This is a genomic window from Bradyrhizobium sp. i1.15.2 (genome assembly GCF_040548425.1).
In the GTDB taxonomy this organism is placed as follows: Bacteria; Pseudomonadota; Alphaproteobacteria; order Rhizobiales; family Xanthobacteraceae; genus Bradyrhizobium; species Bradyrhizobium canariense.
The window spans coordinates 57672-113942 of record NZ_JBEPRQ010000007.1 but is presented as its reverse complement, the minus strand read 5'-3'; the positions used below and the strand labels follow the sequence as shown (position 1 = coordinate 113942).

At 63.9% G+C, this 56271-nt stretch carries 53 protein-coding genes and 1 pseudogene (2 of these 54 running past the window's edge); 25 read left to right on the top strand and 29 right to left on the bottom strand.

Annotated features, from left to right (window positions below):
- From ABIB80_RS15360 to ABIB80_RS15345, 4 genes are all read right to left on the bottom strand, one after another.
- Positions 1 to 338, bottom strand: the start of a protein-coding gene (locus ABIB80_RS15360; protein ID WP_007592501.1) for an RraA family protein. Its footprint begins 382 nt before the window's first position; the window shows 338 of its 720 coding nt (coding positions 1-338); the start codon lies at positions 336 to 338; the stop codon falls past the left edge of the window.
- Positions 339 to 469: 131 nt separating this feature from the next.
- On the bottom strand, positions 470 to 1351 hold the full coding sequence (locus ABIB80_RS15355) for a CDP-alcohol phosphatidyltransferase family protein (RefSeq protein WP_007592503.1): 882 nt from the start codon (positions 1349 to 1351) through the stop codon (positions 470 to 472).
- 86 nt (positions 1352 to 1437) lie between these two features.
- On the bottom strand, positions 1438 to 2142 hold the full coding sequence (locus tag ABIB80_RS15350; protein ID WP_256375820.1) for a phosphatidylserine decarboxylase: 705 nt from the start codon (positions 2140 to 2142) through the stop codon (positions 1438 to 1440).
- Between the two features lie 77 nt (positions 2143 to 2219).
- A complete protein-coding gene (locus ABIB80_RS15345; protein WP_354127855.1) occupies positions 2220 to 4175 on the bottom strand; it encodes an ABCB family ABC transporter ATP-binding protein/permease in 1956 nt (651 codons plus the stop codon).
- A gap of 203 nt (positions 4176 to 4378) precedes the next feature.
- Between ABIB80_RS15345 and ABIB80_RS15340 the strand changes: the two genes are divergently transcribed.
- On the top strand, positions 4379 to 4984 hold the full coding sequence (locus tag ABIB80_RS15340; RefSeq protein ID WP_007592508.1) for an LOG family protein: 606 nt from the start codon (positions 4379 to 4381) through the stop codon (positions 4982 to 4984).
- On the opposite strand, the gene ABIB80_RS15335 is transcribed toward ABIB80_RS15340, so the two are convergent.
- The 4 genes from ABIB80_RS15335 to cysS all read right to left on the bottom strand — a co-directional run bounded on the left by ABIB80_RS15335 (position 4981) and on the right by cysS (position 9104).
- Entirely contained in the window at positions 4981 to 5355 is a 375-nt protein-coding gene (locus tag ABIB80_RS15335; RefSeq protein WP_354127854.1) for a VOC family protein, read from the bottom strand. The two genes, ABIB80_RS15340 and ABIB80_RS15335, sit on opposite strands and share 4 nt — an antisense overlap.
- Positions 5356 to 5501: 146 nt before the next feature.
- Positions 5502 to 7100 carry a citramalate synthase gene (cimA, locus tag ABIB80_RS15330; protein WP_354127853.1) on the bottom strand — a complete coding sequence of 533 codons (1599 nt, stop codon included), beginning with the start codon at positions 7098 to 7100 and terminating at the stop codon, positions 5502 to 5504.
- The gene (locus ABIB80_RS15325; RefSeq protein WP_007592515.1) at positions 7097 to 7606 is read right to left on the bottom strand and encodes a GNAT family N-acetyltransferase; all 510 of its coding nucleotides are present in this window, start codon (positions 7604 to 7606) and stop codon (positions 7097 to 7099) included. Before ABIB80_RS15325 ends, cimA begins: the two co-directional genes overlap by 4 nt.
- Positions 7607 to 7721: 115 nt before the next feature.
- Positions 7722 to 9104: a cysteine--tRNA ligase gene (cysS, locus tag ABIB80_RS15320; protein ID WP_354127852.1), complete on the bottom strand. Its 1383-nt coding sequence runs from the start codon at positions 9102 to 9104 to the stop codon at positions 7722 to 7724.
- Positions 9105 to 9397: 293 nt separating this feature from the next.
- Between cysS and ABIB80_RS15315 the strand changes: the two genes are divergently transcribed.
- Together ABIB80_RS15315 and ABIB80_RS15310 are read left to right on the top strand one after the other, a co-directional pair.
- A complete protein-coding gene (locus ABIB80_RS15315; RefSeq protein ID WP_007592521.1) occupies positions 9398 to 9703 on the top strand; it encodes a hypothetical protein in 306 nt (101 codons plus the stop codon).
- A 130-nt stretch (positions 9704 to 9833) separates the two neighbouring features.
- Entirely contained in the window at positions 9834 to 11021 is a 1188-nt protein-coding gene (locus ABIB80_RS15310; protein ID WP_035992901.1) for a DUF2865 domain-containing protein, read from the top strand.
- A gap of 167 nt (positions 11022 to 11188) precedes the next feature.
- Here ABIB80_RS15310 and ABIB80_RS15305 read toward each other — a convergent pair whose 3' ends face one another.
- The 3 genes from ABIB80_RS15305 to ABIB80_RS15295 form a co-directional block, all read right to left on the bottom strand.
- Positions 11189 to 12946 carry an NAD+ synthase gene (locus ABIB80_RS15305; RefSeq protein ID WP_354127851.1) on the bottom strand — a complete coding sequence of 586 codons (1758 nt, stop codon included), beginning with the start codon at positions 12944 to 12946 and terminating at the stop codon, positions 11189 to 11191.
- A 98-nt stretch (positions 12947 to 13044) separates the two neighbouring features.
- Positions 13045 to 13398 (bottom strand): diacylglycerol kinase, encoded by a 354-nt coding sequence (locus tag ABIB80_RS15300; RefSeq protein ID WP_354127850.1) that lies wholly within the window; start codon positions 13396 to 13398, stop codon positions 13045 to 13047.
- Between the two features lie 4 nt (positions 13399 to 13402).
- Entirely contained in the window at positions 13403 to 14791 is a 1389-nt protein-coding gene (locus tag ABIB80_RS15295) for a class II 3-deoxy-7-phosphoheptulonate synthase (protein WP_219682552.1), read from the bottom strand.
- A gap of 181 nt (positions 14792 to 14972) precedes the next feature.
- On the opposite strand from ABIB80_RS15295, the gene ABIB80_RS15290 reads away from it, so the two are divergent.
- Together ABIB80_RS15290 and ABIB80_RS15285 are read left to right on the top strand one after the other, a co-directional pair.
- Positions 14973 to 15869 (top strand): alpha/beta hydrolase family protein, encoded by an 897-nt coding sequence (locus ABIB80_RS15290; protein WP_354127849.1) that lies wholly within the window; start codon positions 14973 to 14975, stop codon positions 15867 to 15869.
- Positions 15870 to 16005: 136 nt separating this feature from the next.
- Complete coding sequence (locus ABIB80_RS15285; protein ID WP_354127848.1) at positions 16006 to 17814, top strand: adenylate/guanylate cyclase domain-containing protein; 1809 nt, start codon at positions 16006 to 16008, stop codon at positions 17812 to 17814.
- Positions 17815 to 17944: 130 nt separating this feature from the next.
- Here ABIB80_RS15285 and ABIB80_RS15280 read toward each other — a convergent pair whose 3' ends face one another.
- Complete coding sequence (locus ABIB80_RS15280) at positions 17945 to 18208, bottom strand: hypothetical protein (protein ID WP_007592535.1); 264 nt, start codon at positions 18206 to 18208, stop codon at positions 17945 to 17947.
- A gap of 188 nt (positions 18209 to 18396) precedes the next feature.
- A complete protein-coding gene (locus ABIB80_RS15275) occupies positions 18397 to 19881 on the bottom strand; it encodes an aldehyde dehydrogenase family protein (RefSeq protein WP_219682586.1) in 1485 nt (494 codons plus the stop codon).
- Positions 19882 to 19994: 113 nt separating this feature from the next.
- Between ABIB80_RS15275 and ABIB80_RS15270 the strand changes: the two genes are divergently transcribed.
- Positions 19995 to 21077 (top strand): substrate-binding domain-containing protein, encoded by a 1083-nt coding sequence (locus ABIB80_RS15270; protein WP_354127847.1) that lies wholly within the window; start codon positions 19995 to 19997, stop codon positions 21075 to 21077.
- Between the two features lie 33 nt (positions 21078 to 21110).
- Here the strand turns inward: ABIB80_RS15270 and ABIB80_RS15265 are convergent, their stop codons facing one another.
- Complete coding sequence (locus ABIB80_RS15265; protein WP_354127846.1) at positions 21111 to 21686, bottom strand: hypothetical protein; 576 nt, start codon at positions 21684 to 21686, stop codon at positions 21111 to 21113.
- A gap of 157 nt (positions 21687 to 21843) precedes the next feature.
- On the opposite strand from ABIB80_RS15265, the gene ABIB80_RS15260 reads away from it, so the two are divergent.
- Both ABIB80_RS15260 and ABIB80_RS15255 read left to right on the top strand, forming a co-directional pair.
- Positions 21844 to 22782 carry a LysR family transcriptional regulator gene (locus tag ABIB80_RS15260; RefSeq protein WP_007592541.1) on the top strand — a complete coding sequence of 313 codons (939 nt, stop codon included), beginning with the start codon at positions 21844 to 21846 and terminating at the stop codon, positions 22780 to 22782.
- Between the two features lie 95 nt (positions 22783 to 22877).
- A complete protein-coding gene (locus ABIB80_RS15255) occupies positions 22878 to 23825 on the top strand; it encodes a helix-turn-helix domain-containing protein (RefSeq protein WP_219682549.1) in 948 nt (315 codons plus the stop codon).
- 37 nt (positions 23826 to 23862) lie between these two features.
- Here the strand turns inward: ABIB80_RS15255 and ABIB80_RS15250 are convergent, their stop codons facing one another.
- The 5 genes from ABIB80_RS15250 to ABIB80_RS15230 all read right to left on the bottom strand — a co-directional run bounded on the left by ABIB80_RS15250 (position 23863) and on the right by ABIB80_RS15230 (position 26608).
- Entirely contained in the window at positions 23863 to 24447 is a 585-nt protein-coding gene (locus ABIB80_RS15250; RefSeq protein WP_354127845.1) for a TIGR00645 family protein, read from the bottom strand.
- Positions 24448 to 24480: 33 nt separating this feature from the next.
- Positions 24481 to 25116: a TerC family protein gene (locus ABIB80_RS15245; protein ID WP_007592545.1), complete on the bottom strand. Its 636-nt coding sequence runs from the start codon at positions 25114 to 25116 to the stop codon at positions 24481 to 24483.
- Positions 25113 to 25475: a hypothetical protein gene (locus tag ABIB80_RS15240; protein ID WP_354127844.1), complete on the bottom strand. Its 363-nt coding sequence runs from the start codon at positions 25473 to 25475 to the stop codon at positions 25113 to 25115. The genes ABIB80_RS15245 and ABIB80_RS15240 overlap by 4 nt, the downstream gene beginning before the upstream one ends.
- A gap of 2 nt (positions 25476 to 25477) precedes the next feature.
- Positions 25478 to 25951 carry a tellurite resistance TerB family protein gene (locus ABIB80_RS15235; protein ID WP_027569422.1) on the bottom strand — a complete coding sequence of 158 codons (474 nt, stop codon included), beginning with the start codon at positions 25949 to 25951 and terminating at the stop codon, positions 25478 to 25480.
- Positions 25952 to 26227: 276 nt separating this feature from the next.
- Positions 26228 to 26608: a nuclear transport factor 2 family protein gene (locus ABIB80_RS15230; RefSeq protein WP_007592548.1), complete on the bottom strand. Its 381-nt coding sequence runs from the start codon at positions 26606 to 26608 to the stop codon at positions 26228 to 26230.
- A gap of 165 nt (positions 26609 to 26773) precedes the next feature.
- Here ABIB80_RS15230 and ABIB80_RS15225 point away from each other — a divergent pair, with 165 nt between their 5' ends.
- The 7 genes from ABIB80_RS15225 (at position 26774) to ABIB80_RS15195 (ending at position 35256) form a co-directional block, all read left to right on the top strand.
- Positions 26774 to 28531: an MOSC domain-containing protein gene (locus tag ABIB80_RS15225; protein ID WP_354127843.1), complete on the top strand. Its 1758-nt coding sequence runs from the start codon at positions 26774 to 26776 to the stop codon at positions 28529 to 28531.
- A 15-nt stretch (positions 28532 to 28546) separates the two neighbouring features.
- Complete coding sequence (locus ABIB80_RS15220) at positions 28547 to 29143, top strand: redoxin domain-containing protein (protein WP_007592552.1); 597 nt, start codon at positions 28547 to 28549, stop codon at positions 29141 to 29143.
- Between the two features lie 50 nt (positions 29144 to 29193).
- A complete protein-coding gene (gene pdxR, locus ABIB80_RS15215) occupies positions 29194 to 30660 on the top strand; it encodes a MocR-like pyridoxine biosynthesis transcription factor PdxR (RefSeq protein WP_007592553.1) in 1467 nt (488 codons plus the stop codon).
- A 74-nt stretch (positions 30661 to 30734) separates the two neighbouring features.
- On the top strand, positions 30735 to 31361 hold the full coding sequence (locus ABIB80_RS15210; RefSeq protein ID WP_007592555.1) for an FMN-binding negative transcriptional regulator: 627 nt from the start codon (positions 30735 to 30737) through the stop codon (positions 31359 to 31361).
- 92 nt (positions 31362 to 31453) lie between these two features.
- Positions 31454 to 32281 (top strand): class II glutamine amidotransferase, encoded by an 828-nt coding sequence (locus tag ABIB80_RS15205; RefSeq protein ID WP_354127842.1) that lies wholly within the window; start codon positions 31454 to 31456, stop codon positions 32279 to 32281.
- 21 nt (positions 32282 to 32302) lie between these two features.
- Entirely contained in the window at positions 32303 to 33529 is a 1227-nt protein-coding gene (locus tag ABIB80_RS15200; protein ID WP_354127841.1) for a carboxylate-amine ligase, read from the top strand.
- A gap of 587 nt (positions 33530 to 34116) precedes the next feature.
- Positions 34117 to 35256, top strand: coding sequence for a hypothetical protein (locus ABIB80_RS15195; RefSeq protein ID WP_354127840.1), 1140 nt, complete (start codon positions 34117 to 34119; stop codon positions 35254 to 35256).
- Between the two features lie 7 nt (positions 35257 to 35263).
- Here ABIB80_RS15195 and gor read toward each other — a convergent pair whose 3' ends face one another.
- Genes gor through rpiA form a run of 3 tightly spaced genes read right to left on the bottom strand, consistent with a single transcriptional unit; the run spans position 35264 to position 37942 of the window.
- The gene (gene gor, locus ABIB80_RS15190) at positions 35264 to 36652 is read right to left on the bottom strand and encodes a glutathione-disulfide reductase (protein ID WP_354127839.1); all 1389 of its coding nucleotides are present in this window, start codon (positions 36650 to 36652) and stop codon (positions 35264 to 35266) included.
- Between the two features lie 55 nt (positions 36653 to 36707).
- Complete coding sequence (locus ABIB80_RS15185; protein WP_219682537.1) at positions 36708 to 37226, bottom strand: DUF2059 domain-containing protein; 519 nt, start codon at positions 37224 to 37226, stop codon at positions 36708 to 36710.
- A 2-nt stretch (positions 37227 to 37228) separates the two neighbouring features.
- Positions 37229 to 37942, bottom strand: coding sequence for a ribose-5-phosphate isomerase RpiA (gene rpiA / locus ABIB80_RS15180; RefSeq protein ID WP_219682536.1), 714 nt, complete (start codon positions 37940 to 37942; stop codon positions 37229 to 37231).
- Between the two features lie 175 nt (positions 37943 to 38117).
- Here rpiA and ABIB80_RS15175 point away from each other — a divergent pair, with 175 nt between their 5' ends.
- The 5 genes from ABIB80_RS15175 (at position 38118) to ABIB80_RS15155 (ending at position 43021) form a co-directional block, all read left to right on the top strand.
- A complete protein-coding gene (locus ABIB80_RS15175) occupies positions 38118 to 38807 on the top strand; it encodes an HAD-IA family hydrolase (RefSeq protein ID WP_354127838.1) in 690 nt (229 codons plus the stop codon).
- A gap of 136 nt (positions 38808 to 38943) precedes the next feature.
- Entirely contained in the window at positions 38944 to 39444 is a 501-nt protein-coding gene (locus ABIB80_RS15170) for a hypothetical protein (RefSeq protein ID WP_354127837.1), read from the top strand.
- Positions 39445 to 39552: 108 nt separating this feature from the next.
- Complete coding sequence (moaA, locus tag ABIB80_RS15165; RefSeq protein WP_219682533.1) at positions 39553 to 40587, top strand: GTP 3',8-cyclase MoaA; 1035 nt, start codon at positions 39553 to 39555, stop codon at positions 40585 to 40587.
- Positions 40588 to 40756: 169 nt separating this feature from the next.
- Positions 40757 to 41338: a TRAP transporter small permease subunit gene (locus ABIB80_RS15160; RefSeq protein ID WP_354127836.1), complete on the top strand. Its 582-nt coding sequence runs from the start codon at positions 40757 to 40759 to the stop codon at positions 41336 to 41338.
- Between the two features lie 27 nt (positions 41339 to 41365).
- Complete coding sequence (locus tag ABIB80_RS15155; protein WP_354127835.1) at positions 41366 to 43021, top strand: TRAP transporter large permease; 1656 nt, start codon at positions 41366 to 41368, stop codon at positions 43019 to 43021.
- A gap of 77 nt (positions 43022 to 43098) precedes the next feature.
- On the opposite strand, the gene ABIB80_RS15150 is transcribed toward ABIB80_RS15155, so the two are convergent.
- Positions 43099 to 44187 carry a TRAP transporter substrate-binding protein gene (locus ABIB80_RS15150; RefSeq protein WP_354127834.1) on the bottom strand — a complete coding sequence of 363 codons (1089 nt, stop codon included), beginning with the start codon at positions 44185 to 44187 and terminating at the stop codon, positions 43099 to 43101.
- A 279-nt stretch (positions 44188 to 44466) separates the two neighbouring features.
- On the opposite strand from ABIB80_RS15150, the gene ABIB80_RS15145 reads away from it, so the two are divergent.
- A complete protein-coding gene (locus tag ABIB80_RS15145; protein WP_354127833.1) occupies positions 44467 to 45768 on the top strand; it encodes a M20/M25/M40 family metallo-hydrolase in 1302 nt (433 codons plus the stop codon).
- 165 nt (positions 45769 to 45933) lie between these two features.
- Here the strand turns inward: ABIB80_RS15145 and ABIB80_RS15140 are convergent, their stop codons facing one another.
- Together ABIB80_RS15140 and ABIB80_RS15135 are read right to left on the bottom strand one after the other, a co-directional pair.
- Positions 45934 to 47343, bottom strand: a complete 1410-nt coding sequence (locus ABIB80_RS15140) for a sensor histidine kinase (RefSeq protein WP_219683547.1) — start codon at positions 47341 to 47343, stop codon at positions 45934 to 45936.
- A gap of 1 nt (position 47344) precedes the next feature.
- Complete coding sequence (locus tag ABIB80_RS15135) at positions 47345 to 48019, bottom strand: response regulator transcription factor (RefSeq protein WP_007592584.1); 675 nt, start codon at positions 48017 to 48019, stop codon at positions 47345 to 47347.
- 313 nt (positions 48020 to 48332) lie between these two features.
- Here ABIB80_RS15135 and ABIB80_RS15130 point away from each other — a divergent pair, with 313 nt between their 5' ends.
- On the top strand, positions 48333 to 49379 hold the full coding sequence (locus tag ABIB80_RS15130; RefSeq protein ID WP_354127832.1) for an alpha/beta fold hydrolase: 1047 nt from the start codon (positions 48333 to 48335) through the stop codon (positions 49377 to 49379).
- Positions 49380 to 49606: 227 nt separating this feature from the next.
- Positions 49607 to 50587, top strand: coding sequence for a sensor histidine kinase (locus tag ABIB80_RS15125; protein WP_354127962.1), 981 nt, complete (start codon positions 49607 to 49609; stop codon positions 50585 to 50587).
- 51 nt (positions 50588 to 50638) lie between these two features.
- Here ABIB80_RS15125 and ABIB80_RS15120 read toward each other — a convergent pair whose 3' ends face one another.
- The 4 genes and pseudogenes from ABIB80_RS15120 to ABIB80_RS15105 all read right to left on the bottom strand — a co-directional run bounded on the left by ABIB80_RS15120 (position 50639) and on the right by ABIB80_RS15105 (position 54346).
- Positions 50639 to 50992: a YunG family protein gene (locus ABIB80_RS15120; RefSeq protein WP_473365630.1), complete on the bottom strand. Its 354-nt coding sequence runs from the start codon at positions 50990 to 50992 to the stop codon at positions 50639 to 50641.
- A 395-nt stretch (positions 50993 to 51387) separates the two neighbouring features.
- On the bottom strand, positions 51388 to 52479 hold the full coding sequence (locus ABIB80_RS15115; RefSeq protein ID WP_018459388.1) for a TRAP transporter substrate-binding protein: 1092 nt from the start codon (positions 52477 to 52479) through the stop codon (positions 51388 to 51390).
- 232 nt (positions 52480 to 52711) lie between these two features.
- Entirely contained in the window at positions 52712 to 53854 is a 1143-nt protein-coding gene (locus ABIB80_RS15110; RefSeq protein WP_354127831.1) for an Mrp/NBP35 family ATP-binding protein, read from the bottom strand.
- 53 nt (positions 53855 to 53907) lie between these two features.
- Positions 53908 to 54346 (bottom strand): annotated as a pseudogene (locus ABIB80_RS15105) (VOC family protein).
- Between the two features lie 182 nt (positions 54347 to 54528).
- Here ABIB80_RS15105 and ABIB80_RS15100 point away from each other — a divergent pair.
- Both ABIB80_RS15100 and nhaD read left to right on the top strand, forming a co-directional pair.
- Positions 54529 to 55401 carry an NAD(P)-dependent oxidoreductase gene (locus ABIB80_RS15100; RefSeq protein WP_354127830.1) on the top strand — a complete coding sequence of 291 codons (873 nt, stop codon included), beginning with the start codon at positions 54529 to 54531 and terminating at the stop codon, positions 55399 to 55401.
- A 22-nt stretch (positions 55402 to 55423) separates the two neighbouring features.
- Positions 55424 to 56271, top strand: the 5' portion of a protein-coding gene (nhaD, locus tag ABIB80_RS15095; RefSeq protein WP_007592600.1) for a sodium:proton antiporter NhaD. It continues 430 nt past the right edge of the window; the window shows 848 of its 1278 coding nt (coding positions 1-848); it begins with the start codon at positions 55424 to 55426; its stop codon lies off the right edge, out of view.

Genomic DNA, 56271 nt, shown 5'->3' with positions numbered 1-56271 from the left:
AACGCGCCGTAGCCGACGTCGGGACCGTCGATATCCTGGATCACCGAGATGCGCGGACCGTGGCCGGTACCGACATATTCGTAATAGTCGATGCGGCGCTTGGACTGCTCTTCCGCCGGTAGCGAGTTTTTCAGCACCGAGCGGATCGCGACCGTGCGGGCATAGCCGACGATCGGCGGCAGATCGGGAAATGGGCAGACCAGCGGCTTGGTGGTGTAGCCGATCAGCCGGCGCTCGGGCGCCACGATCTCCATGGCATTGCAGATCGTCGGCGTGTCATAGCGGCCCAGCGCTTCGAGGACGGAAGCGGGCAGCGGCCCGGTCGCGATATTCGTCACGGCGTTCTCTCCCAGATTGGCGGCCGCTGTTGGCGCGGTGCCGCCGTCACCAGGCGATATAGCCGAGATCGGGCCTCAACCCAACTCAGGGCACCTCATGGCAGATATCCAAGTCTTGCTGCTTAAGTGGCTCAGTGCAGCCGGTCAGGCCGGTCGTCGTCGCGCGGCGGCTCCGACAGGTTTGCCAGCGTCGGTGCCGACGGCGGCGACGAGACCTCGCCTCCCGCCGGCGCCGTGGCTTCCATCGCGCGTGCCTGGTCGCGATAGGATTTGTAGCCGAGCGGCAAAGCGAGCAGATACAGCACGGTGCCGATCGACAACACGTGCCAGGGATAGGCGATCAGGATCGCGATGAAGACGATCACCGCGACGAACGCAGGCAGCACCAGTTCGGGCGGCACGCGCATGCGCTTGGTCTTGCCGGAGAACACCGGCAGGCGCGACACCATCAGGAAGGCGATCAGCAGCGTATAGGCAGCCGTCACCGCCGCAGGCAGCCGGCCGAGATCGAGGAACGCGACATAGATCGGCAGCAGCACCGTGATCGCGCCCGCCGGCGCCGGCACGCCGGTGAAGAAATTGGCGGCAAAGGCCGGCTTGTTGGGATCGTCCATGGTGGCATTGAAGCGCGCCAGGCGGAGGCCACCGGAGATCGCGAACACCATGGCGGCGATCCAGCCGGCATTGCCGAGTTCGTGCAGCTGCCAGAAATACAGCATCAGGCCGGGCGCCACGCCGAAATTGACGAAGTCGGCGAGGCTGTCGAGCTCGGCGCCGAACTTGGACTGCCCCTTGATCATGCGCGCGATGCGGCCGTCGATGCCGTCGAGCGCCGCCGCGAACACGATGGCGTAGACCGCGAGCGACATCCGCCCCTCGATCGAGAGCCGGATCGAGGTCAGGCCGGCGCAGATCGCCAGCAGCGTGATGACGTTGGGCACCAGCATGCGCACCGGGATCGGGCGGAACCGCCGGCGGCGCACATCAGGATCTTTGAAGTCGTAGGGCGTCATGGCTCGTCCTCACCTTGGGGCGAGATATAGCAAGCCGCGTTCCCCTCCGCCATTGCGGCGGAAGACCCTTCGGGCCGACTTATTGGTTAATTGGAGCGGTAGGCGCGGCTCGGGTCGTCTCCGGCGAGATCGGCCAGAATCGTCTCGCCGGCGATCGCGGTCTGGCCTTCCGAGACCAGCGCCCTGGTGCCCAGCGGCAGATAGACGTCGAGCCGCGAGCCGAAGCGGATCAGACCGAAGCGCTCACCGGCGCCGATTGCCTGCCCCTCTTTGACGAAGCAGACGATGCGCTTGGCGACGAGCCCTGCGATCTGGACCACGCCGATCCGCGCCGTCGGCGTCGTGATCGCCAGCGAGTTGCGCTCATTGTCCTCGCTCGCCTTGTCCAGCTCGGCATTGATGAACAGGCCGGGACGGTAGGCGATACGGTCCACCCGGCCCGTGATCGGGCTGCGGTTCACATGGCAGTTGAACACGCTCATGAACACCGAGATGCGCGGCAGTGGCCGGTCGCCGAGCCCGAGCTCGGCCGGCGGCAGCGCCATGGTGATCATCGAGACGCGGCCGTCGGCCGGCGACACCACGAGCCCCTCGCGCACAGGAGTCACACGCACGGGGTCGCGGAAGAACAGCGCGCACCACACGGTCAGGATAGTGCCGATCCACCCCAACGGCGACCACAGCCAGAACAGGACGAGGCTTGCCAGCGCAAAGCCTCCGATGAAGGGATAACCCTCCTTGTGGATCGGCGGGATCTGACGCTGGATCGAATCGAGAATGGACATCGCTATCTGCCGCTCAGGGTTGATGGCGCAGGTCGTCCCGCGCGGTGGTGTTGTTTAGGCCAGAGTTGGGACCGGAGACAAGGTCACTCCGCCGCCGCAGGCGTCGTCAGGACATCGGCGACCGGCGGTGGCTCCCGGTTGGGCGCCTCGTCAGGGTCGGCCATCCTGGCCAGTTTCTCGCGCGCCGCCTCGGCCTCGCGCTGCCTGTTCCACATGCTGGCGTAAAGCCCCTCCTCCGCGAGCAGTTTCGCGTGGGTGCCGCGCTCGGCGATGCGGCCCTGGTCCAGCACGATGATCTCGTCGGCGCCGACGATGGTCGAGAGCCGATGGGCGATCACCAGCGAGGTGCGGTTCTTGGCCACGCGCTCGAGTGCGCCCTGGATCTCGTGCTCGGTGTGGGTGTCCAGTGCGGAGGTCGCCTCGTCCAGCACCAGGATCGGCGGCGCCTTCAACACGGTGCGCGCGATCGCGACCCGTTGTTTTTCACCACCTGACAGTTTCAGGCCGCGCTCGCCGACCTGGGTCTCGTAGCCTTTCGGCGCCATGCGGATGAAATGATCGATCTGCGCCAGCTGCGCTGCCTGCTCGACCTCGGCATCGCTGGCGTCCCAACGGCCGTAGCGGATGTTGTAGCGGATGGTGTCGTTGAACAGCACGGTGTCCTGCGGCACCATGCCGATGGACGCGCGCAAGCTCGCCTGCGTGACTTCGCGAATGTCCTGGCCGTCGATCAGGATCTTGCCGCCGGAAATGTCATAGAGGCGAAACAAAAGCCGCGAGATGGTCGACTTGCCCGCACCTGACGGGCCGACGATCGCGACCGTCTTGCCGGCCGGCACCTCGAAGCTGATGCCCTTGAGGATCGGACGGGACGGCTCATAGGCAAAGCGCACGTCCTCGAAACGCACATTGCCCGCGGAGACCACCAGCGGCTTCGCGCCCGGCGCGTCCTTGATCTCGGCCTCGCGTCCAAGCACGTTGAACATCTTCTCGATGTCGATGATCGCCTGCTTGATCTCGCGATAGACCATGCCCATGAAATTCAAGGGCTGGTAGAGCTGGATCATCATGGCGTTGACCAGCACGAAATCGCCGACCGTGTTGGTGCCGTTGCGCACGCCGATCGCGCACATCAGCATGGTCGCGGTCAGCCCCAGCGTGAAGATCACGGCTTGTCCGGTGTTGAGCACGGCAAGCGAAGTGTAAGCCTGGACGCTCGACTCCTCGTAACGCGCGACCGATCGGTCGTAGCGCTGCGCCTCACGGGTCTCGGCGCTGAAATATTTGACGGTCTCGTAGTTGAGCAGCGAGTCGATCGCCTTGGTGTTCGCCTCGGTGTCGGCATCGTTCATCTTGCGGCGGATGCCGATCCGCCACTCGGTCGCGATGTAGGTGTAGTACATGTAGACCGCGACAGTGACGAGGGTCGCGAGCACGTAGCGCCAATCGAACTGCCACAGCAGCACGGCCATCAGCAGCGAGACCTCGACGATGGTCGGGATCAGCTGCAGGATCACCATGCGCACGATGACCTCGATGCCCTCGCGGCCGCGCTCGAGCACGCGCGTCAAGCCGCCGGTCTTGCGCTCCAGGTGGAAGCGCAGCGACAGCTCGTGCATGTGGATGAAGGTGATGGTGGCGAGCTTGCGCACCGCATGCATGGCAACGCGCGCGAAAATACCGTCGCGCCATTGCGTGAGCACCGCCATCACGATGCGCATCACGCCATAGCTGGCGGTCAGCAGCAGCGGCGAGGCGATCACCCAGAGGTGCCAATTGTCGGCCTGAACCGGCGCGGTGTTGGCGCCGGTCAGCGCGTCGGTCGCCCATTTGAAGCTGAAAGGAACCGTCAGCGTGATCAGCTTGGCGGCGAGCAGCAGCACCATCGACCAGACCACGCGCATCTTCAGGTCGAAGCGGTCGCCCGGCCAGATATAGGGCCACAGATGCGCCAGCGTGCCCATCAGCGTGGCCCGCTCCAGCGGCCCCCCGGCGGGATCAGGAACGTTGGGGCCGGCGGGCAATTGAGCTTGGTCCATCAAGAAGCCTGAAAAAGCCCGTGGGATGCGGGCTGCGTTGCTATTAAGGATTTTCGATTGTCATATAGAGCCTTACCGATGCCCATGCACCCCGCCAGATGGCGAATCTTCGATTGTTCGCCGTCGTTTACCGGTAGATTTCCGGAAGTCCCGAATCACCGATTGGGCTTGACGCCTCTCCGCTGCAATGCATCATGGCACCAATGAGCACGATCAAAACCGTCTGTGTCTATTGCGGCTCCGGCCCAGGAACCAATCCCCGTTTCACCGAAGGCGCCAAGGCGTTCGGCAAGGCGCTCGCCGAGAACAACATCCGCCTCGTCTACGGCGGCGGCTCGCTCGGCCTGATGGGCTCGGTCGCGACCTCCGTGCTCGATCACGGCGGCACTGTCACCGGCATCATCCCCGATTTCCTGCGGATGCGCGAAAACGCGCTGACGCGCGTGCAGGAGATGATCGTCACCCCCGATATGCACGAGCGCAAGCGGCTGATGTTCGAACGCTCCGACGCCTTCGTGGCGCTGCCGGGCGGCGTCGGCACGCTGGAGGAACTGGTCGAGCAATTGACCTGGAAGCAGCTCGGACGTCACGCCAAGCCGGTGCTGCTGGCCAACATCGATAATTTCTGGGAGCCGCTGTTCTCGCTGCTGTCGCACATGCGCCAGACGGAATTCATCCGCGCCGGGCTTTCGGTCGACATCCTCAAGGCCGATCGGATCGAAGAGATTTTGCCGAAGCTGAAATCGGCGGCAGCGCAGATCGAAGATGCGGAAAAGCAGATCGCCCCGGAAATGGCGCGCAAGCTCTAGTCCGCAGGAAACGTCACCGCCTCGATCCGGTTACCATCGGGGTCGAGGACGAAGGCTGCGTAATAACGCACGCGATCGTGCGGGCGGATACCCGGCGAGCCGTCGGACACGCCGACGGACAGCGCCGCGGCGTGAAATGCATCGACCTCGGCGGTCGTCTTGGCCCGCAGGCAGATATGCACGCCGCTCTCCGGCGGCACGTGCGGCATGCCCTCGCGCAGATTGATCCAGAATTCGGGATAGGCCTTGCCAAAGCCGATCGTCCGCGGCCGCGTGACGATGCGCGTGAGCCCAAGGGCCCCGAGCGTTGCTTCGTAAAATGTCGCCGAACGTTCGAGATCGCTGACGCCGACGGAGATGTGGTCGATCATGGGTCGCGCTCCCCTCTCTCCTCGTCATTGCGAGCGAAGCGAAGCAATCCAGACTGGCCCCGCGGACGCAGTCTGGATTGCTTCGTCGCTTCGCTCCTCGCAATGACGGCGTTTGTGGCGCCGCCATGGCTCACGGTCACTATCCCCTACGCCGGCGCGCCCGACTTCACCAGCTTGTAGATCACCGAATCCATCAGCGCCTGGAACGAGGCGTCGATAATGTTGGGGGACACGCCGACCGTGGTCCAGCTGTCGCCGTTCTCGTCCTCGCTCTCGATCAGGACGCGCGTGACCGCGCCGGTGCCGCCGTTGAGGATACGCACGCGATAGTCGATCAGCGTCAGGCCTTCGATATATTTCTGGTACTTGCCGAGATCCTTGCGCAGCGCGACGTCGAGCGCGTTGACGGGACCGTTGCCTTCGGCCGCCGAGATCAGATGCTCGCCGGCGACGTTGACCTTGACCACCGCCAGCGCCACGGTGACGCGCTCGCCATGCGAATTGTAACGCTGCTCGACATTGACGTCGAACTGCTCGACCTCGAAATAATGCGGCACCTTGCCGAGCGTGCGCCGCGCCAGCAGCTCGAACGAGGCGTTGGCGGATTCATAGGCGTAGCCTTGCGCCTCCCGCTCCTTCAACTCCTCGACCAGCCGCGACAGTTTCGGATCGCTCTTCTCGTAGGCGATGCCGGCGCGGTCGAGCTCGGCGATGACATTGGAGCGTCCGGCCTGGTCGGACACCAGCACCTTGCGGTGATTGCCGACCAGTTCCGGCAGGACGTGTTCGTAGGTCTGCGGATCCTTCAGCACGGCGGAGGCATGGATGCCGGTCTTGGTGACGAACGCGCTCTCGCCGACATAGGCTGCATGCCGGTTCGGCACGCGGTTGAGCATGTCGTCAAGCGTGCGCGACACTTTGACCAGGGTCGCGAGCTTCTCCGCTGTCACGCCGATCTCGAAGGCGTCGGCAAACTCGGCCTTCAGCTTCAAGGTGGGGATCAGCGAGCAGAGATTGGCGTTGCCGCAGCGCTCGCCGAGGCCGTTCAGCGTGCCCTGGATCTGCCGCGCGCCGGCGCGCACCGCAGCGAGCGAATTCGCCACCGCCTGCTCGGTGTCGTTATGGGCGTGGATACCGAGATGATCGCCGGGGATGTGCTTCGTCACCTCGGCAACGATCGCTTCGATCTCGTTGGGCATGGTGCCGCCGTTGGTGTCGCACAGCACCACCCAGCGCGCGCCGGCGTCATAGGCAGCTTTCGCGCAGGCGAGCGCGAAACCGGAATCCTCCTTGTAACCGTCGAAGAAATGCTCGCAGTCGAGCATCACCTCGCGGCCGGCGGCCTTCGCCGCCGCGACGCTGTCGCGGATCGAGGCGAGGTTCTCCTCCTTGGTCGTCTCCAGCGCAACGCGCACCTGATAGGCCGACGACTTCGCCACGAAGCAGATGGCGTCGGCTTTGGCTTCCAGCAGCCCGGCCACACCGGGATCGTTGGAGACCGAGCGCCCCGCCCGCCGCGTCATGCCAAACGCAGTGAAGCGCGCATGCGAAAACTTCGGCTTGGTGCCGAAGAACTCGGTGTCGGTCGGATTGGCGCCGGGATAGCCGCCCTCGACATAGTCGATGCCGAGTTCATCGAGCATCTGGGCGATGATTTGCTTGTCGGTCAGCGTGAAATCGACCCCATTGGTCTGTGCACCGTCACGCAGCGTGGTGTCGAACAGATAGAGACGCTCCTTGCTCATTGCAGCGCTCCCGACGCGGGGCCGCTGCCGAGCGTCTTCTGCATGGTGGTGTTGGCCAGCCACTCGTCGTTGACGGTGATGCTGTTGCGCTGCATGGCGACATAGCCGCGCTTAGCGAAAAAGCCCTGCGCGTTATCGCTGGCGTCGACCGTCAGCTTGTCGGCGCCGCGGCCGCCCGCAAGCTTTTCCAGCGCATCGACGAGCATCGTCGCCAGGCCCTGCCCGGCCACGGCCGGATGCACATAGAGCATGCGGATATGGTCCTTGCCCCGCAGCGACGCAAAGCCCACCGGTGATCCCTCCAGCGTTGCGATCAGCGTCAGGTCGGAGGCGAGCCCCTTGCCGAACTCTTCGTCCTCCACCGACGCCATCCAGGCCTGCTGCTGCGCTTCGCTATAATCGTCGCCGGTCAGCTCTTCGATGCTGGCCGTGAAGATCGCGGCGAGAACCGGCACGTCCTCCGGCAGGAAGGGCCGCAAGCCGGGCTTTGGGAGTGCTTGTGCCATCGTCTTTACCACATCCCATGGAGTTTCAGTGCCAGCGCCACGGCGGCGCCGAGCAGCAGGATTTTCAGCGCGATGTAATAGAACCAGTGCCGCGGAAAAGGCGTGTCGGGCCGCTTCATCGTGCGACCTCCCACGTCGTGCCTTCCTTGGAGTCCTTGATCGCAACGCCCATCGCGGCAAGCAGATCGCGGATACGATCGGATTCCGCAAAGTCTTTACGCGCACGCGCCGCCGTCCGCTCCGAGATCAGCCGCTCGACTTCCTTGGCATCGACGCCGCTCGCCTGCTGCTTGCGCCCTTCCCACTGCGCGGCGCTCTCGGAGAGAAAGCCGAGCAGACGCAACGAACCCGCGAGGGCATCAACGTCGCTGCCGCGCAGGCCATGTAGCGCCGAGATCGCCAGCGGCGTGTTGAGGTCGTCGAGCAGCGGCTCGACCACTGACGGGGCGGGCTTGCCAGGTGCGACGTCAGCCGCGACCCGATACCAGTCGTCGAGCGTCTTAGCGCTCTCCTCCAGCGACTTCATCGTCCAGTCGATCGGCGAGCGGTAATGCGTCTTGAGCATATTCAGGCGCAGCACTTCGCCCGGCCAGTCCGCGAGCAGTTCGTGAATCGTGACGAAGTTGCCGAGCGACTTCGACATCTTCTCGCTCTCGACCTGCAGGAAGCCGTTGTGCATCCAGTAGTTCGCCATGCGCTCCCGGTGGAAGGCGCAGCAGGTCTGCGCGACCTCGTTCTCGTGATGCGGAAATACGAGATCGATGCCGCCGCCATGGATGTCGAAGTGCTCGCCGAGATGCTTCCAGGCCATGGCCGAGCACTCGACGTGCCAGCCCGGCCGCCCCTGCGCGGCGATGCCGGCGGGTGACGGCCATGACGGCTCGCCGGGCTTGGAGGGCTTCCACAGCACGAAGTCGGTATTGCCCTTCTTGTAGGGCGCGACATCGACGCGCGCGCCGGCAACCATCTCGTCCAGTGAGCGATTGGACAGCGCGCCATAGCGCGGCAGCCCGGAATCGACCGCGTTCATCGCCTGCGGCGAGAACAGCGCGTGATCCTCGGCAACATAGGCAAAGCCGCCGGCGACCAGCCGTTCGATGATCTCGCGCATCTCGCCGATATGCTCGGTGGCGCGCGGCTCCACGCTCGGCCGCAGCGCACCGAGTGCGTCAACGTCGGCGTGAAACTGTTTGCCGGTCTGCTCCGTGACTTTCCGGATCGCCTCGTTCAGCGGCAGGCCGGGGAAATCCCGCGCCGCGCGGTCGTTGATCTTGTCGTCGACGTCGGTGATGTTGCGGACATATTTGACGTGCGCCTCACCGTAGAGATGGCGCAGCAGCCGGAACAGCACGTCGAACACGATCACCGGCCGGGCGTTGCCGATATGGGCGAAGTCATAGACGGTCGGTCCGCAGACATACATGCGGACGTCCTTGGCATCGAGCGGCACGAAGGTGCGCTTTTCCCGGCTCAGCGTATCGTAAAGGCGCAATTCCATAAGGATACCCGTCGGCTGTTGGCCGGGCGTCCAGTGCTCTCAATGGTTTTGAGAAAAGACGGCTCCAGCCAGCGAATCGCTAGCTCGTAATCTCGCGGCAAATGGCGCAAATGACGAGGAGACCGTTCATGACGGAACATATGGGCTATGAGGCGGCCCCGCGTCAAGAGAGCCGCGAAAATGCCGCTTTATCTCCGCAATGCGCAGCCGCCGCGCATAGATGGTTCATATCCTTAACCATTTGAGCCCATTCTGGAACTGGCAGTTCCTATTTTTTGCCCTCCGGTGTTTTCATGCGATCATTGCTCGCGCTCATTTCTTGCGCCTCCATCCTTGTCGTTTCCAGCGCTCTCGCCGAGACCCGCGTCTTCATCATCCCCAACCAGGCGGATGGCTACGGCGTCGATCAGTGCCTGGCCAAGAGCGACAAATGCGGCGCGCAGGTCGCCCGCACCTACTGCCAGTCACGCGATTTTGCCCAGGCTTCGGCCTATCGCCGGGTCGATCCCGACGAAATTACCGGCTCTGTCCCCAAATCCGGCGCAAACTGCTCCCATGGCCATTGCGACGAATATGTCGCAATCACCTGCCAGCGCTGAATTCGCTCGGAACTGGCGTACCTTAGGCCCAATCGCTGGCCTCTGAAACGACGTGACGATGCCGCAGGAAGCGGCTATGGGAGGGCGCGCTTCGGCCCCCCACATCACGCGTGGCCGTGACCTCGCTAGAATGGCGGATATGCCTGAATTTTTGTCTCTCTCCCGTGCTCGCTCGATCCTTGCCTGCGCCGTGCTCTTGAGCACGGTCGTGCTCGCCAATGGTGCCTCCGCACAGGCCGGCCCGCCGGGACCGCCGCCTCAGCCCGGCCAGAACGGGCTCGGACCCAACCCGATGTGCGCGCGCCTGGAAGGCCAGCTCGCCGGTCTCGATCGTGGCAACGGCGGTGATCCCGCGCGCGAAGACCAGATCCGCCGCTATCAGGAATCGCAGAGCAAGCAGCAGGCCGAGCTCGACCGCGTCACCATGCAGGCCAAGCGCATGGGTTGCGATTCCTCCGGCTTCTTCTCGCTGTTCAGCGGCCAGTCCGCGCAATGCGGTCCGGTCAACACCCAGATCCAGCAGATGCGCGCCAATCTGGACCAGATCACCGGCAATCTCGAACGCCTGCGCGGCGGCGCCGGCGGCTTCAGCCCCGAGCGCGACAACCAGCGCCGCTCGGTGCTGGCAGCACTGGCGCAGAACAATTGCGGCCCGCAATATGCCAACGCCGCGCAGTCGCAAGGCGGCGGCAACTTCCTGAGCAATCTGTTCGGCGGCAACAACCCCAACAATCCGCAAAGTGTGCCGCCGTCCGATCTCGGCCCGCAATCAGGCACCTATCGCACCGTGTGCGTGCGAACCTGCGACGGCGCGTATTTCCCGGTCTCGTTTGCGACCGTGCCGGCGCGCTTCCCCGACGACGAGAAGACCTGCAAGGCGCTGTGCCCGGCCGCCGAAGCCGTGCTCTACACCCATCGCAATCCCGGCGAGGATATGAACTCCGCGGTCTCCACCAGCGGCCAGCCCTACACGGCGCTGCCGACCGCGTTCAAATTCCGCAGCGAGTTCAACCCGTCCTGCTCCTGCAAGGCCGCGGGCCAGACCTGGGCGGACGCGCTCAAATCCGCCGACGACAAGGCGTCGGCCGAGCAGCAGGGTGACATCATCGTCACCGAGGAGAGCGCCAAGAAGATGCAGCAGCGGCAGCTCAACAAGGGCACGCCCGCGAATGCCAAGAAGGGCGCAGCGCCGGCGACGACGACGGCTGGCGCGCCGGCAGCAACGCCGCCGGCGGAAACCGGCACCGCTACGACCTCGTCCGAGAACAAGCCGATCCGTTCGGTCGGGCCAAGCTTCCTGCCGCAACAGCAGAAGTAGGCGGCCACAAATTCAACTGTCATGCCCGCGAAGGCGGGCATCCAGTACTCCGCGGCGGCAGTTGGGTTTCGACAACGTCCGCCGCGGCGTACTGGATCATCCGCCTTCGCGGATGATGACAGCGTCGTACGTGACGACACCGTCCATCCCACGACCTTCGGCCAGCCTTACCCCTCGAACGCGTCGATCGAGGCTTTGCTCCCACGCGACACCAGCGTCTCGTCCGGGGCGGCGAGCTGCTCGCCTTTATCGCGAAAGCGGTTGGTGATGGGATAGCGGCGGTCGCGGCCGAAATTCCTGGCCGTCACCTTGACGCCGGGCGCGGCCTGGCGGCGCTTGTATTCGGCGACATTGAGGAGATGATCGATGCGGGTGACCGTCTCGCGGTCGAAGCCGGCGGCGATGATTGTGTCGAGCGGCTCTTCGCGCTCGATCAGACGCTCCAGGATGGCATCGAGCACGTCGTAAGCGGGCAACGAATCCTGGTCGGTCTGGTTCTCGCGCAGCTCCGCGGTCGGTGGACGCGTGATGATGTCGGGCGGGATCACCTCGCCGGCCGGCCCCAGCGCCCCCTCAGGCTTCCACGAATTGCGCAAGCTTGCGAGCCGAAACACCTGTGTCTTGTAGATGTCCTTGATCGGATTGAAGCCGCCGTTCATGTCGCCATACAGCGTGGCGTAGCCGACCGACATTTCCGACTTGTTGCCGGTGGTCAGCACCATCAGGCCGGTCTTGTTGGAGATCGCCATCAGCAGCGTGCCACGGGTCCGGGCCTGGAGATTCTCCTCGGTAACATCGGGCGGCAGATTCTTGAAGACGCCGGACAGGATGGTCTCGAACCCGGTCACCGCCTCCGCGATCGGCAGCACCTCGTAGCGGATGCCGAGATGGCCGGCGAGCTCGCCGGCGTCCGCGATCGAGTGTGCCGCGGTGTAGCGATAAGGCAGCATCACGCCGTGCACCTGATCGGCACCGAGTGCATCGACCGCGATCGCCGCGCAGAGGGCAGAGTCGATACCGCCGGAAATGCCGAGTAGCACACCGGGAAAGCCATTCTTGGCGACGTAGTCGCGTAAGCCCAGCACGCAAGCCGCGTAGTCGGCGTGGTCGCCCTCGGGCTGCGCGGCGATCGGACCGGTGCAGCGCCAATCGTCGCCGCTTCTCGTGAAGTGCAGTGTGGTGATGCTCTCCGCGAACGCCGGCAATTGCGCCGCGAGCGAAAGGTCGCCGTTGAGCGCGAAGGAAGCACCGTCGAACACCAGCTCGTCCTGGCCGCAAACCTGGTTGAGATAGACCAGCGGCAGACCGCTCTCGGTGACGCGCGCGACCGCGACCGACAAGCGCACGTCGGCCTTGTCGCGGGCATAAGGCGAGCCGTTCGGCACAAGGATGATCTCCGCGCCGGTCTCGGCCAGCGTCTCGACCACGTTCTCGTAGTTCTCGGACTCCTCCAGCCAGATGTCCTCGCAGATCGGCACACCGATGCGCACGCCGCGCACGGTGACGGGGCCGGCCGCGGGACCGCGCGAAAACAGCCGCTTCTCGTCGAACACGCCGTAGTTCGGCAGATTGCATTTGAAGCGCAAGCCAGCGATACGGCCGCCGTCGAGCAGCGCACAGGCATTGTAGAGCCTGCCCTCCTCGACCCAGGGCGTGCCGATCAGCATCGCCGGCCCGCCATCGGCGGTCTCGCGCGCCAGCGCTTCGATCGCAGCGCGGCAGGCGGCCTGAAACGAAGGCTTCTGCACCAGATCTTCCGGCGGGTAACCGGCGATGAACAATTCCGGAAACAGCAGGAGATCGGCGCCGTCGGCGGCTGCCTGCACGCGCGCCGCGCGCGCTTTGGCGGCATTTCCGTCGATGTCGCCCATGGTGGGATTGAGCTGGGCGAGCGTGACCGCGAATGCATTGAGACGTTCGGTCATGGCCACCGCGCTCCGATCAGAGCATGATCCGGAAAAGTGTGAAGCGGTTTTCCGAAAAGATCATGCTCAAAACAACAACCTAAAGCGCGATTAGCGCTTTAGAGGAATCCCAATCGCTCGATGATGGCGATGATCCAGAATGCGCCGGCCATCAGGAGCGCAAGACCGACCGCGGCCGAACCCATGTCTTTGACCCGTCCGATCTGCTTGTCGTGATCCATGGTCAGCCGGTCGGCAAGCTTCTCGATCGCAGTATTGAGCAGCTCGACCACCAGCACGAACGCGACCGCGCAGATCAGCTCGACCGCGCGCATCGCAGTCGCGCCGACGAACCACGCGAGCGGCAGCGACAAGAGGAGCGCAACGATTTCCTCGCGGACCGCCTGCTCCGAGCGGAACGCAAAGGCCAGACCGTTACGGGAATTGATCGTGGCCTTCCAGATCCGCAGCAAGGTCTTAGAGCCCCGCTGCGACCGGGATCGGCCTGACCTTGCCAGCGCGTTCCTGCTTGAGCAGTTCTGCGACCAGGAAAGCCATGTCGATGGATTGCTCGGCGTTGAGCCGGGGATCGCAGACCGTGTGGTAGCGGTCGTTGAGATCCTCGTCAGTGATCGCACGGGCGCCGCCGAGGCACTCGGTGACGTCCTGGCCGGTCATCTCCAGATGCACGCCGCCGGCATGGGTGCCTTCCGCCGCGTGGATCGCGAAGAACGACTTCACCTCGGACAGGATGCGGTCGAAGGGCCGCGTCTTGTAACCTGACGTCGATGTGATGGTGTTGCCGTGCATGGGATCGCACGACCAGACCACCACTTTGCCCTCGCGCTTCACGGCGCGGATCATGTTCGGGAGGTGCTCGCCGATCTTGTCGGAGCCGAAGCGGCCGATCAGCGTCAGCCGGCCCGGTTCGTTGTCGGGATTGAGCACGTCGATCAGCTTCAGCAGTTCGTCGGGCTTGAGCGACGGGCCGCATTTGAGCCCGATCGGATTCTTGATGCCGCGGAAATATTCGATATGGCCGTGGTCGAGTTGGCGGGTGCGGTCGCCGATCCAGATCATGTGACCCGAGGTCGCGTACCAGTCGCCGGTAGTGGAATCGACGCGGGTCATGGCCTGCTCGTAGCCGAGCAGCAGGGCCTCGTGGCTGGTGTAGAAATCGGTGGCGCGCAGCTCGGGGTGGGCCTCGAGATCGAGGCCGCAGGCGCGCATGAAGTTGAGCGCATCGGAGATGCGGTCGGCCAATTCCTTGTAGCGGCGGGACTGCGGCGAGTCCTTGAGGAAGCCGAGCATCCACTGATGCACGCTGCCGAGATTGGCGTAGCCGCCGGTCGCGAACGCGCGCAACAGGTTCAGCGTCGCGGCCGACTGGCGATAGGCCATCAGCTGGCGCTGCGGATCAGGGATGCGCGCTTGCTTGGTGAAGGCGATGTCGTTGACGATGTCGCCGCGATAGCTCGGCAGCTCGACACCGTCGATCTTCTCCATCGGCGAGGAGCGCGGTTTTGCGAACTGGCCGGCGACGCGCCCGACCTTCACCACCGGGACGGCGCCGGCATAGGTCAGCACCACCGCCATCTGGAGCAGCACACGAAAGAAGTCGCGGATGTTGTTGGCACCGTGCTCGGCAAAGCTCTCGGCGCAGTCGCCGCCCTGCAGCAGGAAGGCCTCACCGGCCGCGACCCGCGCTAAGGCCTTCTTCAGATTGCGCGCCTCGCCCGCGAATACCAGCGGCGGAAAGGTCGCAAGCTGCGCCTCGACGTCGGCCAGGGCCTTGGCGTCGGGATAATCGGGCACCTGTAGCACCGGCTTGCTGCGCCAGGATTCGGGCGTCCACCGCTCGGACATCGCAATCTCTCCGTGAAGCAAAAAGCACAACCTGATCTGTGGGTTGCGAGGGTCGCCTTATACACAGGCTGGCCACCGGCCGCCAGTTGTAAATCCAATTGGCACTGCAAAGCCTTGCGGGGAAAGCCAAATTCGCATTTGCTGGGAAACGGCGAGGAAACCGGCAGGATACCTTCTGCCCATGGGCGTGGCACTGGACGACGTTTTCATCGACGAGATCAGCTTCCCGGCGACCGACGGGTATGCGCTGGCCGGCACGCTATTTCTGCCGCGCGGCACCAAACGCCATGCCGTGCTGGTGAATTCGGCGACTGCCGTCCCGCGAAAAATCTATCGCGGCTTTGCCTCCTATCTCGCCCATCGCGGCTGCGCGGTCCTGACCTACGACTATCGCGGCATCGGCGACTCCCGGCTGCCGGCGATGGTCGGCTACAACCAGCCGAAATCGCTGGTCGGCTTCAAGGCCTCGATGTCGGACTGGGCCGCGCTCGATGTCACCGCCGCAGTGCACTGGATGCGCGAGCGCTACAATACCCTGCCCTTGGCCTATGTCGGTCACTCCTTCGGCGGCCAGGCGCTCGGGCTGATCGCGAACAACACGGACATTTCGCGCGCCGCGTTCGTGGCTTCGCAGGCGGCGACCTGGCGGCTGATGACGTCGCCGGAAAAATACCGCGTCTTCGCCTTCATGAATCTTGTCGGCGTGCCGCTCGCCCACGCGCTCGGTTACGCGCCGGGCTGGGCCGGTATCGGTGAGGATCTGCCCAAGGGCGTCTTCCTGCAATGGGCCAAGTGGGTTTCGAGCCCCCGTTATCTCTTCGATTCAAAGCTGCCGGCGCTGGAGAATTTCGCCAGATTCAAGGGCGAGCTGCGCACACTCTGCTTCTCCGACGATCCCTGGGCAACGCAGCCCGCGGTCGAGTTGCTTGCGAGCGGATTCACCGCGATCAAGCCGGAGGTGCTCAACGTGAAGCCGTCCGACGTCGGCGCCAAGGCGATCGGCCATTTCGGCTTCTTCCGCCCCGACCATCGCGACACGCTGTGGCGTGGCGTCGCGGAATGGATCCAGGGGGAATGAGAATACAGCATGAAAGGCGTGGACCGACACATGCTCCTTCCCTGAGTGAAGCAGACCTGAGCACGATGATCCGGCATTCCGTCTTGTGACCCCGGACGAACGTCGGTGCTAGCCGAAAGCAGCTCTGCGTGCTTTGATGCGCAGGGCCAAATATCTTATTTTAGAGGCCATTTTGTTAGAGGCAATTTTGACCGGCGAGCGCGTGGAACGACGACTTGTAGCGGTATTGGCTGCCGATGTCGCCGGTTACAGCCGTCTCATGGGCGCCGACGAGGAAGGCACGCTGGCCCGGCTGACGGCGGCTCGAAGGATCGTTGTCGACCCCACGATCGCTGCGCATCGCGGCCGCATCGTCAAGACCACCGGCGACGGCATGCTGGTCGAGTTTGCGAGTGCGGTGGACGCCGCGCGCAGTGCGGTCGAAGTCCAGCGCAGAATGGCGGCGCAGAACGCCGACGTCTCCGCGGCAATGAGGATCGATTTCCGGATCGGCATCCACATCGGCGACATCATCATCGATGACAACGACATCTTCGGCGATGGCGTCAACATTGCCGCGCGCCTTGAAGGAATAGCCGACCCCGGCGGCATCTGTATCTCCGACGATGCTCGTCGGCAGATTCGCGGCAAGATAGACGTCGTCTATAACGATATGGGTCTGCAAGCACTCAAGAATATCGCCGAACCGATGCATGCATGGCGCCTCCTTGTCGATGCGAATTCCTCTGCAGCATCAACGCCAGCACAAGCGCCCGAAATTGCGCAACCGCTGGCGCTTCCGGACAAGCCGTCCATCGCGGTGCTGCCGTTCCAGAACATGAGTCCCGATCCGGACCAGGAGTTCTTCGCGGACGGAATCGCGGAGGACGTCATCACGGCATTGTCGCGATATTCCTCACTGTTCGTCATCGCCCGCAATTCGTCATTTTCCTTCAAGGGACGCGCGGTAGACGTAAAACAAGTCGGCCGCGAACTGGGCGTTCGCTATGTGCTTGAGGGCGGCCTGCGAAAATCGGGCAACCGCGTCCGAGTCACCGCGCAGCTTGTCGAAGCAGAGACAGGCAATCATGTCTGGGCGGAACGCTACGACCGCGATATAGCGGACATCTTCTCCGTACAGGATGACATCGCGCAGTCCACGACGACCGCAATCGCGCCGGTCATTGCCGGCGCCGAGCAACAGCGGGCAATGCGCAAGCCACCCGCAAGTCTTGATGCCTGGGGCGCCTACCAGCGTGGAATGTGGCATCTCGGCAAAGCGAGTACCGAGGATGATGCGCTTGCCGGAGAATTCTTTCAGCGGGCCATCGATCTCGATCCGATGTTCGCGCCCGGATATATCGGGCTCTCCACCGTGCTCAGTCGGTCGAAAGGAACACAAGTCGAAGAAGAAGAATTGGCGCGACGCGCGGTCGCGCTGGATCGCGGCAACGCAGACGCCCACTCACGCCTGGGGCTGGCGCTCAACGCTCGGGGCGATCACGGCGGAGCACGTGCGCAGGCCGAGCGTGCGCTGGCACTCTGCCCGAATCTCGCACCGGCTCACGGAGCGCTGGGCGTCATTCTCGCGTATTCTGGCTGTCCCAAAGAGGGCCTCGTCGCCCTCGAGACGTGCATTCGGCTGGACCCTCGTGACCCATCGCTGGTGAATCGCTTGAACCAGGTCGCGTTGGCTCACTATTTTTGCCGGGACTACACGGCCACAGTCGAGGCGGCGGAGCGCGCGATCCGAACATTTCCCGATTTTCCCTCCCCCTACCGCTGGCTTGCCGCAGCTCTCGGCCAACTCGGTCGAACCGCTGAAGCCGACGATGCGCTGCAGAAAGCAATCGCAATTTCATCAGCATCCTTCGAGTTTCAGGTCCGTCAACGGCCACCGTGGTTTCGGCCAGAAGATCACGCCCTCATGTTGGACGGTCTTCGTAAAGCCGGTTGGGAGGATTGAAGAGGCAGTTGACCGATTTCCATTCACGGCCCGTCGTGTCGGTGATGTAGCGGGGGGTCCGACGCAAGCGGCAAGCCGCCGGCCTGGGCGCGAACCGCCGCGGTTGCAGTCGGAACGACGAGTATGCGTCCTAGCGAATGATTGTCGTCAGCGACGAATAGCGCTTGTTCGGCTTGGCTTCGCCGGGCGCGAATTGCGCAAAGGCGTCGCTGACGCGGACGGCCGGCGGCGTATCGCCGGCGAAACGAAACTCCTTTGGCCGCGGCGCGTAGAAGCTGGCGCTGTAATAAGCATCGTCGAAGCGCGCCTCGCCGATCCCGAACATTGCGTCGCACGCGAACAGAAGTGCGTAGACTCCCGCGACCGCGACGACGACCTCCCTGAGAACTGACATTGCTGATGCCCCACCCTGTTGCAGGCAGGATGCACGCCGGTTCCAAAGCCGGGGTTTATGGCCGTATAGTTCTTGTCCGCAGGGTTTGCCGCCGCTGAGCGGAATGCAGACAATTTTACCGATCTCGAAAAAAGAGCCCGCCGGACCGGGTGATCAGGCGGGCTCAAGGCTTGGCCGCTCGGGAGGTTTCAAACGGCCAGATTCATCCAGACAGCCTTGGGCTCGGTGAAATTGTCGAGCGCGGCGGTGCCGTGCTCGCGGCCGAGGCCGGAGTCGCGCTCGCCGCCCCAGGGCAGGCGCACGTCGGTGTAGCCATAGGTGTTCATCCAGACCGTGCCCGCGCGCGCCCGCTTGGCGAAGCGCTGCAGCTTGCCGATGTCGCGGCTCCAGACGCCGGCGGCGAGGCTGTAAGCCGTGCCGTTGGCAATCCGCAAAGCGTCGGCCTCGTCCTTGAACTTGATGACGCTGACGACGGGGCCAAAGATCTCTTCCTGCGAGATCCGCATCTCATGCGCGACATTCGCGAACACCGCGGGGCTGATGAAGTAGCCGCGATCGCCTACCTTCTCGCCACCGGTGACGAGGGTCGCGCCCTCCTTCCGGCCGATATCGACATAATCGAGGACCGATTTCATCTGCTTCTCGGATATGACGGGGCCGAGCGTCGTCTTGCGGTCGAGCGGGTCGCCGATCCTGAGCGACTTTGCGCGCGCTGCCAGTCGCTCGACGACCTCGTCATAGGCCTTCTCCTGCACCAGCACGCGGGAGCCTGCCGAGCAGACCTGGCCGGCATTGAAGAAGATGCCGGAAGCCGCAGCTTTCGATGCGGCTTCGAGATCGGCATCGTCGAAAATAACGTTGGCCGACTTGCCGCCCAGCTCGAGCGAGACGCGCTTGAAGTTGCTTGCGGCGCCCTTCATGATTCCCCGCCCGACACCGGGAGAGCCGGTGAAGGTGACCTTGTCGACGTCGGGGTGATTGACCAGCGCGTCGCCGACGACGCGGCCGGGGCCAGTGACGACGTTGAAGACGCCCGCCGGCAGGCCGGCTTCAAGCGCGAGCTCGGCGATGCGTAGCGCCGACAACGAGGTCAGCTCGGCCGGCTTCATCACGATGGTGCAGCCGCAGGCCAGCGCCGGCGCAAGCTTCCACATCCCGATCATCAGCGGGAAATTCCAGGGCACGATCGCCGCGACCACGCCGACCGGCTCGCGCACGGTGTAGGTCAGGGCATCATCGCGCACGGGCACGACGTCGCCGCTGATCTTGTCGGCCCAACCGGCGTAGTAGATCAGCGTGTCGACGGCGGCCGGAAAATCCTGCCGCGATGTCGCGGAGATCGGCTTGCCGGCGTCGATCGATTCGAGTTCGATGATCTCCTCGGCGTGGGCCTTGAGCAGGTCAGCCCAGCGCAGCAGGATCTGGCCGCGTTCGGACGCCCGCATCGTGCGCCAGGAGCCTTCGAAAGCCCGGCGCGCGGCGGCGACCGCATGCTCGACATCGGCCTCGTTGCCTTCGGCGACGACGGCGATGACCTGCCCGGTGGCCGGATTGAGCGACTTGAAGGTGCGACCGGAGCTTGCGGGGACGCGGCGGCCGTCGATCAGCAGATGCTGTGGCCGGGACATGAACTCGGTGGCCGGCGAATGTGCAAAGTCATATGCAACAGACATCATATTTCCTCCAGTTCTGGTATGCCAGACTAGATGTCTGTCGAGCGGAGTAAATATGATATGGTTTGCAAATGGACGCTCCTGATATGAAGTCCAGTTCATAAAGAGGACCAATGCTTCAGATCGAGATCGAGGCCGTATGGCGGTTTCGCCGCGAGGGCAATCCGCGCACAGCCATCATCATGCTCGGCGTCCTCAACGAAATCCGGAGGACCGGGAAGATCACCAGCGCGGCCAAGGACGCGCACCTCTCCTATCGCCATGTCTGGAATCTGATCGAGCAATGGTCGGAGTTCTTCGGCACGCCGCTGGTCGAGACCCAGCGCGGCAAGGGCTCAAAGCTCACACCGTTCGGCGAGCGGCTGGTGTGGGCGGGCGAGCGCATGCAGGCCCGGCTCGGACCTCAGCTTGAAAACCTCGCGCAGGAATTGGCGAGCGAGATCAAGCCGTTCCTCGAGCAGCGCCCGTCGGTGATCCGCGTGCATGCCAGCCACGGCTTTGCGGTGGCAAAACTGCGCGAATTCCTCGACCGCGAGCCGGGCATCGGCGTCGATCTGCGCTATGTCAGCAACCAGCATTCGCTGGTCTCGCTGGCGCAGGGCGCCTGCGATCTCTCGGGCCTGCATCTGCCGCACGGCGCGCTGCGCGCCCAGGGCATCAAGGCTGCGCGCGAATGGCTCGATCCACGCGAGGATCGCATCATCAGCTTCGTCACACGCGAAATGGGATTGATGGTCGCGCGCGGCAATCCGCTGCGCATCGCTTCGTTCGACGATCTCACCGGACCAAAAGTCCGCTTCGTCAATCGCGACCACGATTCCGGCACGCGGCTCCTGTTCGACCAACTGCTCGCGGCAAGCGGAATTGACGAGAGCCGCATCAACGGCGCGCAGCAGATCGAGTTCACCCACGCCGCGGTCGCGGCCTATGTCGCCAGCGGCATGGCGGATGCGAGCTTCGGCGTCGAAGCCGCCGCCCGGCATTTCGGCCTCGATTTCATCCGGCTCCTGACCGAGGATTATTTCTTCGTCTGCAAGCGCGCGTTCCTGGACACCGGGCCGATGCAGCGCATCCTGGAGATCATCCGCGGCGCCGATTTTCGCGCGGCCGTCGCCACCCTGCCGGGTTATGTGCCGTCGGACACGGGCACCGTCACCGGTGTGAAGGCGTTTCTGGAGATGCACGCCGTGCGATAATGCCGAAGGATGCCGTCGCCTTGTCCGCGCCGGTCAGATCGCCGGCTCGTCCTTCAGCGCCGACAGGACCCGCTCGCCCTGCGCGGTCAGCCGGTACGTCACCAGCGGACGGCTCGACGGCGGCTTTCGCGCGAGCTCGACGATGTAGCCGCGCACCATCAGGGCTTCGAAGCTGCCGTAATAGCCGAACATGCTGATCTGGTTCTGCCTGAGCAGCTTGAACTCGCGCAAGAGACGGATCTCGTTGCCCGACAGCAGCGACCGGCGCACGCGCTGAACGAACCGCGCGCGCTGCTCGAACCAGTTTTGGTCCGGCAGTTCGTGCAAGGCCGGTGCCGGGGCCCGTTCGCAGGGACGCGCGTCCTGCGCAATCTCGACCGTCACCTGCGGCAGGCACGGCATGCTGCTGCTGACAACCGCGTCCTTCGCGACGTCGAGCAACGCGAGCGGCCAGCGCCGCTTGTTGTCCACCATGACAGGCGCAGGCACGACGCTGTCGCGCACCAGCTGCTCGAAGCGTCCGGCGGTGACGCCGACATAGGCCGCCGCGCGACGGCGATCGACCAGACGCGTATCCGGCGCGACCTCGCAAACAATGTTCTCGTCCACCCCGGATCCCCTGGCGCCTCGTTGCGCATGGCATGACGGTCCGGCGGGACCGGCCAAGCCGGGCGCGAACCTAGGTGGGAGGAGCGTGCTCGAAAAGCACAGAATTTCGTACATATTGATGCCGTTTCGGCAACAGCTATAGTGGGCCGGGGATCCCATGCGCTTTCACTCACCGGCCATCCAGTACTTCCACGCCGTCCGCCGCACCGGTTCGATTCGGGCCGCGGCGCGCCTGCTGAACGTTGCCTCGTCGGCCGTAAGCCGCCAGATTCTCAAGCTCGAACAGGAGGTTGGGTCACCGTTGTTCGAGCGCAATGCGCGCGGCCTGACGCTGACGACGGTCGGCGAGATGTTGGCCCGGCACGTCATGAACGTGCTCCAGGACCTCGACCGCTTCCGCTCGGACGTCGCGTCCCTGTCGGGGACCTGGCACGGCACCGTCAGCATTGCCTGCATCGAGTCGCTCACGGAATCGGTGCTGCCGGACCTGATCGCCTCACATCGCGGCCGCGCCCGGCGCGTCAGCTTCACCACCGAGGTGAAGGGATCGTCGGATGTGCTGGAGGCCCTGAGCCGCGGCGAGGCCGACATCGGCATCGCCATGGCGCTGCGCCATCCGCCGGACCTGCGCCAGGTCGCCTTGAAACGGTTTCGCCTCGGCGCCGTCGTCGCGCGCGAGCATCCACTGGCGCGCCGCAAGACGGTCACCCTAACCCAATGTCTCGCCTTTCCCGTCATCCACGCGCTGCCGGAGCTGTCGATCTATCATCTGCTCCAGCCGCTGATCGCGCAGCTGTCCGAGACGCCGGAGCCTGCCATCCAGGCCAACTCGATCGACCTGATGCGCGAGCTCGCCGCGCGCGGCGTCGGCGTCGCCTTCCAGACCCAGCTCGGCATCGACAGGCTGTCGCGCGACAGCCGGCTCGTCTTCCTGCCACTCGACAATGCCGGCAGTCCGGTGTGGTCAGATCTCGGCATCTACGTTCGCGCCGAGCGCACCCTGCCCGCCCACACGGAATCCTTTCTCCAGGAGCTGGTGCGCGAGCTGGGCGAGCGCGAGCGGCGGGAAAACGCGGCCTATCCGCAGGTTGCGTGATGAAGCGTCGCAGTAGTTTCCCGGGATAGGGCCGACGGTCGACCATCTGATACCGTTTGTATTTTGCGGCTCATCCCTCGCGCCAGGATCCCGAAATGCCGCTAGCTCGGCTGAAGCCTTCGCGAATCCTCGGCATCGAGCGCTTCTCGGATTTCGCCGAGTTTCGCGCCAACGAGGTGCTCGGCCTCGGCATCAGCACGCCGCTCCGCCCGCGCGAATTCTCGCTGTCTCGCGCCATCCTGCCGCTCCAGGATGGGCTGTTCGTGCTCCAGCGCTCCTTTGCACGGCGATTTGAGGCCGAGATCGGCACGGACAATGGTGTCGGCCTCGTTGTCCCCCTCACGTTTCACTCCACCTCCAACGGCCGCGAGGTCGACAATTCAACGATTGCGATCATGCGCGGCAAAACCCCCGTAGACGCGATCGAGCATCATCCCAACACTTACCTGATGCTGCGCTTCAACTCGGACATGCGCCATCGCGGCTGGACGGATTTCGACACCGGCCTCGCATATGTTCGCGCGCAGGACCATCCGATGGCGCGCCTACGTGCCGCTATCCTGGAGATGTTCTCACTCGCCTCGGCGTGCAACGATCCCCGGCAATTCGAGGCGCTCAACCGCCCCATCCAGGAGACGCTGCTCGCCTGCCTCGACGACACCCTGGCGCCGGCCGGCGGGCTGACTGCGCGACGCGCATCGTTCGCCAAGCACTGCAAGCTGATCGCGCGCCTCGACGAAATGGTCATGTGGTCCGGCAGCAAGGCACTCTACAGTGACGACCTCGCCTCTGCGCTCGGCGTATCGGTGCGTACGCTGCAGACCGCCGCACATGCGGTGCACGGCGTGAGCCTGCACCACTATCTGCGCCTCAAGCGGCTGTGGTCCGCCCGCATCCAGCTCATGGTCGGAGGCGGCGGCATGAGCGTCAAGGCCGCAGCGCTCGGCAACGGCTTCTGGCATCTTGGTGAGTTCTCGCGCGGCTACAGATTGGCGTTCGGCGAGGCACCCTCCGAGACGCTGGCGCGGAGCCGACGTCCCTGAGCGCAGCCTTCGGGCTTTGAGCGGCCGTCGGTCACGCTCAGCCGTGGCCGGCTCCCTTGCGCTGGCCGCCCTCGCTGAGGCGGTCGACCCAGGCGATGCCGATCGCGGAGATGATGAAGGTCAGATGGATCAGCACCTGCCACATCACGCCGCTCTCGGTGAAATTGCTCCGCGTCGTGCCGAGATTGCCCGCCTCGATGAAAGTCCTGAGCAGCGAGATCGAGGAGATGCCGATGATTGCCATCGCAAGCTTGATCTTGAGCACGCTGGCATTGACGTGGCTGAGCCATTCCGGCTCGTCCGGATGACCGCTGAGGTTCAGGCGCGAGACGAAGGTCTCGTAACCGCCGACGATCACCATCACCAGCAGGTTCGAAATCATCACGACGTCGATCAGCCCGAGCACGACCAGCATGATCTGCTGCTCGCTGGCGTCGAACGAGTGGACGACCAGGTGCCAGAGCTCCTTCAGAAACAGCAGCACATAGACGGCCTGCGCGACGATCAGGCCGACATACAGCGGAACTTGCAGCCAGCGCGAGCCAAAGATGAGTTGGGCAAACGGGCCGATTTGCGGCGCCGACACGGTATCCACCGAAGGTGCTTTGGATTCGGACGTCATTGATCACTCCAGATGATGGACAGGCGCGCTGCCTCAGAGACTCGCGATCACAGGCGCGAGCTCGAGCGATCCGCGATAGATCATCTCGAAGGCGACGTAAACGATGATAGCGAGGCCGACATAACCGATCCAGCGCTGCTTCTGGAGTACGCGGCCGAGCAAATCGGCGGCGACGCCCATCAGCGCGACCGACAACAGCAGGCCGAAGGCGAGGATGTAGGGATGCTCACGGGCAGCACCCGCAACCGCGAGCACGTTATCGAGCGACATCGAGACGTCGGCGGCAACGATCTGCACGGCCGCCTGCCTGAAGGTCTTTCGGGAGGCAGGAGCAGCGCCGCTGCCACCATGGCTGAACGCGAGCTCGTTCGCATGCGCGGACTGCTCGCGCAGCTCCCGCCACATCTTCCAGCACACCCAGAGCAGCAGCACGCCGCCGGCGAGCAACAGCCCGATCACTTGCAGAAGCTGGGTCGCGACGCCGGCAAAGACGATGCGCAGGGCGGTCGCGGCGATGATGCCGACGACGATGGCGCGCCGGCGCTGCTCGGCCGGCAGGCCGGCTGCGGCAAGGCCGATGACGACGGCGTTGTCGCCGGCGAGCACGAGGTCGATCAAGACGACCTGAAGCAGCGCGGTCAACGCTTCGGTGGTGATGAATTCAGTCATGATTGGTCATTTTTCGGTGCGGCAGGATCGAGCCATTGCGGCTTCTTCCGCTCGACCCAATCCAAAACCTTGCTGCGCGAGGATCGCAGCGCGGGCACGTCTTCCGCGAGCAAAGCGAGGCCGAGCGGCAGCATCCAGACGCCGAGCACCGGCAGGAACGAGAGCACGCCGCCGACAATCAGCAGCGCGCCCGAAGGGATTCTCACCCAGCGGCTGGACGGCTTGAGCAGATAGGTGACGGTTTCGCCCATGCGCGGCGGCAGGCGATGGACAAGCTTGTCGAGGCGCGGGTCGCCGCCAGCCATCTGGCCGGTAGCGCCCGCAGTCCCTGTCTTATCCTCGTCCGAAACTGCGCTCATGCTTACTCCTCGGCGGCGATGCGCTGTTCGGCGCGCACGGCGCCCGGCGCCACCTGCTTTGCGCGGGGCAGCACCAGCGTCAGCAGGCGCAACAGCTTGATCGCCTGCACTTCGTGGGGATGCACGTCCTCGTCCGCGGCCGCGACGCGCTCCGACAGCTCCATCAAATGAGCCGACAGCGGCAGGTCCGAAACCGGACGCAAGTTCTCGATCACCACATTGGCGAAATCCGGTTCCTCGAGCCGTTCGGCAAGCTCGTCGAACATGGCGTAGAGCCGGTCCTCGGATATGTGCGGTGCCAGCTTGCGATCCCGGATGAAACGGACGACCTCGTCGCGTTCGACCGGCGAAACTTGGCGGTCGGCAACCGCAACCAGCGCGCCGACGATCACCAGCGCCACCGCAGCCTGCTCGTTCAGGCTGGACGGCTCGGTGATTTCGATTTCGATCGGATTTGAATGCTTGGCGTCAGACATCGTTGCTCCCGTATCTTGCGAAATATCCGCACGGAGCTGCGATGGGGACGATTGAGTCGGAGAGGCTCTCAAGAAGGCCCGACGATCGGCCGATCCATCGCATTCGCGCGGGACAGGTCATCCGACATCACGAGGTTTTGCCGACAGCGTCGGCGTCCTCGCCAGAGGGGCCCGGATTCTTGTTCCTTCCACACATAAAGATGGGCCTGTCGGAATCAAGGCGACGCGGCTGCGACCAGCCGCCGCATCGGGTTCCGTGTTGCGACCGAGCCCGTGTTACCCCACCCGCTCGACAAGATGCGCCCGCGAGGGCGACGGCTCGAACCCGTCGCCGAAATACTGCGTCTCGTGCGCCACCAGACCGTCGCGGAATTCCATGATGCTCACGACGTAGGACGGCACGCCGTCATAGGTCAGCACGAATTCGCTTACCCAGAGATCGTTACCGCCGACGATGCGCCGAACCGTGAAGCGCTTCTTGTTCGGTTGTACGAACCGGCTCTGCTGGATGTTGCTGCGACCGCGGATGCGCTCGCCGGATTGCGGATAGTCGAGCACCGCGTCCTCGCGATAAATGTCGTGCTCGGCCTCGAAATCGTTCGCGTCCGAAGCGTCCCAATGGCGCTGGAGCGCGGCCAGCTTACCCTGATCATCCATCGTGATCTCCCGTTTGACTGTGTTCTCGTTATGCCATCTGAGATTGGCCTCAAGGCCGCCGGTGGCAAGGCTTGCTCGCAACGTCTAACAACGACTAACGAGCCAAAAACCCCATCCGAATGCAAGGATGACGGCAGAACCGCGCAGTCAGATCGGGAACACGCAATGGCAAATCTGCTTTCGGTCAATGTCGGCCTGCCGCGCGACGTCGCCTGGCAGGGTCGGACCGTCCACACCGGCATCTGGAAGGCGCAGGTCGCAGGCCCGCGCAGGGTGCGCCGGCTCAACATCGATGGCGACGGCCAGGGCGATACGGCCGGTCATGGCGGCGAACATCGTGCCGTATTCGTCTATCAGGAGGAATCCTATCGGTACTGGCAGGAGCATCTGGGTCGATCGAACCTCGTTCATGGCCAGTTCGGCGAGAACTTTACGGTCGAGGGCCTCGCCGACACCAACGTGTGCATCGGAGACCGCTACAGGATCGGCTCCGCGGTGTTCGAAGTGACCCAGCCGCGCGTCACCTGCTACCGGCTCGGCATTCGCATGGACGAGCCGGACATGGCTGCGCTGCTGGTCAGGCACGGGCGGCCGGGATTCTATTTTCGTGTGATCGAGGAAGGCGACGTCGAGGCCGGTGACGAGATCACGCAGATCGCCGTGGGACCCGAGCGCATGAGCGTGTCCGAGATCAATGCGTTGCTTTACCTGCCGCCGCATCCGCACGAACGCCTCGAGCGCGCGCTGCGGATTCCCGCGCTGAGCCGCGGCTGGCACCGTTCATTCGAGGCGCTGCTCGAGCAGCAGAAGGAAAACAAGACCGCGGGAAACGCCGGGCTTGGGCCGGCGGCGAGCGCTCCTCCGGCCTGGCGCGGATTCCGTTGCTTTCGCGTGGCGCGCAAGATCGCCGAAAGCGACAACGTGACGTCGCTGATCCTCGAACCCGTCGACGGACATCCCGTGGCGGCCGCCCTGCCCGGTCAGTTCGTCGTCATCAGGCTCGAGCCTTCCCGTGCGCAGCCGATGACGCGCAGCTATTCGCTGTCGAGCGGCTCCGATGCCGCGTCCTATCGCATCAGCATCAAGCGCGAAGTTCACGGCGCCGCCAGCCGTTACATCGCCGACGAGCTGGTGGACGGCGCTGCCGTGCAGCTCGGTGCGCCACGCGGCAGTTTCACGCTACAACCGGGCACCGGGCCCGTCGTCCTGCTGAGCGCCGGTATCGGCGTCACCCCGGTGCTCGCGATGCTCCACGCTCTCGCCGCCGAAGGCACGACGCGGGACGTATGGTGGCTGCACGGCACCCGCAACGGCCGCGAACATGCGTTCGCCGCCGAGACGCGCGAGTTGCTAGGAGGGCTCTCTCGTCACCATAGCCACGTCTGCTACAGCGCGCCTGACCCGGGCGATCGTCTCAATGTGGCGTTCGATACAGCCGGACATCTCGACGCACGCCTGCTCCAGAGCCTGAGCGTGCCGCGTGACGGCGATTTCTATCTGTGCGGACCGGCAGCTTTCATGAGCGATCTGAAAGCTGGCCTCACCACGTTGGGCATCGCACCGGATCGCATCCACACCGAATTGTTCGGCGCCGGACCATCCTTGACGCCTGGCATAGCGTCCTCCCCGCAGAAGCGAGCGCACCCGCCGGTCGGCGCTCCTGGCCCCGGCTCGATGGTTTCGTTCGCCCGCAGCGGCCTCAACGTGTGCTGGGGACCGGCCTATGCCAGCCTGCTGGAATTGGCCGAAGCTTGCGACGTCCCCGTGCGCTGGTCGTGCCGGACCGGCGTCTGCCATAATTGCGAGAGCGGATTGATCGCGGGGACGGTCGACTATGCGCCGGATCCGCTCGATCCGCCGGCGGACGGCAATGTCCTGATCTGCTGCGCACGGCCCCGAAACGACGTCGTGATTGATCTGTAAAACTGGGAGAGCGTAATGCGACCTGACATCATGCCGGGAGTAACCTTCCCGGATTACGAGCTCAGCGACCACACCGGCAAGCACCGAAAGCTCTCCGAACTGCAGGCGGGCGCTCCCATGGTGCTCGTGCTCGGCCGCGGCGGATACTGTCCGAAGGATCGCCGCCAGGCCGAAGGCTTGCTCCAGCTCCATCGCGAGATGGAGGTGGGCTATTGCCGGATGGTCACGATCACGACCGACAACATCACCCAGACCAGCGAATATCGCAGCGGCGTCGGAGCGCACTGGCCCTTCCTCTCGGATTCGCGGCGCCTCGTTCAGAAGGATCTCGACATCGCCGAATACACCGACCCCGTCCACAATCCGATGATTCCGCACGTGATCGTGCTCGAGCCCGGCCTCGTCATTCACAAGATCTACAACGGCTATTGGTTCTTCGGCCGTCCAACCGTCGAAGAGCTCCGCCAGGACCTCAGGGCAGTCGGCATGAAGTGCCGGCCGGATTGGGACATCACGACGCCCGGCCTTAGGGCACTGTGGGACCAGGGCCGCAAGGAGCATTTTCATCCCTACGGCAAGGCTTACGTCGAAACTCTCGGCGAACGGGATTAGAACCACATTCCGACATCGTCCGCTCGGGCGAATGCCGGCTTGGAATGTGGATGACCCAGATGAAGACCAATCCCGCGCCCCGTGCCGACCGCATGGGCGCGCGCCAGATCTACGAGGCCTTGAGAGATCAGATCCTGGCGCGGGTGTACGGGATCGACGGTTTGCTGCCGTCCTCCCGCGCGCTGGCCGGCGAGATGGGCGTGGCACGCTCGACCGTGACGATCGCCTACGAACAGCTCGCCGCCGAAGGCTTCATCGAGACACGCCATGGCGCGCGGCCGCGTGTGGCTCGCGCCGTCGTCGAGCGAGGACACGCGCGCGTAGTGTCGCGACCGTCGGCGCGGAAGGTGCGGCTGTCGGCTTTCGGGGACCGGTTGCTTCAAGATCCGCCGCGCTGGACCGAGCCGCCGCGCGGGCTCGTCGCCAACTTCCGCTATGGCGAGCTCGCGCCGTCGGATTTCCCGGTAGTGGCATGGAAGAAGGCCGTGACTGCTGCGATGGCACGCAAGCCCGAGCGGCTGGCCTATGATGACCCCTGCGGCGCGCTGCGGCTGCGGACCGCGCTCCAAGGCTATCTGTGGCGGTCGCGCAGCGTCCGCTGCGAGGTCGATCAGATCGTCGTCGTCAACGGCTCGCAGCAAGGCCTCGACATCTGCGCGCGCCTGCTGCTCGATGCCGGCGACCGCTTCGTGATGGAGGATCCCGGCTACCAGATGGCGCGGCATACTTTTGCGGCGACGGGCGCCAAGACGATCCCGATCCCGGTCGACGCGGATGGACTGGAGACCACGCGGCTCGAGGGCGTCGAAGCCCGCCTCGCCTATGTCACGCCGTCGCATCAATATCCGCTCGGCGGCGTCATGCCGATCGGACGCCGGCACCAATTGCTCGCCTGGGCCAGGGCAAACGACGCCTACGTGATCGAGGACGATTACGACAGCGAGTATCGCTACGACACCAAGCCGATCCCGCCGCTGCATGCGCTGGAAGGCGGCGGCAACGTGATCTATCTCGGCACCGTCTCCAAGACGCTGTCGCCGACCTTGCGGATTGGATATCTGGTGGTGCCCAGCGCCCTGCGATCCCTGTTCGCCGCCGCCAAGCAGATCATGGACCGGCACACGCCGCTGATCGAACAGGACGCACTCGCGTCGATGCTGGAAAGCGGCGCCTATGACGGCCACATCAGACGCGTGCGCCGGCGCAACGCCGAACGCCAGCGCACGCTGCTCGACGCGCTTCGCCGCCGGTTCGGGGATCGCGTCCGGATCGAGGGCACGGCCGCCGGCCTGCACATCGTGGCGTGGTTCGACAACCTGCCACAGAAGCGAGAGGACGCGTTGATCAAGGCGGCCCATGCAAAGGGCGTCGGCATCTATCCCGTCTCGGCACTGTTCGTCGGACCTCGCCGACCGCGGAAGACAGTCGGCCTCGTCATGGGCTATTCGGCACTGGAGGTGTCACAGATCGAGCGCGGCTGCAGGCTTCTCGCACAGGCCGTCGCCGAACTGGACTGATTAAATAGGCGATAACTGGCAGTTTATTATAGGCCAGATTCCGGCTATCTCCAGACCAACACCGGAGATAGACCATGTACATCCCTCCCGCCTTCAAGGACGATATCGAGAGCATCCGGGCGACCATTCGCGGCGCCCGCCTCGCCAGTCTGGTCACGGCCACCACCGAAGGCCCGGTCGCCACACCGCTGCCGCTCTTTCTCGATGAGAGCGAAGGCGAGCATGGCGTGCTGTACGGACATGTGGCGAAAGCCAATCCGCAATGGAAACTGCCGCCGATCGGAGATGCGCTGGCGATCTTCAGCGGTCCCGACGCCTATGTGACGCCGTCCTGGTACGCGACCAAGCAGGAGACCGAAAAGGTCGTGCCGACCTGGAACTACGTCGCGGTGCATGCCTACGGCCCGGTCGAATTCTTCCAGGAGCCCGAGCGCCTGCTCGACGCCGTGACGCGGCTCACGAACAGGCACGAAGGATCGCGTGCCAAGCCTTGGGCCGTGACGGATGCCCCTGCGGATTTCATCGCCGCGCAGCTGCGCGGAATCGTCGGCGTGCGCATTCCCGTCATGCGGTTCGAAGGCAAGCGCAAGATGAGCCAGAACCGTCCCGAGGCCGACCGGGTCGGCGTCGCACAAGGTCTCGCAGCTAGCGAGAACGCGCTGGATCGCGAGGTTGCTCCATTGATTCCGGTGCCGGTGTAGTGACCACTTGGTTCCCGACACTCGCTGTCGGGAACCATCCTCCTGTCAGGTTCGTTGATACATTTCAGCAAGCATCTCCTGACAGGATTCCCATGTGTCGCTGGATCGCATACCGTGGCGAGACCACGTCTTTCGAGCCCTACGTCACCGAGCCCGAGCATTCGCTGATCGCGCAAAGCATCCGCTCGCTCCAGTCGACGGCCGGCTCGAATGGCGACGGCTTCGGTCTCGGCTGGTACGGCGAGCATCCGGAGCCTGGTCTTTATCGTGAAACACGCCCGGCCTGGTCGGACGAAAATCTCCGCTATCTCTGCCGGCATCTGCGCTCGCATCTGTTCTTCGCCCATGTGCGCGCCGCCACCGGCACGGCGGTGACACGGCAGAACTGTCATCCCTTTGCCTGCGGCCACTGGATGTTCATGCACAACGGTTTCGTCGGCAGCTGGAATCGCCTACGGCGCAAGGTCGAGGCGCTGATCCCCGACGCCTACTATCCTTCGCGGACAGGCACGACCGATTCGGAAGCCGTATTTCTCGCCATGATGGGCGCGGGGCTCGATGCCGATCCCTTGGGTGCGACGCATCGCGTGCTGCGGGCCCTCGTCGATCTCGTCAACGAAGGCGAGCTTCGTGAGCGGCTACGCTTCACCAGTGCCATCGCCAACGGCCGCGATCTCTATGCCTTCCGGGGCGCGGTCAACGATGCCGCCAACACGCTGTATTTCCGCGAGGCTGGCGGCCAGGTCATCGTCGTGTCCGAGCCGTTCGACAAGGAAACGGACTGGACGGAAGTGCCCGCGAATCACGCGCTGGTCGCACGTGCGTCCGAAAGCGCGAAAATTGTTCCGTTCGACCTTGCAATTTCCGGTGGGCTCGACGCGGAACCCGCCCCCGTCAGAAGGATTAACGCCCGCAGGTAAATACCTTGGCCGGGTGGCACAATGACATTTGCATCAGACGTTTTAAAACTGCTGCGGCTCGATTCCTCGGAAGACAAGCAGCACCTCGTCATTCGCTCGGCCGGCGGACGCGGCAAGGCTGCGGAATATTCGTTCGGCATCGAGGAGGAATACTTCCTCGCCGATCGCCGTAGCCTGGAGGTCGCGATTCAGACCCCCAATGAGCTTTTCGAATCTGCAAACTGGTCGACAGGCGGCCAGGCGATGCGGGAGATGTTGCAGTCCCAGCTCGAGGTCGCCACCAACGTTCATGTCGACGTCGCCGACGCGCGCGAAGAGCTTCGCTTCCTGCGGCGCGAAGTCGCGAACGTCGCGGCACAATACGGCTTCGTGATCATGGCCTGCGGCACGCATCCGACCGCGGTCTGGCGCATGTCGCAGCCGAGCCCCAAGCCGCGCTACGAGGAGATGATCGAGGATCTGCGCAGCATCGGCCACCGCAACCTGATGTGCGGCATGCATGTGCACGTCCAGCTGCCCGATCCCGAAAAGCGCACGGCGGTGATGCGAGCGATGCTGCCGCATTTGCCGTTGTTCATCGCCCTGTCGGCCTCCTCTCCGTTCCGGAATTCACACAAGACCGGTCTGAAGGGCTACCGGCTCGCCGCTTATTCCGAGCTGCCGCGCACAGGCCTGCCCGAATTGTTCGAGAGCAGGCAAGATTACGACGAATATGTCGGCGCCTTGCAACGCTCCGGCGTGATCCCCGATGAAAGCCACATCTGGTGGGCCATGCGCCCATCCATGAAGCACCCGACCCTCGAGTTGCGTGCGCCCGATACCTGCACCTTCGTCGACGACGCCGTTGCCATTGCCTCGCTCTATCGCTGCCTGACGCGCTATCTCTACCTGCGACCTCATCTGTCGAAAGAGGTCACCGCGGTCGAACGCGCGATTGCGGTGGAGAACAAATGGCGAGCCCAGCGCTACGGCACCGATTGCATCTTTGCCTCCAGGGAGGGGCCGGTCGAGATCTCCGAACTGCTCTCCCGCGTGATCGAGGACGTCGCCGGGGACGCGGCCACGCTGAACTGCGCCGCCGAGGTCGAACACTGCCGCACCATCGTCGAGCGTGGCAGCTCGGCTGAATTCCAGCTTCGTGCCTTCCGCGACAATGCGGAGGACATCGCCGCCGTGTCGCGCTGGATCGCAGACGCGACGATCTCGGGGACGAGCGCCGCGCCGGCAAGCGTCCCTACGCCCTCATAGCGCCCGCGCAAGCTTCGGGAGCAACAATGTCGCTCCTGAATTCGGAAGCTCGCGGGGAGAACCATGAATCGCGTCAAATGTTGTGCCGGCTGCGGCCATGGCCTCATTCCGATGCTCTCGGCCAAAGGTCGTGCGGAGCTCAGCTGCCTCTGGTGCGAGCTGATCGAGGCGCGTGCAGCAGACATGGCGAAGTGGGCTGACAGCCCGTACGGAAAGCGCGAGCGGACGGTGCGTCGATCTTTCGAATGAACGGCTTCAGACACCCGGCCGCCAACTTCTCCTGATCGGCGCGGCTGCACGTCCGCGCCAGAATGCCGACAAATTAGACAAGACACGTCTCGTCGCCAGGCTTGCAGACTGGGCGAACATGGCCATGCAGGCTGGCGAAGCGTGTCATCTAACCTCAGGTGCAACCTTGATTTTTCTTCGAGTGGCGGCGGGTCGCAAAGCCTCCGTGCCGCGCGGCGCCGAGACTGGCCCAAAATTCGCAAGGCAGCATCAGGCCTGATCCCCTGCTCTCCTGATTGCAGCAGCAAGATGCGTGCGCCGAGAGAGACCGGGTGAGCGGCCTAGAATCGGAGACTGCCATGAACGTGCATGCCGCCGGCGATCTCAAAATCACCGGCCTGACCCGCCCGGACGGCGCCCCCCTTCGCCTCAACGACCGGGATTTCGTGGCGATCGACCGCGACCGGAATGCGAAGTTCGAGGCGACGTACCGGCCGCAGGCCCTCTACAATCGCGCCAACGAGGGCTTTCACGCCAACAACGAAACTTTCCTGCTGCACGAGGTCGCGACCAATCTGCCGATCTATCTGCCCGACACCGGACCGACAGATTTCCATCTTCATCTGCCACCGGGCGGCTTTCAGCTCGTGCTGGTCACCTCGGGCGCGTTCACCTTCGACTATGACGGGCGCTTCTACAATGTCGGCCCCGGCGCGGTGATGCTGCAAAGCGCGATCGTGCACCGCCAGCTGTTCTACACCTGGTCGGGACTGTCGACCGAAGAGAATTTGAAGACGCCACAAACGGTGGCGCCGGATCCGATTTCCATGGGCTATTCCGGCAAATTCCTCGAAGCCTTCATCACCGATCCGACGACCTTTCCAAACCCGACCATTGTCGGCCCGGATCAGATCAACGAAGACGAGACGCCACGGGTGGCATGGAGCCACTCTCTGCATGATCGCCCGGCCGATGCAGGCTTCTGGCTTCAAGACCCTTTGGCGCTCGACGCGCTGTTCAAGCCGCTCACCGACAGCCCGGTCAAATCGGCCATGCCGGTTTACGTGCGCGACATCGGCATTGAAGTGCCGAGCGGCCGTCTCGTCACCGGCCACATCATCGCAACCGACCCACGCGGCCAATCGCTGCTGCCCAAGAGCACGTCGGCAGCAGCGGACACCACATGTTTCGCCAAGGGCGAGGTCGTGATCTACCGCGTCATCCGCGGCACGGCCGAATTCAAGAACAAGACTGGCGAGACCTTTGAGCTCACGGCCGGCGATGTGGTGACGGCAGGCAAGAACGCCACAAGCCTCATCGGTGTCGGTGAGAACACGCAGGTCCTTCGGCTCGGCCTTCTCAAAGGCATGAACGACCTCCGCAGCTGGACGCCGACGCAACGCGACGAAATCGACGGCCTCGCCGGTCAGATCATCACGCAGAGGGACATCCGTCCCCTGCGGACCGAGGGCAAGCCGGTCGGATATTTGTACGGCTGAGCGGAGTTTACTCCGCCGCCTGGCGCACGTGGCGTGCGGTCGGGGTGCGCATGGTGACGAGTTCTTCGGCCGCGGTCGGATGCAGCGCGATCGTCGCATCGAAATCGGCCTTGGTCGCCTTCATCTTCACGGCAATCGCGACTGCCTGCGTGATCTCGGCCGCGGCATCGCCGACGATGTGACAGCCGAGCACGCGGTCGGAGGCACCGTCGACGACGAGCTTCATCAGCACGCGGGTATCGCGGCCCGACATCGTCGCCTTGATGGGGCGGAACGTGGTCTTGTAAATGTCGACATGGCCAAATTGCGCGCGCGCCTCGGTCTCAGTGAGGCCGACGGTGCCGACCTCCGGCTGCGAGAACACGGCGGTCGGGATGTTGGCGTGATCCACCTGCACCTCGCGCCTGCCGAATACGGTGTCGGCGAACGCATGGCCCTCGCGGATCGCGACCGGCGTCAGGTTGAAGCGATGGGTGACATCGCCGATCGCATAGATGCTGTCGACCGAACTCTTCGAGAAATGGTCGACCGCAATGCCGCCGTTCCGCGGGTTGATGGCGACGCCGGCCTTCTCCAGGCCGAGATTGGCCACCGCCGGATGGCGGCCGATCGCGAACATCACCTGGTCGGAAGCGAGGCTCGATCCGTTCGACAGATGCGTGGTGAATTCTTCGCCGTGCCGATCGACCTTCGTCACAGTGCAGCCGGTGAGAATGGTGATCCCCTGCTTCTCCATCTCGGCGCGGACATGGGCGCGAACATCCTCGTCGAACCCGCGAAGAATGTTGTCGCCGCGATAGATGACTGTGACGTCGGAGCCGAAGCCGGCGAAGATACCGGCGAACTCCAGCGCGATGTAGCCGCCGCCCTGGATCACGATCCGCTTCGGCAGCCTGGTCAGGTGAAACGCCTCGTTGGAGGAGATCACGTGCTCGATGCCGGGAATCGGAGCACCGTGATTGGGCGCGCCGCCGGTGGCGATCAAAATGTATTTTGCGGTGATCTTCCGGTCGTTCTCGAGCAGGCGGACCGTGTGTTTGTCCTCGATCACCGCCCGGCTCTTGACGATCTGCGCGCCTGACTTCTCGACATTGGCGGTGTAAGCCGCCTCCAGACGCGCGATCTCCTTGTCCTTGTTGGCAATCAGCGTCGGCCAGTCGAAGGTCGCAGGCGGAACGGTCCAGCCAAAGCCGGCGGCGTCCTCGATCTCCTGACGGAAATGCGAGCCGATGACGAACAGCTTCTTCGGTACGCAGCCGCGGATCACGCAGGTCCCGCCCATGCGGTACTCTTCCGCGATCATGACGCGGGCGCCGTAGCCGGCCGCGATGCGGGCGGCACGCACGCCGCCCGAACCGCCACCGATGACAAAGAGGTCGACGTCGAATTCAGCCATTGTCCACTCCGACCTCTTTCAGAACATGATCCGGATTCTGATCAGATAGGAACTGTCAGATCTCCTTGCCACGCTTGCGCATCTCGGCGCGGAAGTTGCCCATCACGGTCTCGGAGAAGTTCTGGGCCCAGGAGTTCATGAAGGCCATGCTCAGCCCGATCGCGCGCGGCTCGGCCTCGATCAGCTTCTTGCCCAGCGGCGACTTGTAGAAGGTGACGAGATCCTTCAACTCCTGCTCGGTGAACTCGCTGGCATAGACCTGCGCCATGCCATCGCCGATTTCGCTCTCGCGGCCTTTGAGCTGCTGGGCGACGATCTGGGCGACCTCGGTGAGGTCCTTCTGGTAGTTCAGGTTCTGCTGGATCAGCGCGATCTTGGTCTTCTCGACCAGGCCGGGCACCGCGTTGGCGTACATCGCACTGGCGTTCTTGATCGCCAGGATCTCCTTGGCGGCCGCGACGGCGGCCGGCGACGATTTCGGCGCCGCGGCCTGCTGGGCCCCGGCCGGGGCGACCGAGAGGGCCAGTCCCACAGCGAGAGTCGCGACCGGCAACAATTTCAAAACGCTCTTCATTCCTAGTCTCCTTTCGGCTTTCGCCGTTCAATCACGCGAATTCCTTCGCCACCCGCCAAAACAGCCGAGCTGGCCAAGCCGATGAACAAACCATGTTCGACGACGCCGGGGATCGCGCTCAACGCCGTGGCAAGGCGGGCGGGATCCTCAATCTTTTCGAGCTGGGCATCGACGATCCAGTGGCCGCCATCGGTGACGAAAACGTGGCCGTCCTTGCCGTTGCGGACCGCCATCTGCCCGGAAACGCCGCATTCCGCAAACGCCTTCTCGATCGCGCGCCGCGTTGCGCCGAGCCCGAACGGGATGACTTCGACCGGCAGCGGAAAGCGGCCAAGTGTCGGGACCCATTTGGTGTCGTCGGCAATCACGATCATGCGATCCGAGGCGGCCGCCACGATTTTCTCGCGCAACAGCGCGCCGCCGCCGCCCTTGATCAGATTGAGTTCGGGATCGATCTCGTCGGCGCCGTCGACGGTGATGTCGAGATGGTCGATCTCGTCCAGCGTGGTCAGCGGCACGCCGCAGCGGATTGCATCGAGGCGCGTCGCCTCGGAGGTCGGCACGCCGATCACTTTGAGTCCAGCGCGGACCCGCTCGCCGAGCAGCTCGACGAAATGTTTTGCGGTCGAGCCGGTGCCGAGCCCGAGCTGCATGCCGTCACGGACGTCCTCGAGGGCGCGCGCCGCAGCCTGCCGCTTCAACTGGTCCATATTCACGTTTGCGCCGTCCCTGAATTACGAGTGTCGTGCCTTATAGGCTCGCGGCGGCCTGTGTAGCCTCGTTTTCCCTCGGAGAACAGGGTCTGGGGAACAGGCCTCCCGCCCCACCTTATAAGGTGATCTTATGGCTTCCGCCCTTGCGCGGGCGGGGCCGGGCCGGTAGCGCTGGACCATGACCTCCCCCCACACCATCGTCTTCGATCTCGACGGCACGCTTGTGGATACGGCGCCCGACCTGATCACCGCGCTCAATTACGTGCTCGACCGCGAAGGGCTGCCGCCCGTGCCGATGGCCTCGGCCCGCAACATGATCGGCGCCGGCGCCCGCAAGCTGATCGAGCGGGGGCTGGAGGCCGAGGGCCGCAGCGTCACGGTTGCCGACATGGACCGGATGACGGCCGATTTCATCGCTTATTACGCTGACAATATCGCCGTCGAATCCCGGCCCTTCGAGGGACTGGAGGCCGCACTCGACCATTTTGCGGCCCAGGGCCATCGTCTCGCGGTCTGCACCAACAAGCTGGAATGGCTGTCGAAGCGCCTGCTGGACCAGCTCGACCTGAGCCGACGCTTCGCCGCGATCTGCGGCGCCGACACTTTTGGCGTCCAAAAGCCCGATCCGACCATTTTCCGCGAAACGGTGGCGCGGGCCGGCGGCGAGGTCAAAGCCAGCATCATGGTCGGCGACGCCGGACCCGATGTCGGCGTGGCCCGGCGCGCCGGAGTTCCCGTGATCGGGGTCAGCTTCGGCTATACGGACGTCCCGATCGCCGAGCTGAAGCCGGACCGGCTGATCCATCACATGCGCGACCTGCCGGCAGCCGCCAGCAGCCTGATGACTGCGCAGGCAGATCTCAAATAGCTGAGATAGCTTGATTATTCCGCAGAAATCCCGCGTTAACCATCTATTAACTATGCGAGGCCCGCCGGTTGCTCGCTCGGAACGACACTCCTAAGTTTGTCCGGGGTGTGGCGGTTCGCCGCACTAGGTGAATGTCATGCGTCGTGTCATCTCGTTTTCATTAGCTGGAGTGAGCGTCCTCGGGGCAACGAGCCTTGCCGGCTGCTCCTCGATGTCTTCAACTTCCTGGAACATGTTCAAATCGGCCCCGCCGACCGTCCAGGTCCGGCTCGAATCCAATCCTGCGGGTGCTGACGCCACGACCTCGCTCGGACAGGGCTGCAAGACCCCCTGCTCCGTATCGGTTCCCGCCCCCGACGTCCCCTTCACGGTCGCTTTCGCGCTGCCGAAATACCAGCCGGTAAGCGTGCCGGTGAACGTCATCAAGAACCCCGGCGACTTCACGACGCCCGCCTCGGTCACCACCGACCCCAACCCGGTTTTCGCGGAGCTCCAGCCGGCCGTTCCGCCAAAACCGGTCCGCAAGCCGCACCGGCTGAAGAAGCCGAAACCGGCGGCGCCCGCCACCGCCCCGGCTGCTGCTGCCGCACCGGCTGCGGGCTCGTCGTTCCCCGATCCGAACACGGGCAAGCGCTGACCTCCGTCATCCCCCCAATTGTCTCTGACGCCTCCGATGCTTAGATTGCGTTCAGGGCGCCGCTGAAGCAAAGCTGCTCCCGCCGCCGCAAGTGACAAGGCATTTGGTATGAACGGACTTTCCGCGAGCCCCCGCGCCGCGCTGTCGAGCGCGATGACCGATCCGTTCGGACGGACCATCTCGTATTTGCGCGTGTCCGTCACCGACCGCTGCGACCTGCGCTGCTTCTACTGCATGTCGGAGGACATGACGTTCCTGCCCAAGGCGGACCTGCTGACGCTGGAGGAACTCGACCGGCTCTGCTCGGCCTTCATTGCCAAGGGCGTGAAGAAGCTGCGGCTCACCGGCGGCGAGCCGCTGGTCCGCCGCAACGTGATGACATTGGTGCGCTCGCTGTCGCGGCATCTCAAGAGCGGCGCGTTGAGCGAGCTGACGCTGACCACCAACGGCACCCAGCTTGCGAAATACGCGAGCGAACTCGCCGATTGCGGCGTCCGCCGCATCAACGTCTCGCTCGACACGCTCGACCCACAAAAGTTTCGCGAGATCACCCGGTGGGGCGAGATCGACAAAGTGCTGGAAGGTATCGAGGCGGCACGCGCTGCGGGCCTCGCGGTCAAGATCAATGCCGTTGCGCTGAAGAACCTCAACGAGGACGAGCTTCCCGACCTGATGCGCTGGGCCCACGGCAAGGGCATGGGGCTGACGCTGATCGAGGTCATGCCGATGGGCGAGATCGGATCCGGACGAATCGACCAATACCTGCCGCTGTCGCTGGTGCGCGCGCGCCTCGCCCAGCAGTTCACGTTGACGGATCTGGCCGAGAGCACCGGCGGGCCCGCGCGCTATGTCAGCGTCGCCGAGACCGGCGGCAAGCTCGGCTTCATCACCCCGATGACCCATAATTTCTGCGAATCCTGCAATCGCGTGCGCGTCACTTGCACGGGAACGCTGCACACCTGCCTCGGCCACGAGGATGCCTCCGATTTGCGCAAACCTCTGCGTGCATCGGACGACGATTCGCTGCTTGCGGATGCGATCGACCGCGCCATTGGCCTGAAGCCCAAGGGCCACGATTTCATCATCGACCGCCGCCACGACCGCCCCAGCGTCAGCAGGCACATGAGCGTCACCGGCGGCTAGCATCGGCTGCCCGGCCGCGGCTTATTCCCCTTAACTATCAACAAACTTCCGATTGACTGGCGGCAAACTCGCTGGTTTGGTGCGGCTGCCTCATGCCTGCGCGGCGAGACAAGCCAACGCGCCACTCGGCGCAGTCAAGACGGCCGGGGCAAATCGGGGAGGACCAATCTTGCAAGCGCTCCTGAAGCTGAGCAATGGAATTGACGCGTTCACACGTTGGACGGGCAAGCGTCTGGCTTGGCTGATCCTGGTCGCCGTCGTCATCTCGGCGCTGAATGCGATCATTCGGAAGACGTTGGACACGTCGTCCAACTCGTGGCTCGAGCTGCAATGGGTGCTTTTCAGCATCGTATTCCTGCTGTGCTCGTCGTGGACGCTGCTCGATAACGAGCACATCCGGATCGACATCTTCAACAGCATGATGCCGAAGCGGGCTCGCAACATCATCGACATCATCGGGCACATCTTCTTCCTGATCCCGCTGACCGTCGTCATGATCGTCACCGGGGTACCGTTCTTCCTGCGCTCGCTCCAGATCAACGAGCAATCCGGCAATGCGGGCGGCCTGCCGCAATGGCCGGCAAAAGCGCTGATCATGATCGGCTTCGCCCTCCTGCTCGTTCAAGGCATTTCCGAGCTGATCAAGCGAATTGCGATCATGCGCGGCATGATCCCGGACCCACACGAGTCGCAGGTGTCCGCACTGGAGGCCGAGGTCGAGCACCTCGTCGAAGCGATCGAAAAAAAGTAGCCGTTGGCGACGGTTTAGGGGGAAGTCATGACCGCGTTTATTATCGCCAATCTGGCGCCTATCATGTTCGCGACGCTGGTGATCGTGCTGCTGCTCGGCTATCCGGCGGCATTTTCGCTCGGCGCCGTCGGCCTGTTCTTCGCCATCATCGGCGTTCAGCTCGGGCAATTCCACCCGGACTTTCTCCAGGCCCTGCCCGAGCGCGTCTACGGGGTCATGAACAACGACACGCTGCTCGCCATTCCCTTCTTCACCTTCATGGGACTGGTGCTCGAGCGCTCCGGCATGGCCGAGGATCTGCTCGACACCATCGGTCAGTTGTTCGGCACCATCCGCGGCGGCCTCGCCTACGCGGTGGTGTTCGTCGGCGCCCTGCTTGCGGCGACGACCGGCGTCGTGGCGGCGTCGGTGATCTCGATGGGCCTGATCTCGCTGCCGATCATGTTGCGCTACGGCTACGATCGCCGTGTGGCGACCGGCATCATCGCGGCCTCCGGCACGCTGGCGCAGATCATTCCGCCCTCGCTCGTCCTGATCGTGATGGCCGACCAGCTCGGCAAGTCGGTCGGCGACATGTATGAGGGCGCGTTCATTCCGGGCCTGGTGCTCGCCGGCCTCTATGCGGGTTACGCGTTCCTCGTCACCATGATTTTCCCGAAGGCGGCGCCGGGTCTTCCCAAAGAAGCGATCGGCTTCCGCGAGGAGAGCGGCGACCGCGGCCTGAAGTCGCTCGGCGTGCTGTTCCTGGCGAGCTGTGTGTTCGGCTGGTTCATGATGCGGAATTCGGAGACACACGGCGCCGACTTCGTCGTGCTCAGCATGTTCTTCGGCATCCTCTTCGCGTTCTTCGTCGCCATCGCGAACTGGGCCATCGACAAGCTGACGGGCTTCCGTTTCCTCTCGAAGATGGCGCAACAGACCACCTTCGTCATGGTGCCGCCGCTGTTCCTGATCTTCCTGGTGCTGGGCACGATCTTCATCGGTGTCGCGACGCCCACCGAAGGCGGCGCCATGGGTGCAGCCGGCGCCCTCATTCTCGGAGCCGCGAAGCGGCGACTGACCTGGGACCTGATCCGTCAGGCCACCGAATCGACGGCGAAGCTGTCCGCGTTCGTCGTCTTCATCCTGGTCGGCGCGCGCGTGTTCTCGCTCACTTTCTACGGCGTCAGCGGTCACGTCTGGGTCGAGCACCTGCTGACCTCCCTGCCCGGCGGCCAGATCGGGTTCCTGATCTTCGTCAACGCCTTCGTGTTCGTGCTGGCGTTCTTCCTCGATTTCTTCGAGCTTGCCTTCATCGTGATCCCGCTGCTCGGGCCCGCGGCCGAGCATCTCGGCATCGACCTGATCTGGTTCGGCGTCATCCTCGGCGTCAACATGCAGACGTCGTTCATGCATCCGCCGTTCGGATTTGCGCTGTTCTATTTGCGCTCGGTCGCGCCGAAGGAGCGCTATACGGATCGCGTCACCGGCAAGCGCATGGAGCCGGTCACGACGGGACAGATCTATTGGGGTGCGGTGCCGTTCGTCGTCATCCAGATGATCATGGTGCTTCTGGTGATCATGTTCCCGTCGATGGTGATGCACTACAAGGGCGTGCAGTCCACCGTCGATCCCAACAGCATCAAGATCGAGATTCCCCAGATCGATCTGCCGCCGCTCGACTTCGGCCAGCCGAAGCAATAGCGCCCGGCCCACCCGCAAAAAAGAACCCGGAGCTTGCGCTCCGGGTTTTTTGTTTGGGCCGATCGTGCGCTCTGCGATCAGCTCTGCGAGTTGCGCGCCATGAAGTTGTCATAGCCGACTTCGGCGACCTGGAACCACTGATATCCGTTGTTCGAGAACGCGGTCAGCGATTCGTAGACCTTCTTGAAGTCCGCGTTGTTGGCCGAGACTTCGGTGTGCAGCTCCTTTGCCGCCTTGAAGCAGGCTTGCATGACCTCCGGCGAGAACGGATGCAGCTTGGCGCCGGCCGCGAGCAGGCGTCGCAACGCCGGCGGATTGGACTGGTCATACTTCGCCATCATCCAGTTGTTGGCGTAATGCCCCGCCTGCTCGAGGATGCTCTGATAGTGCTTCGGCAGCGCATTCCATTTGTCCTGGTTGACGAAGGCCAGAAGCATGGGCCCGCCTTCCCACCAGCCCGGGAAGTAATAATGCGGCGCGACCTTGACGAAGCCGAGCTTCTCGTCGTCATAGGGTCCGACCCATTCGGCGGCGTCGATGGTGCCCTTCTCCAGCGCAGGATAAATGTCGCCACCGGCGATCTGCTGTGGCACCGCGCCGAGCTTGGCCATCACTTTTCCGGCGAAGCCGCCGATGCGGAATTTCAACCCGTTGAAGTCCTGAGGCGTCTTGACCTCCTTGCGAAACCAGCCGCCCATCTGACAGCCGGTGTTGCCGGCAAGCAGCGAGACGACGTTGTACTTCTTGTAGAACTCGTTGAGGATGTCCCTGCCGCCGCCCAGCATGTACCAGGCCTGGTTGATGCGCATGTTCGGTCCGAACGGCACAGCCGAGCCGAAAGTAAAGGTCGGGTCCTTACCGAAATAATAGTAGGACGCGGTGTGGCCGATTTCGCAGGTGCCGTTCTGCACGGCATCGAGCACCTGAAGGCCCGGCACGATCTCGCCGCCGGCAAATGTCTGAATCTGAAATTTGTTGTCGGTCGCTTCCGCGACCATCTTGGCCATCATCTCGGCGCCGCCATAGAGCGTATCGAGTGATTTCGGCCAGCTCGTCGGCATGCGCCATTTGATCTCGGGCGTCGTCTGCGCGATCGCTGGAGCGGCGAGCGTGGCGACACCCGCCGCACCAAGCCCGGTGACCTTGATAAAATCTCGTCTTTTCATGATTTCCTACCCTGATGGATTGTGACGGTGGGCCTTCTTGCCGAGGCTTGGAGGCCAGCATGGAACAAGTGTCGTCCGATTTCCATCCCTCACGATGTGAGGGACAAAAATGCTCAGCTCCCACGCCATCCGATCCTACGACTTTAGGCTTAGGCGGCCGGCGCCCTGGCCCTTCCCATCACGTCCGCCTCGGCCGGGCATGCCGGGTGCCCCGGGCGCGTGACAAGCGCCGGAAACACGGGCATACCGCGCCATCCCCCCAACCTAGGGCCGCCACGCATGTCTCGATCCCACCCTGCTCCATCGCTCGTTGCTCCGTTGATCGCGTCGCTCTGGCTGGCATGTGCGGCAATGCCGGCGCATGCGGAGCCCAGTGCGAATGTCGTGGCCGACGTCCATGCGCTGGCGCAAAAGGAGCAGCAGCCGCTGCTCGACACGCTGCGCGATCTCGTCAGCATCGAATCCGGCAGCAAGGATGTCGAAGGCTTGAATCAGATCGCCGAGCGCGTTGCCGGCCAGCTCAAGCAGCTCGGCGGCACGGTGGAGATCCTGCAGCCCACCGACGTCTATCGCCTCGACGACACACCCGAGAAGATCGGCCCGGCCGTACACGCCGTATTCAAGGGCACAGGCAGCAAGAAGATCATGCTGATCGCCCACATGGACACCGTGTACCTGAAGGGCATGCTGAAGGATCAACCGTTCCGCATCGACGGCGACAAGGCCTACGGCCTCGGCATTGCCGACGACAAGCAGGGCGTCGCGCTCATTCTTCACACCGTAGCGTTGCTGCAGAAGCTGAGCTTCCGGGATTACGGCACGCTCACGGTGCTTACCAATGGCGACGAGGAGATCTCGTCGCCCGGCTGGCGCAGCACCATCACCAGGTTCGCCGCGGATCAGGATGTGGTGTTCTCGTTTGAAGGCGGCGGCACCGACGGCACGCTGCGGCTGGCCACCAGCGGCATCGGCTCGGCGTATCTCACGGTACAGGGCAAGTCGTCGCATGCAGGCTCGCGGCCCGAGGGCGGCGTCAATGCACTGTACGAACTCTCCCATCAGCTGCTGCAGATGAAGGACCTGTCCAAACCGGAGCAGGGCCTGAAACTGAACTGGACGGTCTCCAAGGCCGGTACCAACCGCAACGTCATCCCCGCCGAGGCCACGGCCCAGGCCGATGCGCGCGCCCTCAAGGTCGCCGATTTCGACGAGCTGGAGAAGGCGCTGCAGGACAAGATCAAGAATCACCTGCTGCCCGACTCCAAGGTCGCGCTCAAATTCGAGGTGCGCCGTCCGCCGCTGGAGGCCAACGACGCCTCGCGCCGCGTGGCGGCCTACGGCAAGACCATCTATGGGGAGATCGGACTGCCCCTCAAGGTCGACGAGAAGGCGACCGGCGGCGGCACCGATGCCGCGTTTGCCGCGCTGAAGACCAGCGGAGCCGTGGTCGAAGGCATGGGCCTGTCGGGTTTCGGCGCGCATTCCAACGACGCCGAATATGTCAAACTCGACAGCATCGTGCCGCGCCTTTATCTGACCACGCGCATGATCATGGATCTGTCCACCGGCAAGCTGAAATAGCGCTCTCTTCCTTCTCCCCTTGTGGGAGAAGGTGGCGCGAAGCGCCGGATGAGGGGTTGCCTCCGCGCATTCAACTCGCAGTCGGACTCGCGGAGAGAGACCCCTCACCCGGCTCGCCGTTGTCGCGGCGAGCCACCCTCTCCCACAAGGGGCGAGGGTGCAGCGTCAGTGCCGCACTGCGTTCAAATCAACGTCGCCCCGCTTCTCCGCCAGCCTGAACCGCAGCGTGAACTGCGCGCCGCCGCCCGGAAGATTCTCCACCGCAACCGTTGCCGCGTGATCATCCGCCACCGCGCGCACGATCGAGAGCCCGAGGCCGGCGCCGTCGCTGCGCTGGCGGTCGGCGCGCCAGAAGCGGTGGAAGATCAATTCACGCTCGGCTTCCGCAATTCCCGGTCCGCAATCGCGCACGCGCACCGCACCGTTCTCGCTCACATCGACATCGACCGACGTGTCCTTTGCGGTGAACTTGATGGCGTTTTCGGCGAGGTTGAAGATCGCGCGCTGGAGCATCATGGAGTTGCCGTGGATCAGCACCGGCGCCTCGGTGCCCCTCAGCGCGATATCCTTGTGCTGCGCGATCGCGAGCGGCGCGATCGAACCGACCACCTCGGCGCAGACGGCGCGCAAATCCGCGGTCTCGCCGGGATCAAGCACCAGCGTGTCGAGCTCGGCGATCTCCAGCAATTGCGCGACAATGCGGCTCATGCCCTCGATATCGGCATGCAGCGCCTGCCTTGCAGCGCCGTCGCCGAGCGTCTCGATCCGCGTGCGCAGGATCGCGAGCGGCGTGCGCAGTTGGTGCGCGGCGTCGGCGGTGAACTGCCGCTGCACCCGAAAGCCGTCCTCGAGGCGGTCGAGCGCCTGGTTGACGGCGGTGACGAGCGGCATGATCTCGCGCGGGATCTGCTCCGTCGGCAGGCGGATGTCGGTGCGCGCCGGGCCGATATTGCTCGCCTCCTCGGAGGCCTTCCACAGCGGCGCGACGGCGCGGCGAAAGATGATGATGTCGATGGCGAGCAGGACCAGCAGGATCGGAATCGTGATCCACCCGACCCGCCGGAAGAAGTTCGAGACAATGTCATCGATGATGACGTCGCGGTGCGCGAGGTCCTCCGCGACGCGAATGCGCATCACCTTGCCGTCGATGATGCGAGTGACGCCGGCGCCGGAAATCGTTTCGGAGAGCGGCGGAGGCGCGGCCGTAGCAGTGCCGGTCTTGCGCCGCGACGAGAACAGCAGATTCCCCTCGGCATCGCGAATGTCGTACTGGTAGCGGCCATAGGCTTCCGAATAAAGGCCCTTGAGACTGTCCGGCAGGTTGAACGTCAACAGCCCGTCGGGCTGGGCGACGATGCGCTCGGCCAACACCTCGGCCTGCGCGCGCATGGCATCGCGATGCAACTGGTCGATCTCGGAATTGAGCAGCCAGAACAGCACCAGCGGCAGGAAGATCGCGACCACCGCGACCGCCACGATGTGCAGGAACACGATGCGCCAGATTAGCGATTTGAACGTTGGCGACCTCGCATGGATTCCGGCGCGGAATCCGGCGTGAGATCCGATCCGGGCCACGCTATTTCTCCTCGGCCATAAGATAGCCGACGCCACGGATGGTGTGGATCACGACCTTGGCGCCGTGCTCGGCGAGCTGCTTGCGCAACCGCGAGACGTAGACCTCGACCGCATTGGAGGCGACTTCGCCGTCGAGACCGAAGATGTGGTCCTCGACGTTCTTCTTCGGCACCACCCTGCCCTGCCGGCGCAGCAGGATCTCAAGCACCGAGGTCTCGCGCGCGGAGATGATGCGCGGCTGGTCGTCCACGAAGATCTGGCGGCTTTCGGTGTCATAGACGAGGTTGGCGAGGCGCAGCGAGCGGCCGAGCAACTGGCCCGGACGGCGCAGGATCGCCTCCAGCCGCGCCACCAGCTCCTCCATCGCGAACGGTTTGGCGAGATAGTCGTCGGCGCCGCTGCGCAGGCCGCTGACGCGGTCCTGCAAGCCGCCGCGCGCGGTCAGCACCAGCACCGGCAAGGGCTCCATCTGCCGGCGCAGCTCGCGCAGCACCGACAGGCCATCGCCGTCGGGCAGTCCGAGGTCGAGGATCATCGCGGCATAGCTGACGCTGCTGACCGCCTCGCGCGCTTCGGCCGCGCTGCCGACGATGTCGCTCTCATAGCCGGCCGCCGACAGCCCGCCGGCAACGAGCCGTGACAGCTCGGCATTGTCCTCGACGATTAGAAGGCGCATCGCATTTTCCCGCGGGATGTTCCGCTGTCACCGCACGGCTTCCGCCGCATCTTCGCTGTCATCCATCATCCGGGGCATCTCGGCCAGCGAAAAAGCAGCCGGCGGGCCGGCTGCTCCCTTCCGTCAGGTTCCTGTAAGCCAATCAGGGCACCTGCGAATGAGGTCGCGGATGGCGCGGACGTTTGCCCCCTTGGGCCCCGCCGCCGGCGCCGCATCGATCCTGCCAAGGAACGAACACCCCGGCGAACCGTTCAACTCAGCTGCAACATTTCTCATTTGATGGGGCGTCGTGCAGACCACCTAGGTAATGCACATGCGCCTTGCACGACGAACACGTTCCAGCTCCCTTCTATCCGATTGCCTGGCCGCCATCACGCGACATCCGGGCGCCGCCGCGTTTGCTGCCGCAGGTACCTTCATCGCGGCTAGCGCAATCATAAACCGGCGGCTCGCGAACAAAGCGCAACGCGATAATCCTCCGCAGGGTCGGTTCATCGATATCGATGGCGTTCGCCTGCACTATTTGGAACGCGGCAGGGGCAAGCCGCTGGTTTTGTTTCACGGCAATGGCAGCCTGGTCCAGGATTTCGACGCGAGTGGATTGATCGATCTCGCAGCCGAAAACTACAGGGTCATCGTGTTCGATCGTCCCGGATTTGGGCATAGCTCGCGGCCGAGGCACGTCGTCTGGACCCCGGATGCCCAGGCGGACCTGTTCAAGAAGGCGCTCGATCAGCTCGGCGTCTCTCAAGCGATTGTCCTTGGCCATTCGTGGGGCGCGTCGGTTGCGGTTGCGCTGGCGACAAGACATCCTTCGGTCGTGCAGGCTCTCGTGCTGGCCTCGGGCTATTATTTCCCGACGCCCCGCTCGGACAGCGCCGCGTCAGTGCTGTCCGCCCTACCGGTGCTCGGGGACCTCATCAGCTCCACGATTTCGCCGCTAGCCGGTCGGATGATGTGGCCCGCGACGTTGCGCAAGTTGTTTGGGCCCCGGCCGGTCCCGGCCAAGTTCGCGGGCTTTCCGAAAGAAATGGCGCTGCGTCCATCACAGATGCGGGCCGCAGCGGCCGAAGCGACGATGTTGGTCCCCGCCGCATTCTCAGGCGCGAAGGCTTACGCTGAACTCAAGATGCCGACGATCATTATCGCGGGTCAGGGCGACCGTATGATCGATATCAAGCAGTCGGTCAGGCTGCATGGCGAGATCAAGCAGAGCAAATTGCGCCGGATCGACGGAGCGGGTCACATGATTCATCATTCCGCAACCGCGGACGTGATGGCGGCGATCGACGAAGCTGCTGCCGAGGCCGTGTTGATTCATGGAAGGGCAGGCTCAGGCGTTTCGCGAAGCAACGCGTAATCGCTCACCAACAACGCCGCTGATGGCCGCCGGCGAACCTCATGGGTCGTTCGCGGAGGATCGCTTCTGAGCCAACTCGGGCGCGGGACCAGGCTTCAACCCGCCCTTTCGATAGAACCGAGACCTTTTCGCCCGGGTATGGTATCTGTCAATCACCGGTCGGCAGGGGGGCCGATTTGGCCGGATATGCAGGAAAGCAAAGCGCAATGTGTGCTAGCCAGGTGACGATGCCGTTGTGGCACGAAAGGCACCTCCGGGCTGCCACTCGCGCGGCCGGTGTCGCTCTATGGTCGTGGAACGTTGATACCGACGCCATCACCATGGATGAACCCGCGTACGACCTTTGGGAGGTGCCCAAGGGCGAGCAGAAAATTACGTTTGAGATACTGTCCAAAAACATCCACCCCGCCGATCTCGAGAGGGTGAGATCGGCATTTGCCGCTACTCGCGCAGTCGTCGGCTCCTACGAAATAGATTTTCGTATTCTAACCGGAAGCGATATCCGTTGGATCTCCGCTCGGGGCCAAGGCGACGACGCCGACATCGCGGATCGAACCATGTTCGGTATTTTCCTGGATGTAACCCAACGCAAGCAAGCTGAGGAAGCCAACGAGCTGCTGGCGGGCGAGATGAGTCACCGGCTGAAAAACCTTCTCACCATCACAACGGCGCTGACTCAAATGAGCTCACGCTCGGCAACATCAAAAGAAGATATGGCCCATGAGCTGACCAGCCGCCTGATCGCTCTTGGACGTGCTCAGGACCTTGTTCGCCCGGTACCAGGACGAAATCGAGAGGGGACGCTTCTTGGAGACCTCATCTCTGTTCTGCTTGCTCCGTACGATGAAAAGGGAGCCAGCGTTCGTATTCGCGTCTCGGTCCCCAAGATGAACGTGGGAGAGACTTCCAGCACAGCGCTCGCCTTGGTAATGCATGAACTGGCAACCAACTCTGCGAAATACGGTGCGCTGTCGCTTTCAAGTGGTACCCTGGACGTGTCGTGCAACGCCCACGAGGACGAGGTCGTGGTCAAGTGGACGGAACGGGGCGGTCCTCCCGTTGTCGCTCCAACAAAGCTCGAAGGCTTTGGAAGCAAGTTGGTGCACCGAAGTATGGCCGCCCAGCTTGGCGGGGCTATAACTTTTGACTGGTCGGATGAGGGTGTGGTGGTCATCCTGCGCATGAGCAAAGACCGTCTTGCGAATTGATGTTCAGCTGATTTCCCGCGCACAGTCCTGTCATCCGTCTGCGATTGGCCCTTACCTTTTCTTCGTACGACGCTCCTGAAAGGCGGCTCTGAGTTCGGCCAGTTCATCGCTTGTCGCTCCCAATCCCGCATCGGCACGGCTTGCAGGTAAATCCTTGTAAGCAATCGGCTGATCAAATTGGCTCGCCGTGAAGTCATACCGCCGGCCTTTGATGCGATTGTAAAAATGGTCGCCGGCAGGCAGCGGCGTCTTCAGCATGTCGCCGCCGAAGAGCTCGTGGATCAGCAGCGAGGTGACGTTGCATTGTCCTGCCGCCGGATTGCTCGCCGTCCATTGACTGGCCGTTGCCAACGACCAGGCCTTGCGCAGCGCGCTTTGAACCTCATCGGGATCGAAGCTCATCATCACCCCACGGAGCGGCACCGAGGTAGCAATTTCGGATTATGCGATAATACCTTTATGCTCCTGTTTTGCCCGACGAGTCAAATGGCCCTCGCTGAAACATTCGCTTGGTCCGCCTGGGCTCACCCCGCTTTTGCGCTTAAAATGCGAAGTTCCCATCCACCGCGCGATGCTTGGGCCTGCCTGCCAATTAGCTCCATCGCATCAAGCGCTTGGCTGCACGCGCAGCGCCTTGTCCTCTCACCCCTCGTCTACTGTGCATGGGGTTGTTTTTCAGATTTTTTGTTGGACGCCCCACCCGTACCCCGGCGACAACGCCGCTCCGCAGCCTCGTCCCAAAGAAAAAGCCCGGCCTCGCGAACGAGACCGGGCCTGTCGTCTTGCGGCTTATTCGAAGATCAACCGCGAGTGCGCGAGCGGATCATGAAGCTGTCGTAGGTGTATTCGGCAACCTGCCACCACAGATACTCGTCGGAGCGGTAGGCCTGCATGGCGTCGATCGACTTCTTGAAGTCGGGGTTCTTGGCCGAGATCTCGCCCCACAATTCGTTGGTCGCCTTGAGACAGGCTTCCAGAACTTCGTTGGTGAACGGGCGAAGCTGCGTTCCGCCGGCGACCAGACGCTTCAGGGCGCCGGGGTTCACCATGTCGTAGCGCGCGGCCATCCAGGTGTTGGTGTTGACGGTCGCGTTGGTGAGGATCGCCTGGTAGTTCTTCGGCAGCTCGTTCCACTTGTCGATGTTGGCGAAGGCGTGAACGGTCGGACCACCTTCCCAGAAGCCCGGGTAGTAGTAGTACTTGGCGACCTTGGCGAAGCCGAGCTTCTCGTCATCGTAGGGGCCGACCCATTCGGCCGCGTCGATGGTGCCCTTCTCGAGCGACGGATAGATGTCGCCGCCGGCGAGCTGCTGCGGCACCACGCCGACCTTCTGGAGCACCTGGCCGGCAATGCCGCCAATGCGCATCTTGAGGCCCGAGAGGTCGGCAACGGTCTTGATCTCCTTGCGGAACCAGCCGCCCATCTGGGTGCCGGTGTTGCCGCAGGGGAAGCCCACCACGTTCGTCTTCTTGAAGAACTCGTTGGCGAGTTCGTTGCCGCCGCCCTGGTACAGCCAGGAATTCTGCTGGCGTGCGTTCAGGCCGAAAGGCACCGACGCGAAGATCGCGAAGGTCGGGTCTTTGCCGACGTAATAATACGACACCGTGTGGCACATCTCGACGGTGCCCTTCTGCGTCGCATCGAGCGCCTGCAGGCCCGGAACGATTTCACCCGCCTGGAAGACCTGGATCTGAAACTTGTTGTCGGTCATCTCGGCGACGTACTTCGCCATCTGCTCGGCACCGCCATAGATGGTGTCGAGCGACTTCGGGAAGCTCGATGTCAGGCGCCACTTGATCTCGGGCGAGGACTGCGCGATTGCCGGCGAGGCCACCGCGGCGGTCGCCGCCGCGCCGGCTGCCGACACTTTCAGAAAATCACGACGCTTCATCTTCAGTCTCTCCTTGTTGGGGCGTTTCCCCTAACTTCCTCTTTGCTGCCGCTCATTCCGGCGACGCGTTCTTGGGCCGCGTCGAACCGAAGGGGCTTGACTGCCGTGGGCCTTTAACACGGAAGCCCCGCTTTCGAAACGCGACATTGGCATGACAGGGCTCTACGAAAGTCGCATGTCCCCAGAGTATTGGTTTGAAGGGGTTGGCTTGAAGGTATTGCCTTGGATCCGCTCAGGCCGCGGCGACGACGCCCTTGAGCTGGTCCCGCACCTGTCCCGCAATGGCGCGGTAGATCGCCGCATGGGGACCGTCCGGCTCGCTGTCCACAACGGGCGTGCCCGCATCCGAGGTGGCGCGAATCGCCATGTGCAGGGGGATCTCGCCCAGGAACGGCACCCCGAGCTTCTCAGCCTCGTGGCGCGCGCCGCCATGGCCGAAAATGTCGGATTTCGTGCCGCATTGCGGGCACTGGAAATAGCTCATGTTCTCGACGATGCCGAGCACGGGCACGTTGACCTTCTTGAACATCGCAAGCCCCCGCCTTGCGTCGATCAGCGACAGGTCCTGCGGGGTCGAGACGATCACGGCGCCTTTCAAAGGGACGTTCTGCGCCAGCGTGAGCTGGGCATCGCCGGTCCCTGGCGGCATGTCGACGACGAGGACGTCGAGCTGCCCCCATGCGACGTCGCGCAGCATCTGCGTCACCGCCGACATCACCATCGGCCCGCGCCAGATCATCGCAGTCTCTTCTTCCACCAGGAAGCCGATCGACATGATCGCCAGGCCGAAGCGCCTGAGCGGAATCATCTTGCGCTCGCCATCCAGCTCCGGCTTCTCATGCAGGCCCGTCAGCCGCGGCACCGAGGGGCCGTAGATGTCGGCATCGAGCAGCCCGACCTTGAGGCCGAGATCGCGCAGGCCCAGCGCAAGATTGAGAGCAGTGGTGGACTTGCCGACGCCGCCCTTGCCCGAGGCAACCGCGATCACGGCCGCGACGCCCGGAATCTCGGACTGCCGCGCCATCGGCGATTGGGCGCCGCCCTGCGGCGGCGGCTTGTGGGCATGGACCGGCTGCACGCCTGGCGTACCGCGGCTGGGAGTTGGCGGCGGTGGCGGCGCCGCGCCGGCCTTGCGCTCGGCGGTCAGCGCCACCATGACGGTGGTGACGCCGGGAATGGCCCGCACCGCGGCCTCGGCCTCGGCCCGGACGGATTCCCAGGCGCGCGCCTCGGCGGCATCGACATTGATCGAGAAGAACACCTTGCCGTCGGCCGCGCTGATCGCGCTCAGCACATTGGCATTGGTGAGCGCAACCCCGCGGGGCGACTTGATCCTGGCGAGGCTGTCGAGAACCTGTTGCTGCGTCACGCTCAAAGCGCATCTCCTAGAATTCAAGATGCCCCATTAGAGCGGAAACGCCCAAAAGGCTACTGCCTGCCGATATCGTCAGCCATCTCGGCGGGCGCGGCGCCCTGCTCCAGGGCCGCTTCGTAGTTCAGCTCGATCATGACCCCGTTCGGGTCATGGACGAAGATCTGCCAGAGTTCGCCGCCGGGCACCTGGCGGGAGTCGAACTTCATCCCCTTTGAGGCCAGCCGCTGTTTCATGCCGTCAAAGCCGCGGCTGGCGAAGGCGACGTGGTGGACAACGCCGGAATCCGGCTTTTGTGGCTCGGCAGTCGGAGAAATACCGACCAGGTGCACCACCGGTTTACCCTCGCTGTACATCCAGGCGCCGGGGAAAGGCGAAATTCGGCCGGGGGCCTTTTTCCAGGCCCAGCACGTCCTCGTAGAAGCGGGCGGTCTCGGCCAGATTCCGGGTCCGGATGTTGAAATGATCGAGCACGCCCACGCTTACGCCGCCCATGCCTTCGCTCCATTTTTTTGAAGTCCTTAAGTCCGCCATCCTAGCACAGGCAGGGGCCAAACGAAGCCGTTGCCCTCCGGCCTCAAGGGTTTATGGTGCGGCCGATCTGCCGCAATGGCGGAACCGGGCGGCCCTCGCCCGGCAAGAACCGTAAAACCCAAACTACGGACAAGGTACCACAGATGGCTAAAGTCGCTTTCCTCGGTCTCGGCGTGATGGGCTTCCCCATGGCCGGACACCTCGTGAAAAAAGGGGGCCATGAGGTCACCGTCTATAATCGCACCGCGGCCAAGGCGAAGGAGTGGGCGGACAAGTTCGGCGGCAAGACCGCGGCGACCCCGAAGGCCGCGGCCGAGGGCCAGGATTTCGTGATGTGCTGCGTCGGCAACGACAACGATCTGCGCGCGGTCACGATCGGTGCCGACGGCGCGTTTGCCGGCATGAAGAAGGGTGCGACCTTCGTCGACCACACCACCGCTTCCGCCGAGGTCGCGCGTGAGCTTGATGCTGCCGCGACCAAGGCCGGCTTCAAGTTCATCGACGCACCCGTGTCCGGCGGCCAGGCCGGCGCCGAGAACGGCGTGCTGACGGTGATGTGCGGCGGCACGCAGGACGCCTATGCGGGTGCCGAGCCGATCATCACGGGCGCCTATGCGCGGATGTGCAAATTGCTGGGGCCCGCCGGCTCCGGCCAGCTGACCAAAATGGTCAACCAGATCTGCATCGCCGGCCTCGTCCAGGGCCTCTCCGAGGGTATTCACTTCGCCAAGAAGAGTGGCCTCGACGTCGCCGCCGTGATCGAAACCATCTCAAAGGGCGCCGCGCAGTCCTGGCAGATGGAGAACCGCTACAAGACCATGAACGAGGACAAGTACGATTTCGGCTTCGCGGTCGAATGGATGCGCAAGGATCTCTCGATCTCACTGGCTGAAGCCCGCCGCAACGGCGCCAACCTGCCCGTGACCGCGCTGGTCGACCAGTTCTACGCCGAGGTCGAGAAGATGGGCGGCAAGCGCTGGGATACGTCGAGCCTGCTCGCGCGCCTTAATCGCTGACACCTGACGAAGTGATCCTGTCTTGCTGATCGCACTCGCCGCAATCTTCGTCCTCGCCTATGCGGCGATCGCGCTTGAGCATCCGATCGGGGTGAACAAGAGCGCGTCTGCTCTACTCGGCGCGGGCGTGCTCTGGACAATCTACGCGCTCGCGACCGGCGACCACACGCTGGTCGGCCGTCAGCTTGACGAGTCCGTCGCCGCCACCGCGCAGATCGTGTTCTTCCTGGTTGGCGCGATGACCATCGTCGAGGTCATCGACGCCCATGACGGTTTCGAGGTCATCACCTCCCGCATCAGCACGACCAGCCAGGTCCGTCTGATATGGCTGATTGGCTTCGTGACCTTCTTCCTCAGCGCAATCCTCGACAATCTGACCACCACCATCGTCATGGTCTCGCTGATCCAGCGGTTGATCGCCAAGCGCGACGACCGCTTGCTGTTCGCCTCACTCATCGTCATCGCCGCAAATGCCGGTGGTGCATGGACCGTGATCGGCGACGTCACCACGACCATGCTGTGGATCGGCGGACAGATTTCGCCCCTAAAAATCATGGGCGGGGTGTTCCTGCCCTCGCTGCTGAACCTGCTGGTGCCGCTCGCATTCATCAGCTTTTCGCTCAAGGGCAAGACCATCGCACCGCCGCCGAAAGAGGACGGATTGCAGGGCGTCGATCCGTTCGAGCGGAACGTGATGTTCTATCTCGGACTCGGCGTGCTGATTGCGGTGCCCGCCTTCAAGACGGTCACGCACCTGCCGCCGTTCATGGGCGTCCTGCTCGGGCTTGGCATCGTGTGGTTGGTCGGCGAGATCGTTCATCGCAATAAGGATGAGCATGTCCGCGGTCCGCTCACGCTTGCGAATGCGCT

Bases quoted from the DNA above. Each gene is read 5' to 3' on its own strand.
- ABIB80_RS15310 (WP_035992901.1), top strand. From the start codon at position 9,834: ATGGCGGATATGCCTGAATTTTTGTCTCTCTCCCGTGCTCGCTCGATC.
- ABIB80_RS15240 (WP_354127844.1), bottom strand. From the start codon at position 25,475: ATGAGCGCAGTTTCGGACGAGGATAAGACAGGGACTGCGGGCGCTACC.
- ABIB80_RS15275 (WP_219682586.1), bottom strand. From the start codon at position 19,881: ATGTCTGTTGCATATGACTTTGCACATTCGCCGGCCACCGAGTTCATG.
- ABIB80_RS15285 (WP_354127848.1), top strand. From the start codon at position 16,006: ATGCGCAGGGCCAAATATCTTATTTTAGAGGCCATTTTGTTAGAGGCA.
- ABIB80_RS15145 (WP_354127833.1), top strand. From the start codon at position 44,467: ATGTCTCGATCCCACCCTGCTCCATCGCTCGTTGCTCCGTTGATCGCG.
- cysS (WP_354127852.1), bottom strand. From the start codon at position 9,104: ATGGAATTGCGCCTTTACGATACGCTGAGCCGGGAAAAGCGCACCTTC.
- ABIB80_RS15100 (WP_354127830.1), top strand. From the start codon at position 54,529: ATGGCTAAAGTCGCTTTCCTCGGTCTCGGCGTGATGGGCTTCCCCATG.
- ABIB80_RS15305 (WP_354127851.1), bottom strand. From the start codon at position 12,946: ATGACCGAACGTCTCAATGCATTCGCGGTCACGCTCGCCCAGCTCAAT.
- cimA (WP_354127853.1), bottom strand. From the start codon at position 7,100: ATGAGCAAGGAGCGTCTCTATCTGTTCGACACCACGCTGCGTGACGGT.
- ABIB80_RS15170 (WP_354127837.1), top strand. From the start codon at position 38,944: ATGCGTCGTGTCATCTCGTTTTCATTAGCTGGAGTGAGCGTCCTCGGG.
- ABIB80_RS15115 (WP_018459388.1), bottom strand. From the start codon at position 52,479: ATGAAGCGTCGTGATTTTCTGAAAGTGTCGGCAGCCGGCGCGGCGGCG.
- ABIB80_RS15325 (WP_007592515.1), bottom strand. From the start codon at position 7,606: ATGGCACAAGCACTCCCAAAGCCCGGCTTGCGGCCCTTCCTGCCGGAG.
- ABIB80_RS15195 (WP_354127840.1), top strand. From the start codon at position 34,117: ATGAACGTGCATGCCGCCGGCGATCTCAAAATCACCGGCCTGACCCGC.
- ABIB80_RS15155 (WP_354127835.1), top strand. From the start codon at position 41,366: ATGACCGCGTTTATTATCGCCAATCTGGCGCCTATCATGTTCGCGACG.
- ABIB80_RS15135 (WP_007592584.1), bottom strand. From the start codon at position 48,019: ATGCGCCTTCTAATCGTCGAGGACAATGCCGAGCTGTCACGGCTCGTT.
- ABIB80_RS15175 (WP_354127838.1), top strand. From the start codon at position 38,118: ATGACCTCCCCCCACACCATCGTCTTCGATCTCGACGGCACGCTTGTG.
- ABIB80_RS15335 (WP_354127854.1), bottom strand. From the start codon at position 5,355: ATGATCGACCACATCTCCGTCGGCGTCAGCGATCTCGAACGTTCGGCG.
- ABIB80_RS15295 (WP_219682552.1), bottom strand. From the start codon at position 14,791: ATGTCCGAGCGGTGGACGCCCGAATCCTGGCGCAGCAAGCCGGTGCTA.
- ABIB80_RS15230 (WP_007592548.1), bottom strand. From the start codon at position 26,608: ATGGATGATCAGGGTAAGCTGGCCGCGCTCCAGCGCCATTGGGACGCT.
- ABIB80_RS15290 (WP_354127849.1), top strand. From the start codon at position 14,973: ATGGGCGTGGCACTGGACGACGTTTTCATCGACGAGATCAGCTTCCCG.
- ABIB80_RS15245 (WP_007592545.1), bottom strand. From the start codon at position 25,116: ATGACTGAATTCATCACCACCGAAGCGTTGACCGCGCTGCTTCAGGTC.
- gor (WP_354127839.1), bottom strand. From the start codon at position 36,652: ATGGCTGAATTCGACGTCGACCTCTTTGTCATCGGTGGCGGTTCGGGC.
- pdxR (WP_007592553.1), top strand. From the start codon at position 29,194: ATGACCCAGATGAAGACCAATCCCGCGCCCCGTGCCGACCGCATGGGC.
- ABIB80_RS15355 (WP_007592503.1), bottom strand. From the start codon at position 1,351: ATGACGCCCTACGACTTCAAAGATCCTGATGTGCGCCGCCGGCGGTTC.
- ABIB80_RS15255 (WP_219682549.1), top strand. From the start codon at position 22,878: ATGCCGCTAGCTCGGCTGAAGCCTTCGCGAATCCTCGGCATCGAGCGC.
- ABIB80_RS15210 (WP_007592555.1), top strand. From the start codon at position 30,735: ATGTACATCCCTCCCGCCTTCAAGGACGATATCGAGAGCATCCGGGCG.
- ABIB80_RS15340 (WP_007592508.1), top strand. From the start codon at position 4,379: ATGAGCACGATCAAAACCGTCTGTGTCTATTGCGGCTCCGGCCCAGGA.
- ABIB80_RS15345 (WP_354127855.1), bottom strand. From the start codon at position 4,175: ATGGACCAAGCTCAATTGCCCGCCGGCCCCAACGTTCCTGATCCCGCC.
- ABIB80_RS15200 (WP_354127841.1), top strand. From the start codon at position 32,303: ATGACATTTGCATCAGACGTTTTAAAACTGCTGCGGCTCGATTCCTCG.
- ABIB80_RS15125 (WP_354127962.1), top strand. From the start codon at position 49,607: ATGCCGTTGTGGCACGAAAGGCACCTCCGGGCTGCCACTCGCGCGGCC.
- ABIB80_RS15235 (WP_027569422.1), bottom strand. From the start codon at position 25,951: ATGTCTGACGCCAAGCATTCAAATCCGATCGAAATCGAAATCACCGAG.
- ABIB80_RS15225 (WP_354127843.1), top strand. From the start codon at position 26,774: ATGGCAAATCTGCTTTCGGTCAATGTCGGCCTGCCGCGCGACGTCGCC.
- ABIB80_RS15150 (WP_354127834.1), bottom strand. From the start codon at position 44,187: ATGAAAAGACGAGATTTTATCAAGGTCACCGGGCTTGGTGCGGCGGGT.
- ABIB80_RS15185 (WP_219682537.1), bottom strand. From the start codon at position 37,226: ATGAAGAGCGTTTTGAAATTGTTGCCGGTCGCGACTCTCGCTGTGGGA.
- ABIB80_RS15315 (WP_007592521.1), top strand. From the start codon at position 9,398: ATGCGATCATTGCTCGCGCTCATTTCTTGCGCCTCCATCCTTGTCGTT.
- ABIB80_RS15220 (WP_007592552.1), top strand. From the start codon at position 28,547: ATGCGACCTGACATCATGCCGGGAGTAACCTTCCCGGATTACGAGCTC.
- ABIB80_RS15280 (WP_007592535.1), bottom strand. From the start codon at position 18,208: ATGTCAGTTCTCAGGGAGGTCGTCGTCGCGGTCGCGGGAGTCTACGCA.
- ABIB80_RS15130 (WP_354127832.1), top strand. From the start codon at position 48,333: ATGCGCCTTGCACGACGAACACGTTCCAGCTCCCTTCTATCCGATTGC.
- moaA (WP_219682533.1), top strand. From the start codon at position 39,553: ATGAACGGACTTTCCGCGAGCCCCCGCGCCGCGCTGTCGAGCGCGATG.
- ABIB80_RS15205 (WP_354127842.1), top strand. From the start codon at position 31,454: ATGTGTCGCTGGATCGCATACCGTGGCGAGACCACGTCTTTCGAGCCC.
- ABIB80_RS15270 (WP_354127847.1), top strand. From the start codon at position 19,995: ATGCTTCAGATCGAGATCGAGGCCGTATGGCGGTTTCGCCGCGAGGGC.
- ABIB80_RS15120 (WP_473365630.1), bottom strand. From the start codon at position 50,992: ATGATGAGCTTCGATCCCGATGAGGTTCAAAGCGCGCTGCGCAAGGCC.
- ABIB80_RS15260 (WP_007592541.1), top strand. From the start codon at position 21,844: ATGCGCTTTCACTCACCGGCCATCCAGTACTTCCACGCCGTCCGCCGC.
- ABIB80_RS15250 (WP_354127845.1), bottom strand. From the start codon at position 24,447: ATGACGTCCGAATCCAAAGCACCTTCGGTGGATACCGTGTCGGCGCCG.